This window comes from Chromobacterium sp. S0633, from assembly GCF_024158805.1.
GTDB lineage: Bacteria > Pseudomonadota > Gammaproteobacteria > Burkholderiales > Chromobacteriaceae > Chromobacterium.
In genome coordinates this window covers 1-56,255 of sequence record NZ_JAMZGH010000005.1, presented here as the reverse complement: position 1 = coordinate 56,255, position 56,255 = coordinate 1, and the positions used below count along the sequence as shown (strand labels likewise).

The window sequence follows — 56,255 nt, the reverse complement described above, 5'->3', positions numbered from 1 at the left end:
GCGGCGCTCATGACGCAGGAAATGCGCGACCCCGCGCCATCGGCCTCCGGCCCCCGGCACTGCCGGCGATGCGATACGACTCACGATGAACTCTCCTCGACATCAGGCTCGGTCTCCGGCCTATAAGCAGGCCGGCCTTCGCCATTCACCTCCAATCTAGGAGAAGCCGCATCAAGTCAATGTCGAATTTCCGATGCCAACTGTAAAAATGCCATAAATCTGCCCCTTTCCTTCACCGCCCCGCTCCGATATTTTTAAGCATTTGGAACCTAGCCAAGCTGTCGATATTATTCATTGAACCCATAAAATATTTTTGTCATCCTCTTGCAGCCGTACCATCCCGCGGCCGCAATGAGCCAGTTTTCTGATTCAAGCTATTGAAAGAACAATATGAGCATTTTGGTCACTGGTGGCGCCGGCTTCATCGGCGGCAATTTCGTGCTGGACTGGCTGGCGCAGAGCGATGAGCGCATCATCAATCTCGACGCGCTGACCTACGCCGGCAATCTCGACACCCTGAAAACCCTGGGACAGGACCCGCGCCATGTCTTCGTGCGCGGCGACATCGGCGACCGCGCGCTGCTCGACGCCCTGCTGGCCGAACACCAGCCGCGCGCGGTGCTCAATTTCGCCGCGGAAAGCCATGTCGACCGCTCCATCCACGGACCGGGCGACTTCATCCAGACCAATGTGGTGGGCACCTTCAATCTGCTGGAGAGCGTGCGCGACTACTGGACAGGGCTGGCGGACGCGGACCGCGCCGCCTTCCGCCTGCTGCACGTCTCCACCGACGAAGTCTACGGCACGCTGGGACCCGACGACGCGCCCTTCTCCGAGCTCCACCGCTATGAGCCCAACAGCCCCTACTCGGCGTCCAAGGCCGCGTCCGACCACCTGGTGCGCGCCTGGCACCACACTTACGGCCTGCCGGTGCTGACCACCAATTGCAGCAACAACTACGGCCCCTATCACTTCCCGGAGAAGCTGATTCCGCTGGTGATCCTCAACGCCCTGGCCGGCAAGCCGCTGCCCATCTACGGCGACGGCAGCCAGGTGCGCGACTGGCTCTACGTCAAAGACCATTGCAGCGCCATCCGCCGCGTGCTGGAAGCCGGCGTGCCCGGCGAAACCTATAATGTCGGCGGCTGGAACGAGAAAACCAATCTGGACGTGGTCAAGGCGATCTGCGCGCTGCTGGACGAGTTGGCGCCTCAAGCCGACCCGGCGCGCCGCTACGCCGAACAGATCGCCTTCGTCGCCGACCGCCCCGGCCACGACCGCCGCTACGCGATAGACGCGCGCAAGTTGGAGCGCGAATTGGGCTGGAAACCGCAGGAAACCTTCGACAGCGGCATCCGCAAAACCGTCGCCTGGTATCTGCAACATCAGGATTGGGTCGCCAACGTCAGCAGCGGCGCTTATCGCGACTGGGTGAACCAGCACTATGGCTGAGCGCTCACCCACCATTCTGCTGACCGGGGTCAACGGCCAGCTCGGCCATCGGTTGCGGACCGCGCTGACGCCGCTGGGCGAGGTCGTCGCGCTCAGCCGGGCCGAACTGGACCTGAGCCGGGCAGACAGCGTCCGCCAGGCGCTGGAACGCCACCAGCCCGACATCATCGTCAATCCCGCCGCCTACACCGCGGTGGACCGCGCCGAGAGCGAGGCGGAACAGGCGCATGCGGTCAACGCCGCCGCGCCGGCGCTGCTGGCGCAATGGGCGGCTCAGCACCAGGCGCTCTTGCTGCACTACTCCACCGACTACGTATTCGACGGCGCCGGCGAACAGCCCTGGCGCGAGGACGACCCGGCCCGGCCGCGCTCGGTCTACGGCCAAAGCAAATGGGCGGGCGAGGAGGCGGTGCGCGCCGCCGCGCCGCGGCACTTGATTCTGCGCACCAGCTGGGTGTTCGGCGACCATGGCGGCAACTTTTTGAAGACCATTCTGCGCCTGGCGCAGGAACGCGACAGCCTGAAGGTGGTGGCGGATCAGATCGGCGCGCCCACCTCCACCGCCTTGATCGCCGACGTCACCGTGGCCCTGCTGCGCGACTATCTGCGCGACCCGGCCGGCTTCGCCTACGGCAGCTATCATCTGGCGGCGCAGGGCGAAACCAGTTGGCACGGCTACGCCCGCTTCCTGGTGGCCGAGGCCGGCAGACTGGGCTATGCGCTGCGGCTGTCTCCGGCCGACATCGAACCGATCACCACCGCCGACTATCCATTGCCGGCGCCCCGCCCCGCCAACTCCCGGCTGGACTGCGCCAAGCTGCGGCAGACCTTCGGCCTTGCGCTGCCGCACTGGGAAAGCGGCGTCAAACAAGTGCTGGCCGAACTCGGCGCCCAGCCGCAACAGAAAGACATTCAATGACTCAGGCACGCAAAGGCATCATCCTGGCCGGCGGCTCCGGCACCCGGCTGTACCCGGCCACCATTTCCGTCAGCAAACAATTGCTGCCCATCTACGACAAACCGATGATCTACTATCCGCTGACCACGCTGATGCTGGCCGGCATCCGCGAGATCCTGATCATCTCCACCCCGCAGGACACGCCCCGTTTCGAACAACTGCTGGGCGACGGCAGCCAATGGGGGCTGCGGCTGCAATACGCGGTGCAGCCCAGTCCGGACGGCCTGGCCCAGGCCTTCATCATCGGCGAGGACTTCCTGGCCGGCGCGCCGTCGGCGCTGGTGCTGGGCGACAACATTTATTACGGCCACGACTTTTCCGCCTTGCTGCAAGACGCCAACGCCAAGCGCAGCGGCGCCAGCGTGTTCGCCTACCGCGTCAACGACCCGGAGCGCTACGGCGTGGTGGCCTTCGACGCCGACGGCAAGGCGCTGTCCATCGAGGAAAAACCAGCGCAGCCCAAGTCCAACTACGCGGTGACCGGCCTGTACTTCTACGACGAGCAGGTGGTGCACATCGCCAAGGCGATCAAGCCCTCGCCGCGCGGCGAGCTGGAGATCACCGACATCAACAACGTCTATTTGCAGCAGGGCCAGCTCTCGGTGCAGACCATGGGCCGCGGCTACGCCTGGCTGGACACCGGCACCCATGAATCCATGCTGGAAGCCAGCCAGTTCATCGCCACCATAGAAAGCCGTCAGGGCCTGAAAGTGGCCTGCCCGGAGGAAGTGGCCTACCGTTCCGGCTGGATAGGCGACGAGCAGGTGCGCCTACTGGCCAAACCGCTGCAGAAGACCGGCTACGGCCGCTATCTGCTGGCGATGCTGGATCAGCCGGTCTATTGATCTTGACGAGCGACACATGAATATCATCGACACCCGCATTCCCGACGTCAAAATCATCGAACCCGCCGTATTCGGCGACGAACGCGGCTTTTTCTTCGAAAGCTTCAATCAACAACGTTTCGAAGCCGCCGTCGGCTGCGCCGCGCCCTTCGTCCAGGACAATCACAGCCGCTCGGCCAAGGGCGTGCTGCGCGGCCTGCACTATCAGCTGGCGCCGCACGCCCAGGGCAAGCTGGTGCGGGTGATCGCCGGCGAAGTCTTCGACGTCGCCGTCGACATCCGCCCCGGCTCAGCCAGTTTCGGCCAATGGGTGGGCGTACACCTGTCCGCCGCCAATAAACGTCAGCTCTGGGTGCCGCCCGGTTTCGCTCACGGCTTCCTCACCCTGTCGGACAGCGCCGAGTTCCTGTACAAAACCACCGACTATTGGTTCAAGGAGCTGGAGCGTTCCATCGCCTGGAACGATCCGGAGCTGGCCATTGCCTGGCCGCTGGACGGCGAGCCGCAGTTGTCGGCCAAGGACGACGCCGCGCCCGGCCTGCGCCAGGCCGAACTGGGCTGAGCCGGAACCAAGCCCGAAAATGAAAACAGCGCCGCTTGCGGCGCTGTTTCTCTATCAAGCGGCAAGACGCTAATGTTTGCGGCCGATAGCGCGCGCGCCGATGTCGCGGCGCATCTGCTTGCCGGCGAACTGAATCTGGTCGGCCAGCACGTAAGCCTTGCCCTGCGCCATCTTGACGCTGTCGCCCAGGCCCACCGCGCACAGCACGCGGCCGCCGTTGCTGCGCAGCTGCTTGTCCGCGTCCAGGCTGACGCCGGCGTGGAACACCATGCCGTCCTCACTCTCCGGCGGCAGGCCGCTGATCAGATCGCCCTTGCGCGGCGCTTCCGGATAGCCTTCGGCCGCCAGCACCACGCCCAAGGCCACGCGCCGGTCCCATTCCGCCTCCACCTGGTTCAGGCGGCCGTTGACGCCGGCTTCCAGCAACACAGTGAAGTCCGACTTCAGACGCGCCATGATGGGCTGGGTTTCCGGATCGCCGAAGCGGCAGTTGAACTCGATGGTGTAAGGATTGCCCTGCGCGTCTATCATCAGTCCGGCGTAGAGGAAGCCGGTATAGCTGTGGCCGTCCTTCTTCATGCCCAGCACCGTGGGCAGGATGATTTCGCGCATCACCCGGTTGTGCACCGCCGGCGTCACTACCGGCGCCGGGCTGTAGGCGCCCATGCCGCCGGTGTTCGGGCCCTGATCCTGATCCAGCAAGCGCTTGTGGTCCTGGCTGGTGGCCATCGGCAACACGTGGTCGCCGTCCACCATCACGATGAAGCTGGCCTCCTCGCCCTGCAGGAAGTCCTCGATCACCACGCGCGCGCCGGCGCTGCCCATCTTGTTGCCCACCAGCATATCGTCGAGGGCGGCGTGCGCCTCGTCCAGCGTCAGCGCCACCACCACGCCCTTGCCGGCGGCCAGGCCGTCGGCCTTGATCACGATGGGCGCGCCCTTGGCGTCGACATAGGCATGGGCGGCGGCGGCGTCGCTAAAGGTTTCGTACGCGGCGGTGGGAATGCCGTGGCGCTTCATGAAGGCCTTGGCGAAATCCTTGGAGCTTTCCAGCTGCGCGCAATACTGGGTGGGGCCGAAGATTCGCAGCCCTTCGGCGCGGAAGGCGTCGACCACGCCGGCCGCCAGCGGCGCTTCCGGGCCCACCACCGTCAGTTCGATCTTCTCCTGCTTGGCGAAAGCCACCCACTCCGCCACGCTGCCGAGCTCGACGTTGGTCAGATTGGGGTCCAGCGCGGTGCCGGCGTTGCCGGGCGCGACGAAGACCTTGGATACCCGGCGCGACTTGGCGATGCGCCAGGCCAGCGCGTGCTCGCGTCCGCCGGAGCCGATAACCAGTACTTTCATGTTCGATGCTCCACTCGTTTTTACGGCGCGTCGCAACGCGCCGGATTCTTCACTCAGCCCAACTGCCAACGCAGCCAGGCGAACAAGACATTGCCGTTATTGTGCCCGCCCGGGATATAAGTGGCCTGCAAGGCCAGGCGGCGGTATTCCACCGACACCAGCGGCAGCACCGCCGGCAAGGGCGCGTAGCTGTAGTCCGAGCGCGCGGTGACGCCGGCGGTGAAGCCCGCGCCCAAACGCCAGCCGTCCAATGGGCGCCATATTTTCTGGAAGGCGTAGCCGACGAAGGGCTCGACATCCTTGTGCGAATCCAGGAAGGCCATCGCGTACACCGCGTGCCAGTCGCCGTCGGCGTCGTAGCGATAACGTCCCGCGCCCAAGCCCCACGGCCGTTCGTTGAATTGCCGGATCTTCTCTCTATCGTAGAAGGCGCGGTTGTGCCACGTCACCGCCGGCACGTACAACTCGTACTGGTCGGAACGCCAGGTCGCTTCGATATTAGCGCGGCCGCGTTGCCAGAAACCTTGCGGCTCGACGGCCGTCTCTTCGGCCTGCGCCGCCAGGCTGGCGGACGCCAACAAGCCGGCGCCCAGCCAACAAACAATTGCTCTCATCGGAAAAACAACAAATCCATGTAAAGAAGCCGGCATGCCGGCCTCCTCCGGTTAATCGGAACCGCTCAGTGGCGGAAGTGACGCACCCCGGTCAGCACCATCGCGATGCCGTGCTCGTCGGCGGCGGCGAACACTTCTTCGTCGCGCATCGAACCGCCCGGCTGAATGATGGCCTTGATCCCCTGCTCGGCGATCACGTCGATGCCGTCGCGGAAGGGGAAAAAGGCGTCGGACGACGCCACCGCGCCCTGCAGGCTCAAGCCGGCGTCGGCCGCCTTGCGCGCGGCGATGCGGGTGGAATCGACGCGGCTCATCTGGCCGGCGCCGATACCGGCAGTCTGACCATTTTTACAGAAAACAATTGCATTCGACTTCACATATTTGGCCACGCGCCAGGCGAACAGCAGATCGGACAGCTCCTGCGGCGTCGGTTGACGCTGGGTCACCACGCGCAATTCGTCCAGGCCCACATTGCGGATGTCCGGCGTCTGCACCAGCACGCCGCCGCCGACGCGCTTCAGTTCGAAGCGGTTGGCGCCGATCTCCAGCGGGATTTCCAGCACGCGCACATTCTTCTTGGCGGCGATCACGGCCTTGGCTTCCTCGGTGAAAGCCGGCGCGATCAACACTTCCAGGAACTGGCCGGTCACCGCTTCCACCGTGGCGGCGTCCACCGGGCGGTTGAAGGCGATGATGCCGCCGAAAGCGCTGGTGGTGTCGGTGGCGAAAGCCAGCCGGTAGGCGCTCAAGGTGTCGCCCGCCACCGCCACGCCGCAGGGGTTGGCGTGCTTGACGATGACGCAGGCGGTGTCGTCGAAGGTCTTCACCGCCTCCCAGGCGGCGTCGGCGTCGGCGATGTTGTTATAGGACAGTTCCTTGCCCTGCAGCTGACGGTAATTGGCGATGGAGCCGGCGGCCGGGTCCAGATCGCGATAGAAGGCGGCCGCCTGATGCGGGTTCTCGCCGTAACGCATGTCCTGCACTTTGACGAACTGGGCGTTGAGGCGCTTGGGGAAGGCCACGCGTTCCGGCTTGCCCGCCAGCGCGCCGTCGGCCAGGCTGGTCAGGTAGTTGGAAATCGCGCCGTCGTAGGCCGCGGTGTGGGTGAAGGCCTTCTTGGCCAATTCGAAGCGGGTGGCCTTGGACAGCGCGCCGCCGTTGGCGCGCATCTCCTCCGCCAGCGCCGCGTAATCGGCGGCGTCGGTGACGATGGCCACGTGCGCCCAGTTCTTGGCGGCGGAACGCACCATGGTCGGACCGCCGATGTCGATGTTCTCGATCGCGTCTTCCAGTTCGCAGTCCTGATTGGCGATGGTGGCTTCGAACGGGTAGAGGTTGACGCAAACCAGATCGATGTTGCCGATCTCATGCTCGGCCATCTTGGCCACATGCTCCGGCAGATCGCGGCGGCCCAGGATGCCGCCGTGCACTTTCGGATGCAGGGTCTTGACCCGGCCGTCCAGCATTTCCGGGAAGCCGGTGTAGTCGGACACCTCGGTCACCGGCACGCCGGCGTCGGCCAGCAGCTTGGCGGTGCCGCCTGTGGACAGGATGTGCACCCCTTGGGAAGCCAGGGCCTGGGCGAATTCCAGAATGCCGCTCTTGTCGGAGACGCTGATCAGCGCGCGTTCGATTTTGCTCATGGTTCTCTACCGCGTTAACTAAAAAGGAACACAAAAAAAACCGGCCACCCTATTCGGTATGGCCGGTTTGTCTTCATATCAAATCATAAGACTTCATCTTTTTACGCAGGGTGTTGCGGTTCAATCCCAGCAACTCCGCCGCCCGGGTCTGATTGCCCTGGGTGTGTATCAGCACCACCTCGAGCAATGGCTTTTCCACGCAAGCCAACACCATGTCGTAGATGGCGGAGGGGTTCTCGCCATCCAGGTCCCTGAAATACTGTTCCATCGCCAGCCGCACCGACTGCGAGATATGGTCATTGTTCTGCATGGTTATTATTCTGTCCAAGTCTGATTGGAATTAGCCATCCACCACCGTCTCCGAGTCGTGGTCCAACGCTTCCCCAGCGCCATCCAAATACACCAGCCGTTCAGAGTCCCCGGCCAAACGGTCGAAATAGGCCGCCACGGCCAAGCGCTGCTCCGCCGTGGACTCGAGTTGGTACATCTGCTGGCGGAACGCGTTGCCGCCCTGCAGTCCCTTGGTGTACCAGGCGATGTGCTTGCGGGCGATGCGGCAGCCCGAATATTCGCCGTAAAACTGGTATAGCTCATCCAGATGCCCCAGCAAGAGCTGGCGGATCTCGCTCACTTCCGGCGGCGGCAGGCATTCGCCGCTCTCCAGAAAATGCTGGATTTCGCGGAAAATCCACGGCCTGCCCTGGGCCGCCCGTCCTATCATGATGGCATCGGCGCCGGTATGTTCCAGCACCCACTGTGCTTTCTGCGGGGTATCGATGTCGCCGTTGGCGATCAGCGGAATCCGGATCTGACGCTTCACCTCGCGTATCGTGTCGTACTCGGCCGCGCCGCGATACATGTCCTCGCGAGTGCGGCCGTGCAAGGCCAGCGCGGCGATGCCGCAATCCTCGGCCAGCTTGGCCACCCGCAGCGCGTTGCGGTGTTCCGGACTCCAGCCGGTGCGCGTCTTCAGCGTCACCGGCACGTCCACCGCCTTGACCACCGCCTCCAGGATGCGTCCCACCAGCGCCTCGTCGCGCAGCAAGGCCGAACCGGCGGCCACATTGCACACCTTCTTGGCCGGACAGCCCATATTGATGTCGATGATCTGCGCGCCGCGCTCCACGTTGAGCCGCGCCGCCTCGGCCATCTGCGCCGGATCGGAGCCGGCGATCTGCACCGAGATCGGCTCCACCTCGCCGGCGTGATCGGCGCGGCGCAAGGTCTTGGCCGTGGTCCACAGCGCCTTGTTGGAGGTGATCATTTCCGATACCGCCATGCCGGCGCCCAATTGCTTGCACAGCATGCGGAACGGTCTATCCGTCACCCCGGCCATGGGCGCCACGATCAGCCGGTTTTTCAATGTGTACGAACCAATGCGCATGCTTGCGAAACTCTGGGATAGCTGACTGAAGGGCCGGTATTGTAAAGCTTTTTCCCAGGAACGTGGATTTTTTTTGCTTATTTTTTGAGCAAACCCCATAGCGTCAAGCCATGGGGTCGCGGGGATGAGGTGGAAGTTGGCCGATAAGCCGGGTCTTGTCGTTGGACAGTCATTCCTCTAGGCCTGCCGTTACCGACAGGCTCAAGCGACCTACCCGGGGATATACGCGAGCAACGTCAATTCCCCCTATTTGGTCTTGCTCCGGATGGGGTTTTGCCTGCCGTCCGTGTTACCACGTCCGCGGTGCGCTCTTACCGCAGAATAGGGCACCACACCCTATCTGTCCGACCGGGCTCTCGCCCGGCCAGTACACCTTTTCACCCTTGCCTGATCCGTCTCGCCGCTTGCGCGGCGAAATCAAGAGTCCACGTCCTTGCGGACGCTTCCTCCGGCCATCGGCGGTTCAGCTCTCTGCGCCACTTTCCATCGCCTCACGACGTCCGGCCATTAACCGGCATCCTGCTCTGCGGAGCCCGGACTTTCCTCCCCGTCCGTTCTTGCGAACGAACGCAGCGACTGCCTGGCCAACTTCCGGCCGCCATTCTACCCGATTCCGCCCCGGCCGGCCCGACATTTTGCCATGACAAACGCGATAATCCCTTATACTGGCGGGTCCATCGAGCGATAACGACAAAAACATGGAGTTGAATCAGGCCAAGCTGTCCCGTCTGCAATTGTTTGGCACGCTCGCCATTGTGTTCATGCTGGCGCTGACCTTGTCCAGCTACTTCCTGCTGAGCAGCTGGAACGATTTCCAGGCCCGCCAGCACACCATACGCCAGGACGCTTACGCGCGCGCGCGCGACTACCTGCGCTCCTACGCCGACCACGCCGCGCAAACCCTGTCCGCGCTGCGCGAACGCACCAACGACACCCTGAAGCAAAGGCTGCGCGAACAGGTGGACCAGGCCTGGAACCTGGCCGACGCCATCTGGCGCCAGGAACGCCTGCGCCGCCCGCCGCATCAGGTGCAGCGGCTGATCGCGGAGGCGCTGCGGCCGCTGCGCTACTTCGACGGCCGCGGCTATTTCTTCATCGACGGCCTGGACGGACGCTGCGTGCTGCTGCCCACCGCGCCGCAGCTGGAGGGCGGCTCGCTGCTGGCCAACCGCGACGATCAGGGCCGCTACATCATGCGCGCGCTGATCGAGTCGGTGGACAACCCGCAACAGCGCGGCTTCAGCTCCTACCGCTGGTACCAGCCGGGCCGCGGCGAGATGAGCGAGAAAGTCGCCTACGCCCGCCGCTTCGGCCCCTACAACTGGCTGATAGGCAGCGGCGAATACCTGAACAACGTCGAAACCGACATGCAGAAGCAAGGCCTGGAGATGCTGGCGCGCATGCGCTTCGGCCACGACAGCGGCGACTTCATGATCATAGACCGCCACGGCGTGATCCTGCTGGACCCGTCCAATCCGGCGATGAACGGCAAGCACTACTCCGCCCTGCCCGGCGCCGACCGCGGCCGCATCGCCGAACTGATCCGCCGCGGCAAGCAAGGCGGCTTCATGGAATACCTGATCAGCAGCCTGGACGCGCCGCAAGGCGAACGCTATCTGTCCTACGCGCGCCAGCTGCCCGGCTGGGACTGGACCCTGGTCACCAGCCTGCACGTGCAGTCCATAGAAGACAGCAGCCAGCGCGCGCGCCAGGAACTGGAGCGCAGTCTGCGCGAACGCATCGTCGCCACCCTGCTGCTGACCCTGGCCGCCCTCTTGGTCGCCGCCGCCTTCTGCTGGTTCTTCCTGCGCTGGCTCAACGCGCTGGTGCAGCGCTACCGCCAGGACTTGCAGCAAAGCCACCTCTCGCTGGAACAGCGCTCGCGCGATCTGCGCCTCAGCCATTTCATGGTGGACAACGCCACCGATCTGATCGCGCTGCGCAACGCCGCCGGCGACATCGTCTACTGCAACCAGGCGGCGCGCCAACGGCTGGATTGCGGTTGCGACGCCGCGACGCTGACCCGCGCGCTGTTCCGCCCGGCCGCGGACGCCCTGCCCCACACCTTCGACGCCCGGCTGCAGTGCTGCGGCGAGGAGCAATGGCTTGAAGTCACCGTCAGTCCGCTCAACTACCAGGGCGAAGACTATCTGTGCGCCACCGGCCGGGACATCACCGCGCGCCGCCAGACCGACCGCCAGCTGCGCCTGGCCGCCAAGGTGTTCGAATCCAGCAACGAGGCCATCCTGGTCACCGACCCGGACAACCGCATCCTGGCGGTCAACCGCGCCTTCTGCGCGATCACCGGCTACGAGGAGGCCGAGGCGCTGGGCCAGACTCCCGCCCTGCTCGCCTCCGGCCGTCACGAACCGGCCTTCTTCGAAAACATGTGGCAGCAGCTGACCCAGCGCGGCCAGTGGTCCGGCGAGATCTGGAACCGTCGCAAGAACGGCGACATCTTCCCGGAATGGCTGAACATCAGCGTGCTGCAGAACGAACAGGGCGAGATCAGCCACTATGTGGCGCTGTTCACCGACATCTCCGAACGCAAGGAGCAGGAGGCGCGGGTACAGCACCTGGCCGAATACGACGCGCTGACCGATCTGCCCAACCGCGTGCTGATCAACGACCGGCTGCAGCAGGCCATCCGTCAGGCCGAGTTGCGCCAGGGCCAGCTGGCGGTGCTCTTCGTCGATCTGGACCACTTCAAGAACATCAACGACACCCTGGGCCACGGCCTGGGCGACGAATTGCTGAAACAGGCGGCCGGCCGCCTAAGCGCCGCCGTGGGCGCGCTGGACACCGTCGGCCGCACCGGCGGCGACGAGTTCGTGCTGATCCTGCCGTCCATCGACCAGCCCGGCGAGGCCGCGCAAGTGGCCGAACGCGTGCTGGCCGCGATGCAGCGGCCCTTCGACATCGGCGCCCATCAGCTCAACGTCAGTTGCAGCATAGGCATCAGCCTGATGCCGGACGACGGCCGCGATCTGCAGAACCTGCTGATGAACGCCGATCTCGCCATGTACCACGCCAAGGCGCACGGCCGCAGCACCTTCCGCTTCTACACCCGGGAAATGAACGTGGAAGTGGCCGAAAGGCTGCATCTGGAAACCCGGCTGCGCCGCGCCATCGAACACGGCGAGCTCTACCTGGTTTATCAGCCGCAATTCAATATGAGCGGCGAACGCCTGCTGGGCTGCGAGGCGCTGGTGCGCTGGCGCGATCCGGAACACGGCCTGATCATGCCCTCGCGCTTCATCCCCATCGCCGAGGACACCGGCCTGGTGGTGCCGCTGGGGCGCTGGGTGCTGGGCGAAGCCTGCCGCCAGGCGGCGCAATGGTACGACAGCGGCCTGCGCCCGGTGCGCATGGCGGTCAATGTCTCGGCGCGGCAGCTGACGCGGCCGGACTTCGTCGACGATGTGCGCGACGCGCTGCAAAGCAGCGGCCTGCCAGGCTACTGCCTGGAGATCGAAGTCACCGAAAGCACGCTGATGGAGGACGCGGACTTCGCCGCTCGCCAGTTGGCGGTGATCAAGGCGATGGGGGTGCGCTTGTCGATAGACGATTTCGGCACCGGTTATTCCAGCCTGGCTTATCTGAAGCGCTTCGCGCCGGACACCATCAAGATAGACCGCTCCTTCATCATCGACCTGCCGCAGGACGAGGAAAACGCCGCCATCGTCTCCGCCATCGTCCACCTGGCTAACGCGCTGGGCATGGACACTCTGGCCGAGGGCGTCGAGCATCCGCAGCAGCAGGACTATCTGGGCAAGCTCGGCTGCTCGGCGATGCAGGGTTATCTGCTGGGCGCGCCGCTGTCCGCGGAGGCGATGGAGCAAAGAATGGACGCGCTGCGGCAACGGCTGTCCGTCTGAATCCGGCCCGGGGCGATGCCGGGCCGGCAAGCTCAGTCCAGCGGCCGGTTCGCCGTCTCAGGCACCATCGCCAGCCCTATCATCGACACCAGGATGCACAACACCGCGTACAGCGCCGGCGCGTTGGGATCGCCGGTCAGCCGGATCAGGCCGGCGGCGAAGAACTGGGCGAAGCCGCCGAAAATCATCACGCCCACGCAGTAGACGATGGACATGCCGCTGGCGCGGATGCGGCGCGGAAACAACTCCGGCAGCACCGCGATGCTCGGCACCGCGGTCAACACCAGCGGCACTGTCAGCAGCACCACGACCAAGAGCAGCGTCGGCAAGCCGGGCGCGGCGTTCAACAGCATGAAGCCCGGATACAGCAAGAGCAGCAAGACCAAGCGCGGCCACAAAATGGAACGGCGACGGCCGACGCGGTCGCTCCAGCGTCCGGCCGCCACCGACAGCAGCACTTGCAACAGGGCCGCGGTCGACGCCGCCCAGATCGCCACCGCCAGCGGCATGCCCAGCACCGTCACCGCGTGATTGGCCAGATAGTGGGCGATGATGAAGTTGGGCCCGGTGCCGCCTATGGTCAGCAATACCCCGGCCAATATCTGCCGCCCGTGCCGGCGCAGCAAGGGCCCGGCCGGTTCCGTCGTCGCCTGCGGCGCCACCGCCGAGGCCGCGGTCTCGTCCAGCTGGCTGCGGATATACTCGCCCACCGGAATCGCCAACACCCCGATGGCGAACACCAGCCGCCAGCCCCAGGCCTCCATCGCCGCCGCCGGCAACAGCGCGCTCAGCAAGCTCACCGTCAGCGTGCCGGCCAACACCCCCAGGCCCTGGCTGAACAGCTGCCAGCTGCAGTAGTAGCCGCGCGACTTGTCGTCGGCGTACTCCATCAACATCGAGGTGGCCGCCCCCACCTGGCCGCCGACGGCGAAGCCCTGCACCAGCCGCCCCAGCACCACCAGCACCGGACCGAGCAGGCCGGCCTGGGCGTAGGTGGGCGCCACCACGAACAGCATGGAGCCTATCGCCATCAGCCACAGGCTCAGCCGCAGCGCCGGCTTGCGTCCCTTGCGGTCCGCGTACAGGCCGATGACGATGCCGCCTATCGGCCGGCTGATGAAGCCGGTGCCGAACACCGCGAAGGACAGCATCAGCTGCAGCAGCGGCTCGTCGCTGAACGGAAAGAACAAACGCCCCATCAAGGTGGCCAGCGCGCTGTAGACGATGAAGTCGTAGAACTCCAGCGCATTGCCCACGGTGATGGCGGTGATCGCGCGCCGGCTGGGCGCGGCCGGCCGCGCCGCCGACAACTGGGCGGCCGTCATTGCCCGCCTCCGGCCGCGCCGCCCAGATAGCGCTCCACCAGCTTGACCCAGTAGCTGGCGCCCACCGGCAAGGCCTGGTCGTTGAAGTCGTAGCCGGGGTTGTGCACCATGCAGCCGCCCTCGCCGTCGCCATTGCCTATGATCAGATAACAGCCCGGCACCCGCTCCAGCCAGAAGGCGAAATCCTCGCTGCCGGTCAGCGGCGGCATCTCCGCCACCACCCCGCCCTCGCCCAGCCAGTCCACGGCCACCTGCCGCGCCAGCGCGGTGGCCGCCGCGTCGTTGACCAGCACCGGATAGCCGTCCTGGTAATCCACCTCGGCACGCGCGCCGAAGCCGGCGGCCTGGGCCGCGGCCAGCGTCTCGATGCGTTGGCGCAGCAAGGCGCGCACCTGCGGCCGCAAGGCGCGTATGCTCAGCCGCATTTCCGCGCTCTCCGGAATCACATTGGGGGCCTCCCCGGCCAGGATGGCCCCCACCGTCACCACCGCCATGTCCAGCGGCGACACATTGCGCGCCACCACGCTTTGCAGCGCCATCACCAGGGACGCGGCCACCACCACCGGGTCCACCGCCTTGTCCGGCACCGCGCCGTGGCCGCCGGTGGCGCGGATGCGGATCACCGCGGTGTCGGCGGAAGCCATGAAGGGGCCGGGCCGGAAGCCCAACTGGCCCACCGGGAAACCCGGCATATTGTGCATGGCGAAGATGGCGTCGCAGGGGAAGAGCCGGAACAGGCCGTCGTCCAGCATGCGCTTGGCACCGCCCTTGCCCTCTTCCGCCGGCTGGAAAATCAGATGCACGGTGCCGCTGAAGCTGTCGCGCCGCGCCAGCTCGCAAGCCGCCGCCAACAGCATCGCGGTATGGCCGTCGTGGCCGCAGGCGTGCATTTTTCCCTCCACGCGGCTGGCCCAGGGCAGGCCGGTGGTTTCCTGGATGGGCAGCGCGTCCATATCGGCGCGCAGGCCTATGCTCGGCCCCGCGCCGCGGCGCAGGGTGCCGACCACGCCGGTCACGCCCAGTCCTTCGTGGATCTCGTAGCCCCAGTCGCGCAGGCAGCGGATCACATGGCGGCGGGTCTCCACCTCTTCGAAGCCCAGTTCGGGGTGGGCGTGGATATCGTGGCGCAGCGCGATCATCGCCGGGGCGATATCGCGGATGCCGGGCAGAATGGGGGCGTTCATGGCGTCGTCTCCTTGGTGTCTATCACGCTCTTGTCGCACACTGTCGTGGCGACGACGGACGCGGCGCCGCGACTGCGATCCCAGACTAGCGGCAATAGTTAATAGGTGAATAGCCGCAGAACGGTGATCGAGAACACTTCTGGTTGTCGGTTTGGAGGAGAGATGAAACTGCAGCAACTGCAAGCGCTGATCGCGCTGGCCGACGGCGGCGGCATTCGCGCCGCCGCGCGCATGTTGGACCTGTCACAGGCGGCGGTCAGCAAAACCCTGCGCGAACTGGAGGAAGAACAGCGGCTGCCCCTGCTGCAACGGCACGCCAGCGGCGCGCGGCTGACCGAGGCGGGCCGGGCCTTGCTGATCCACGCGCGCCAGGTGGCGATGCAGCTGGAGCGCGCTCATGACGAATTAGAGGCGCTGCGCGGCCAGCGCGACGCCAGGCTGTGCATAGGCGTCACGCCCTGGCTGGTGCCCACGCTATTGCCCGAGGTGGTGTTGCGCTTTCGCCAACGGCTGCCGGCGATCCGGCTGGAATTGTTCGAAGGCCTGCTGGCGGTGGCGCTGCCGCGGCTGCGCGACGGCCAGATGGATTTCGCCATCAGCCCGCTATTCGACCCTCTGGCTCAGGAATTCCATTGCCAGCCGCTGTTCAGCCACGGCGGCCGGGTGTTCGCCCGCAACGGCCATCCAGCGCTGCGCGCGCAGTCCTTGTCCGAACTGCTGGAGCAGGATTGGGTGGTCAATTACAGCCCCTCCAGCTATCGCCACGTGCTGGACCGGCTGTTCACCCGCCACGGCCTGCTTATCGCGCCGGAACGGCTGATCTGCGCGCAGTCGATGGCGCTGCTGGCCGGCCTGGTCCAGGCCGGCATGCTCAGCTACGGGCCGGAGCCCTTGCTGCTGTGCCCGGAATTCGCCGGCAAGACCCAGGCCTTGTCGCTGCGGGAAGACATGGAGGATATCGTCATCGGCGTGATCAGCCTGCAGGGGCAGGCTCACGGCTACGCCGCCCGCTGCTTCATCGACTGCCTGCGGCAGACGCTGCGCCAGCGCATGCGCTCGGCCCGGCCGGAGGACCGGGCCTTGGCGCGGATGCTGACGCTGCGGTTTTAGAGGCCGTTCAAAGCCTGCGCGCTTCGGCGACGCCGCGTCGCGCTCAATCGAAGCGCAAGGTGTAGCGCGACTCCACCGAGGCGTCGGTGCCGGCCCGCAACACCACCGACCAGCCCCTGCTCAGCTGATACGCCAGCTTCACCGCCTGGTTCGCGCTGGTCACGCCGTATTCGTAGCCCAGATACAGTTCGCGGGTCAGCTGACGGCCCACCGTCACCACCTGCTCCGCCGGGCTCACCGTGCCGTTGGCCAGGGTCTTTTCCTTGCGACTGGACACGCCCAGATCGTCGAACAGGCCGATCTGATCGTTGAGCGAGCCGGCCAGCATCATGCCGGCGGAGGCCGCCAGATCGTTGTCGTCGCGCTCGCCGCTGGCCGCCCGGCCCAAGACCAGCCAGGCCAGCTTGTCCTTTTCCGACATCGGCTCGTCGGCGATCAGCCGCACCTTGGGCACCGACACCGAACCGCTGACTTCCACCCCGGCGCCCACCGGCGACAGCCGGCGCTTGGCGCGCACATTGAGCAGGGGGTTGTCCAAGGGACCGTTGAAGGTGATGGCGCCGTACTCGATGTCCAGATCCTGGCCATAGGCCTTGTAACGCCCCTTGACCACCCGCACCTGGCCCTTGGCGCCCGGCGCTTCGCCCGGATTGGCGCTGACGCGCACCGAGCCGGTCAGATCCACGTTCAGGCCCTGGCCGGAGAAGCGGAAGTGGTCGCCCAGGTCCAGATCCAGCGCCACCGTCAGCGGCATGCTGGCGAAGGCCGACGGCTCCGGCCCCGGCCGGCCCTTGACCATCACATCGTCGCCCAGGCTGGGCGCGCCGAACTTGGGCAGGCCGATGCGGCCCTGGTCGGCGCGGATATGGCCGGTCAGCGACAGTTTGCCGGCCACCATCGCCAGCTCCGTGCGGCCGGACACCACCAGGCGGCGGTTGGGCCGGTCGAACACGCCGAACTTGCGCAATTCCACCGCCACCCGCGCGTCCGGGGTGTCGCCGCTGAGATCCAGCGCGCCGCTGGCCGCCACCTCGCCTTCGCCGCCGGCGAAGCGCAAACGGTCCAGCACCAGCTTGCGGCCGTCCAGCCGCGCCAGCAGGCTGCCGTCGCCCAGGCGGATGCCGGTGCGGCGGTCCGCCAGCAATAATTTGTCGCCGCGTATCGTCCCTTGGGCCATAGGCTGGCTCAAGGCGCCGGTCAAAGCCAGATTGGCGCTGATCTGGCCGCCCAGCTCCAGCGAAGGACCGGCGAAGCTGGCCAGCGTCGCTAGCGAAGGCACGCTGGCGCTGACCGTGGCGTTGAGCGGGGTCTTGGCGTCGATGGCGCCGCCGTTCCACGGCACCGAGCCCTTGCCTTGCGCTTGGGCGTAGCGGCTGTCCAGATTCAGGTCGAACAGCGCGCGCCCGCCGTCCAGCGTCAGGGTGACGGCGGCGGTCTTCAGACCCAAGGCCACGTCTTTGCCCTTGTCGCCCGGCAGCTGCACGTCGCCGCCGGCGCGGCGCAGCGTGAACTGGCCCTTGGCGTTGGCCGCCAGATTCAGGTTCCAGTCGGAATCGAAGCTCAGATCCTGCTTCACCGGCAGGCTGAGCAAGGGCCCCAGCTCCGCCAGCCGCAGGCCGCGCGCGGAGCCGCGGGTGCTGAGCGCGCCGTTGGCGCCGCGGTTGAGTTCGGCCAGGGTGATGCTGCCGCCCAAGGCCGACAGCCGGGCGTTGCCCACCTTGATCTGCTCGCCCAGCTCCAGCGCCACCGGCGCCAGCAGGCTAAGGCCGGGACGGCCGCTCAACTCCAGCTTGCTCAGGGTGCCGGCCCAGGGCCCGGCCTCGCCGCGCAGGCCGCCGCTGGCCGCCAATTGCAGCGCGTAAGGGTGGTCGGCCAGGCGGAAACGGCCGTCCAGTTGCAGGCCGTGGCGCGCGCGCGTGCCGTTGGCGCTGGCGCGCAGCTGCTCGGCGCGGAAACCGCCGGCTTGCAGCGCGGCCACGTCCAGCTTGAGTTGGAACGGGCTGTTCTGGTCGGCCTTGACGTTGCCGCTGAATTGCATGCTCTGCACGGCGATATTGCCCGGCAGCTTCAGTCGGTCGGCTTGCAGATTGGCGCTGATCAACGGCGCCTTGGGCGTGCCCGCCAACTCGCCCTGGCCCTTGACCACGCCGGAGAAACCGGGGCCGATCAGGCCGAGATTGGGCGCGTCGATCAAGAGTTTGAGCTTGTCGCCGGCGGCGCCGTAAGCGCCGTTGGCCTGCAGCCGGTTCTGCGCCAGCTTCAGATCGGCGCTGAGGGACTTCAAGCGTTCGCCCTGCAGCTGCAGATCGGCCCCACCGCTGAGCGGCGCGCCGGACAGCTTGCTGGGCGCGAATTGCAGCTTGGCCGCCACGCTCAGCGGGCTGGCCAGCTGGCCCTTGGCCTGCAAGCTGGCGTTGAGGTCGCCGCTGGGCAGGCCCGGCTTGAGTTTGGACGGGTCGGCGCGATTGAGCTTGCCGTTGAAATCGAACAGCTGCTTGCCGTCCAGGCCCAGTTGACCGGCCAGCGCCAGGGTGCCGACGCCGGCGGTCAACTCCGCCTGCCGGATCAGCAGCGCCGGATGCGGCGCCGGCGCGAAACCGACATCGGCCTTGGCTTGCAGGGTTTTGCCCTTGAGTTGGGCGAGGATGTTCGGCCCGCTCAAGGGGCCGTCCAGCGTCACCCGGCCGTCCAGGCTGTCGTCCGGCGCGTCCGCGTGCAATTGCCTCAGGCCCAGCTTGGAGACATCCAGCGCCAGCTTGAGCCTATCCGGCCGCAGCTGGCCGGCCAGGCCGATTTCGCCGCCGGCGATCCGGGCGTGGGTATTGAACAGCTCCAGCGCCTTGTCGTCGGCGCGGAACTCGCCGGCCAGCAAGGACAGCGGCAGCCGCTGATCAGACAAGGGGCCGGCCAGCTCATTGAGCAGAGTCAGGCCGCCCTTGACGCGCTGGCCGGCGTCCGGCTCGGCGAACACCGCCAGGCTGAGCTTGGCGCGCGGCCATTCCGGCAGGATGGCCTGCGGATTGATGCCGGCCATGCGCGCGTCCAGCCGGGTGAAACTGTTGAAGGGATTGCTGGCGAAGGGCAGCAGGCCGCCCTTGACGTCGGCCACCAGATCTTTGCCGGACAGCTCGCCGTCAAAGCTCAGGTGCAGCAGATCGCCGCCCAGCGCCAGCCGCGCCTGATAGGGAATCTTATCCAGCTCGCCGTCGGCGCTGAGCTTGCCCTGCAGCGCGAAGGGCTTGGCGTCGGCCAATTGCAGCGCCGCCGCGGCCTCGCCCCAGGGCGAGCCCAGGCGCTTGAGCTTGAGATCGTGGCGCCGGCCGTCGTAGACGTAGCCGGCTTCCAGGCCGTAGAGCCGCAGCTTGGCCGGCTCCAGCGTCACGCTGGCCACACTCAACCGGTCCAGGCGGACGCCCAGGGGCAAGGCCAGCGATTCCGGCGCGCCGCTGGACGGGGCGGCCGGCGTCGGCTTGACCGCCACCTTGACGTGGCCCACCGCCAATTGCCTCACCCACAATTGGCGCTGCCACAAGGCGCTCGGCCGCCAGTCCAGCTGCACGGACTCGATGTCCACGTCGCTGCCGGCGCTGCGTACGCGCACCTCGCTCAGTTTGAAGCCGTCCCACAGCGTGCCTTCGGCTTGCTTGACGCTGACGGCGTTGCCGCTGAGACCGCCCAGCGACTGCATCAGCCAGGCGAAGCCGGCGCGGCTGCCGGTCAGCCAGGCGCTGGCGGCCAGCAAGAGCGCGATCAGCAGCAAAGGCAGCCACAGCAGCCAGCGCCAGCGGCGGCGCTTGGGCTTGGCCGGCGGCGGCGGCGCGGTGTCGGGAGTTTGGGGAGTGTCGGTTTCGCTCATGAATGCATTCGGGTCAGAAAGCCAGGCCCAGGCTGAGGTTCCAGCGGATCTTGCCGTCGCGCTCCGCTTTGGCGAAGTCGAAGGCCAGCGGAGCCACCGGGCTCATCCAGCGCACGCCGACGCCGTTGGCGCGCTCCACTTGGAAGCCTTTCCAGCTCTGGCTGGCGTTGCCGGCGTCGGTGAACAGCGCCAGATACCAGTCCGGCTTGATCGGGATTTGGTACTCCAGGCTGCCGGTGGCCACCACGCGGCCGCCCAGCACCGAGCCGTTGGGGCCCGGCAGGCCCAGGCTCTGGTAATCGTAGCCGCGCACGCTGTTGGCGCCGCCGGCGCGGAACAGGATGGAGGACGGCACCGCGTCCTTGTCGTTGGCCCACACCTGGCCCAGTTCCAGCCGGCCGACGAAGGTGCCGTACTTGGGAAACGGCGACCAGTATCCGACGGTGCGGGCGTAGCCGCGCACATAGGAGGTGGAGGACAGGGCGCTGCCTACGGTGCCGGAGAGCTGGAAGTCCAGCAAAACGCCGGAGCGCGGCCGCATCAAATCGTCCACCGCGCGCTGGGTCCAGCCGTAGACCAGCTGCAAGGCGCGGGTGTCCTTATTGGACACGCCGCCGGCCTCTTCGCTTTCCAGCAGGTATTGCAGGCCGAGACGGGCCTCGATATTGCCCCGGGTGCGGGTGCGCCAGCCGCCCACGTCGCTGCTGCGGGTTTTCAGGCCCTGCACGTCGTCGGTCTTGAAAGCGCTGGTGATGGAATGGGAATAGCCGTCGGACTGGCGCGGAAAGCCCAGGCCCAGCGATAGCGATTGCTGGTTTTTCTTCCAGTTGGTCACTAGCGAACCGGTGTAGCCGCGGCGGAAAATATTGTAATGGTCGTAGCCGACGCGCAGGCCGGGGCCGTCGCCGGAGTCGTAGATCAAACCCAGCTCCAGCTTCTGGCGCGGCATCTCGGTGACGTCCACCTCCACCGGCACCCGATGGGTGTCCGGGTCGATATGGGCCATGTCGGGGCTGACCACCACATTGGAGAAATGCGGCGCCTGCTCCAGCGCCGACTGGTAATCGAAGATCTTCTGCAGCCGGTAGGCGGTGCCGGGGGAGAAGTCGGCCAGACCGGTGGCGATCTTCTCCGGATAACGCTTCATGCCTTTGACGGTGATCTCGCCGAACAGAATCACCGGCCCGCTGTCGATGTCCACCAGCAATTGCGCGCGACGGGTGGCCGGATCGATTTCCGCCGCGCTCTTGCTGATCTGCGCCTTGGGGAAGCGATCGGCGGTGATGAGCCGCATCACCGCGCGCTTGCTGCCGTCCCAATCGGACTGCCGGTAAGGCGCGCCCATGGGCAGCGACCAGGCCTCCAGCACCGCGGCGAAGCGTTGCTGGAAGTCGCCTTCGTCGCGTATCGGCCCGTTGAGGCGGATGACCACGTCGTCTATCAGCGTGGGCTCGCCGGGCTTGACCTCGACCACGTACTGCCGGGCGCTTTCTTCGCGCACATTAACGCGCGCGTCGAAATAACCCTCGGTCTCCAGCAGCTTGCGCGCGTCCTCCGGGGTGCTGCGCACCAACTCGGTCAACAGCGTCTCGTCCATTTCTTCTTCCAGACGGCTGGTGACCAATTCCAGATTGTCTTGCAGCAAGCCGGCCAGGCCGGAAGGCGCGTCGACGCGCACGCTGTAATCGAGCTTGGCCCAGACGGGCGTCGCCGACAGCAATAAGATCAATGAAATAAGCAGGCGGGAGCTTGGCATGGTCCGATTCGTTTGGTGTCGAGGCCATGGTAACGAAACTTGCGGCGGCTGGCGAGAAGCGGCGGGGCGGCTTCAAAATCGCGGGAACAGACCGGCGTTTTCTTAAACCAAAAGCTTAATTTATATTCAACCATAATTCAGATTCACACGCGACAGCCATACGTTTTCCTCATGGCGGCCGCTCACGCGCGCCGATTACGGGCGCAGGGCGGTGTGACAGGCGAAATCGGCAATAGTTTTGCCGCCCCGTCATTTAAGACGATGCGCATAAAGAAAGGGCGGACCCGAAAGTCCGCCCCTCATCCTTACCGCGCCGCGCTTACTTCTTGCGCTGCGGCGGCAAATCGGTGCAAGTGCCGTGCGCCACTTCCGCCGCCATGCCGATGGACTCGCCCATGGTCGGGTGCGGGTGGATGGTCTTGCCGATGTCGGTGGCGTCGCAGCCCATTTCGATGGCCAGGCAGACTTCGCCTATCATGTCGCCCGCGTGCGGGCCGACAATGCCGCCGCCGATGATCTGGTGGCTTTCGGCGTCGAAGATCAGCTTGGTGAAGCCTTCGTCGCGGCCGTTGGCGATGGCGCGGCCGGAGGCGGCCCACGGGAACACGCCCTTCTCGATCTTCAGGCCCTGTTTCTTGGCCTCGTCCTCGGTGACGCCGACCCAAGCCACTTCCGGATCGGTGTAAGCCACGCCCGGAATCACGCGCGCGTCGAAGTAGGACTTCTGACCGGCGCAGTTTTCCGCCGCCACATGGCCTTCATGCACGCCCTTGTGCGCCAGCATCGGCTGGCCGACGATGTCGCCGATGGCGAAGATGTGCGGCACATTGGTGCGCTGCTGCTTGTCCACCGGGATGAAGCCGCGGTCGGTCACCGCGATGCCGGCGTTCTCGGCGCCCAGCAGCTTGCCGTTGGGCGCGCGGCCGGTGGCGTACAGCACCAGGTCGTAGCGCTGCGGCTCTTTCGGCGCTTGATCGCCCTCGAAAGTCACCCACACGCCGTCGTCCTTGGGCTCCACGGCCACGGTCTTGGTGTTGAGCATGATGTTGTCGAAACGGTGGGCGTTCCACTTCTGCCACACTTTGACCAGGTCGCGGTCCGCGCCCTGCATCAGGCCGTCCATCATTTCCACCACGTCCAGGCGCGCGCCCAGCGTGGAGTAGACGGTGCCCATTTCCAGGCCGATGATGCCGCCGCCGATGATCAGCATGCGGTTGGCCACGCCCTTCAGCTCCAGCGCGCCGGTGGAATCCACCACGCGCGGATCGTCCGGGATGAAGGGCAGCTTCACCACGCGGGAACCGGCAGCGATGATGGCGTTCTTGAATTTGACGATCTTCTTCTCGCCGCTCTCTTCGCGTCCCTTGCCGGTGGTGGCGGACACTTCGATATGATGCGGATCGATGAAATGGCCGTTGCCGCGCACGACTTCCACCTTGCGCGCCTTGGCCATGCCGGCGAGGCCGCCGGTCAGCTTGGCGATTACTTTTTCCTTGTAACCGCGCAGCATGTCGATGTCCACTTCCGGCTTGCCGAACTTGATGCCGTTGGCGGCCAGATGGCTGACTTCGTCGATCACCGCCGCATTGTGCAGCAGCGCCTTGGACGGGATGCAGCCCACGTTCAGGCAGACGCCGCCCAGGGTGGCGTAGCGCTCGACGATGACCACTTTCAGGCCCAGGTCGGCCGCGCGGAAGGCGGCGGAATAACCGCCGGGACCGCCGCCCAACACCATCACGTCGCACTCGATGTCGGCGCCGCCGCTATGGCTGGCGGCCACCGGAGCGGCTTGCGGCGCGAAACCGGCCTGGGTGGTGGCGGACGCGACGCCGGTGGTTTCCACCGGCTTGGGCGCGGCCGGAGCCGCGGCGGCGCCGGCGGCTTCAACGATCACGATCACATCGCCTTCGGACACTTTGCCGCCGACGGCGATCTTGACTTCTTTTACCACGCCGGCGGTTTCCGCCGGCACTTCCATCGTGGCCTTGTCAGTTTCCAGCGTGATCAGGCTGGCTTCTTTCTCGATCACGTCGCCCGGCTTGACGAAGACTTCGATCACGTCCACGTTGTTGTGGCCGCCGATGTCCGGGACTTTCAGTTCAATCAGATTGCTCATGGTTTTCCATCCGCAACGTAAGGCGGAAGCCCGGGGGCCCCCGCCGCTATTCAGCAGAGTCGTTCGCTTGGGCAGCGCGCTCCGGCCAGGCCGGGGCGTCCGCCCGGCTGGCGATTACAGAATCAGGCGGCGCACATCGGACAGCAGTTTGCCCAGATGCACGGTGAAGCGCGCGGCGGCGGCGCCGTCGATCACGCGGTGATCGAAGGACAGCGACAGCGGGCACATCAGGCGCGGCGCGAATTCCTTGCCGTTCCACACCGGCTTGATCTGCGATTTGCAGACGCCGAGGATGGCCACTTCCGGCGCGTTGACGATGGGCGTGAAGCTGGTGCCGCCAATGCCGCCCAGGCTGGAGATGGTGAAGGTGGCGCCCTGCATGTCAGTGGGCTTGAGCTTGCCTTCGCGCGCCAGCTTGGACAGATCGGTCAGTTCCTGGGCGATCTGGCGCAGGCCCTTCTTGTCCGCGTCCTTGATCACCGGCACCACCAGGCCGTTAGGCGTGTCGGCGGCGAAGCCGATGTGGTAGTACTGCTTCAGCACCAGATTGTCGCCGTCCAGCGAGCTGTTGAAGTTCGGGAAAGCTTTCAGCGCCTCGGCGGCGGCCTTGATGATGAAGGCCAGCGGGCTGATCTTCAGGCCAGACTTTTCCCATTCCTTGCCCACGGTCTTGCGGAAGTCTTCCAGCTCGGTGATGTCGCACTCGTCGTTGAAGGTTACGTGCGGGATCATCACCCAGTTGCGCGACAGATTGGCGCCGGAAATCTTCTGGATGCGGGACAGCGGCTTGGTTTCGATCGGGCCGAACTTGGCGAAATCGACTTTCGGCCACGGCAGCAGATCCAGACCGCCGCCGGAGGAGGCCGCGGCGGCCGGGGCCAGCGCCGCCGGGTTCTGCATCACGCCCTTGACGAAGGCTTTGACGTCTTCTTCGGTAATGCGGCCCTTGCGGCCGTTGCCCTTGACCTTGCCCAGGTCCACGCCCAGTTCGCGCGCCAGACGGCGCACGGACGGACCGGCGTGGGCTTTGGAGAAGGAGGCTTCGTCGATAGCGGCGGCGGCCTTGGCAGGAGCGGCGGCAGGCGCGGCGGCCACCGGGGCCGGAGCAGCCGAGGCGGCGGCAGGAGCCGGGGCCGCAACGGCAGCAACCGGAGCGGCGGCGGCGGCAACGGCGCCTTCGACCACCACGATCAGATCGCCTTCGCTGACCTTGTCGCCCACTTTCACTTTGACTTCCACCACACGGCCGGCGGCGGAGGCCGGCACTTCCATGGTGGCCTTGTCGGTTTCCAGCGTGATCAGGGAATCGTCCACGGACACGGTCTGGCCCGGGACGATGAATACTTCGATGATGTCTACATTGCTGTGACCGCCGATGTCGGGCACTTTCAATTCGATCAGATTGCTCATGAGCTTTCCATTCGTAAGGCGGAAGCCCCTGTCGGGGCTTGCCGCCGGATATCCGCTACAGATTCGCTTGCCATGCAAAGGCGGAAGACCCCGGCCTGAACCGGGGCTTCCGCTCTGCGATTACACCTTCCAGCTAGGCAGCTTGTCGGTCTTGATGCCGTACTTGGCGATCGCCTCGGCCACCTTGGACGCTTCGATCTTGCCGTCGCGCGCCAGTGCGGACAAGGCCGCCAGCGCCACGTGGTAGCGATCCACCTCGAAGAAGGAACGCAGGTTGGCGCGGCTGTCGGAACGGCCGAAGCCGTCGGTGCCCAGCACCACGTAACGGCCCGGAACGTATTCGCGGATCTGGTCGGCGTAGTTGCGAATGTAGTCGGTCGCGGCCACCACCGGACCCTGACGGCCGGACAACTGCTGGGCCACGTAGGAGGCCCGCGCTTCGGCGGTCGGGTTCAGCAGGTTGTGACGCTCGGCTTCCATGCCGTCGCGGCGCAGCTGGTTGAAGGAGGTCACGCTCCAGATGTCGGCGCCGATGCCGAAGTCGGCCTTCAGCAGATCGGCCGCGGCCATCACTTCGCGCAGAATGGTGCCGGAGCCCATCAGTTGCACTTTCACCTGGGCGTCGCCGCCGTCCTGCAGCAGGTACATGCCTTTCAGGATGCCCTCTTCCGCGCCCGCCGGCATCGCCGGGTGAACGTAGTTTTCATTCATCAGGGTCAGGTAGTAGAAGACGTCTTCCTGCTCCGCGTACATGCGGCGCAGACCGTCCTGCACGATCACCGCCAGTTCGTAAGCGAAGGTCGGGTCGTAGCTGATGCAGTTCGGGATCAGGCCGGCCTGGATGTGGCTGTGGCCGTCTTCGTGCTGCAGGCCTTCGCCGTTCAGCGTGGTGCGGCCGGCGGTGCCGCCCAGCAGGAAGCCGCGGGCGCGCATGTCGCCGGCGGCCCAGGCCAGGTCGCCGATGCGCTGGAAGCCGAACATCGAGTAATAGATGTAGAACGGAATCATCTGCTGGCTGCTGTTGGCGTAGCTGGTCGCCGCGGCGATCCAGTCGGCCATCGCGCCCGGCTCGTTGATGCCTTCCTGCAGGATCTGGCCGTCCTTGGATTCCTTGTAGAACATCAGCTGGTCATGATCCTGCGGCACGTAGTTCTGACCCTGGGTGGACCAGATGCCGTACTGGCGGAACATGCCTTCCATGCCGAAGGTGCGGGACTCGTCCGGCACGATGGGCACTACGCGCTGACCGATGTTCTTGTCCTTCATGATGGTGCCCAGCATGCGGACGAAGGCCATGGTGGTGGAGAACTCGCGGTCGCCGGACGCTTGCAGCTGCGCGTCGAACACGGACAGTTCCGGCGTTTGCAGCGCGGTGGTCACCGGCTTGCGGGCCGGCAGATAGCCGCCCAGCGCGGCGCGGCGTTCGCGCATGTACTTCATTTCCGGGCTGTCTTCGGCCGGCAGGTAGTACGGCACGTTCGCCAGATCCTCGTCGGACACCGGAATGCCGAAGCGGTCGCGGAATTTGCGCAGCGAATCCAGATCCATTTTCTTGGCCTGGTGCGCGATGTTCTTGGCTTCGCCGGACGCGCCCATGCCGTAACCCTTGATGGTCTTGGCCAGGATCACGGTCGGACGGCCGTTGGCGCTGTTGGACGCCTCGTGGTAGGCGGCGTACACCTTGTGCGGGTCATGGCCGCCGCGGTTCAGCGCCCAGATCTCGTCGTCGGACATATTGGCGACCATTTCGCGCAGCTCCGGGTACTTGCCGAAGAAGTGTTCGCGAACGTAAGCGCCGTCCTTGGATTTGAAGGTCTGGTAGTCGCCGTCCACGCACTCGTCCATGCGCTTCTTCAGCAGGCCCTTGCTGTCCATCGCCAGCAGCGGGTCCCAACGCGAGCCCCAGATCACTTTCAGCACGTTCCAGCCGGAACCGCGGAAGTCGCCTTCCAGTTCCTGAATGATCTTGCCGTTGCCGCGCACCGGGCCGTCCAGACGCTGCAGGTTGCAGTTGACCACGAAGATCAGGTTGTCCAGGCCTTCGCGGGCGGCCATGGAGATGGCGCCCAGGGATTCCGGCTCGTCCATCTCGCCATCGCCGCAGAAACACCAGACTTTGCGGCCGTGGGTCTTGGCCAGACCGCGGCTTTCCAGGTACTTGAGGAAGCGGGCTTGGTAGATGGCCATCAAGGGGCCCAGACCCATCGATACGGTCGGGAACTGCCAGAAGTCCTTCATCAGCCACGGGTGCGGATAGGAGGACAGGCCGTTGCCGTCCACTTCCTGGCGGAAGCTGTCCAGCTGCTCGGCGGACAGGCGGCCTTCCATGAAGGCGCGTGCGTACACGCCCGGGGAAATGTGGCCTTGGAAGTAGATCAGATCGCCGTCTTGCTCATCGTTCTGGGCGCGCCAGAAGTGGTTGAAGCCCACGTCGTACAGGGTGGCGGAGGATTGGAAGGAGGCGATGTGGCCGCCCAGCTCCAGATCCTTCTTGCCGGCGCGCAGCACCAAAGCGGCGGCGTTCCAGCGGTTGATCGAGCGGATGCGATGCTCCATCTCGTGGTTGCCCGGCGACTTCACTTCTTTGCCGAGCGGAATGCTGTTCTGGTATGCGGTGGTGGCGTCAAACGGCAGATGGGCGCCGCGGCGGCGGGTGCGCTCGACCAGTTTCTCCAACAGGTAATGCGCGCGTTCCGGGCCTTCGGCATCCAGCACCGACTCCAGCGCTTCAGTCCATTCCTGGGTTTCCAACGGATCGATATCGTCAGGGAAAGTTGCAGCCATCTCTGGTCCTCACAGCAAGGTGGATCGGGGGCCGTATGTAGCACTGCGCGGCCCCGCGTTATTGCAATCGGCTCGAATTCGAACCTATTTATTAGCTTCAGATTATAAACGAACGCAATCGCAAATAAAAATGTTCATTTGCGAAAAGAGCGCCGTATCTTGAGCAAGTGTACGTCTTCCGGCTTTCACAAAGGAATAGGTCAAGCGTACTAACGCTTGTTTCGGGGCGGAAAACAGCGGTTATTGCGCCGCACCATGTTGTTTTTTTGCGATTTACTGTCGCAAATTGAAACATTCGTTTCAGTTGCGCGCTTACTTCTTTCTCTCGTCCCGGACGAGCCGGTCCAGTTCGCGGATGCGCGCTTCGATTGAGGAGCGCAGGTAGAAATCGTCGCCCTTGGCCTTGCCGGCCAGTTGGAACTGCTCCATCGCCGGCTGGTAGCGCTGTTCATGATAGAAGGCGTTGCCCAAGGCCGCGTGGTAACGCAGCGGGTCGCGGTCGGCGTACAAGCTGGCCTGGCGCCGATACAGGCCCGGATTGTCCGGATGGCGGTTCAGCTGGGTCTTGATCAGGGCCAGCGCGCCCTGGCTGTCGCCGCTGGCGATGGCGACGTCGATGTCCAGCAACTGCAGCGACAGGCTCTGCGGAAAACGGGCCAGCCCGGCGCGCGCCGCGTTGCGGGCGGCCGGCCAGTCCTTGCGTTCGCGCTCTATCGCCACGTCCAGGCCCCGCAGCATCGGGTGGTCCGGCAGCTTGGTCCGCGCCTTGGCCAGCGCCTGGCGCGCGCCGGCGATATCGCGCTGACGCAGCTTGACCTGGGCCAGACCATACCACTGCGCGCCCTCGTTCAGGTACAGGCCGCGGTCCAGCGCCGCCTCGTAATAGCGCTCCCCTTCGTCCGGCGTCAGCGTCGCGGCGCGCAGTTTCTCGCGCACCAGCAGGTAATCGACGCTGTCGGCGCGCATCTTCACCGGGTAGTCCAGCGCTCGGTTTTCCGCTTCGCTGATGCGCTCCAGCGTCACCGGGTGGGTGCGCAGGAAGGCCAGCGCCGCGTTGTCGCTGTAACGCTCGTTCAGCTGCAGCCGCTGAAAGAAAGCCGGCATGCTGCGCACGTCGAAGCCGGCCTGGCTCATGTATTGCATGCCGACGCGGTCGGCTTCGCGTTCGAAATCGCGCGAAAACGCCAGTTGGTTGGAAATCGACAGCCCCATGCCGGCGGACACCACGCCCATCGCGCCCTGGCCGCTGCCGGCCTTGGCCGCCAGCGCGGCGGCGATGATGGTGCCCAACAACAGCAAGGGACTGGTGGCGCTGCTGGCCGCCTTCATCCGCGCGATGTGGCGCTGGGCGACGTGGGCGGTTTCATGCCCCAGCACCGAGGCGAGCTCGCCTTCGCTCTGGGTCGCCAGCAGCAGTCCGATATTGATGCCGATATAGCCGCCGGGCATGGCGAAGGCGTTGATGCCGCTGTCGTTGACGCAGAAATAGGTGAAACCGACGCCGGGCAGCTTGACGCCGCTGGAGAGCCGGCCGCCGATATCGTTGAGGTAATCGTTGACCTCCTGATCGTCGACGATGTCTCCCGCCTCCAGCATGGCGCGCCAGGCCTGGCGGCCGATGCGGTTTTCATCCGCCAGCGTCAGCGAGGCGTCCGACACCTCGCCCAGATCGGGCAAATCGGCATAGCTGACGGACGGGTGCAACAAGCTCAGCGCCAGCACGCCGGCCAGCAGGGTCTGTTTGGTCATCCGGCTATGATAGCCAGGTTCGCCCACAAGTTGCATGAGGCGGCGCAACATCAACTGTCAAAGAGTATGAGCTTCCCCGCCGTCCCGCCGCGGCGCGGTCAGCGCCTCCCACGCCGCTTGCGCGCTCAAGTGCACGCGGCCGTTGAAATCGGCCAGCAGGCCGCCGCCCTCCATCCGCTGCGCCACCGGCCCCTTGATCTCGGCCAGGTGCAGCGTCACGCCGCGCGCTGCCAGTTCCGCGTCCAGCCGCGCCAGCATCAGCAAGGCGCTGGTATCCACGCGATTGACCGCGCTCATGATCAGCACCAATCGCGTGCTTCCGGCCTGGGCGGCCAGCCGGCGCAGCGTCTCGCCGCGCACTTGGCGGGCGTTGCCGAAGAACAGGCTTTCGTCCACGCGCAGAAACAGCGCGCCGGGCAGGCGCTCCACCGCGAAACGCAGCCGATTGCGGAAATGATGACTGCCCGGCAGCCGGCCCAGTTCGGCGATATGCGGCCGGCTGCTGCGCCACAGCATGGCCGCCAGCGACATCAGCACGCCGGCGACGATGCCGGAGTCCACCCCCAGCCACAGCACCAGAACAAAGGTCAGCCCGAACGCCGCCGCATCGGCGCGATCGACGCGCCAGGCCAGGCGCAGGCTGTCGAAACGTATCATGGCGCTGACCGAAGCGATGATCATCGCCGCCAATACCGATAGCGGCAGCAAGGCCAGCGCCGCGGCGGCGAAGCCGGCCAGCAGCATGAGACCCAGGGCGGCGATCACCGAGGCCAGTTGAGTCTGGGCCCCGGCCTCGGCGTTGACCATGGAGCGGGTCAGCCCGCCGGTGACCGGGAAGCCGCCGGACAGGCCGGCGCCGATATTGCACAGGCCCAGCGCCAACAGCTCCCGGTCCGGATCCACCTCGTCGCCGCGGCGCTGCGCCAGCGCCTGGGCCACCGCCAGGCTCTGCACGTAATTGATCAGCGCGATGAAAAAGGCCGGCAAGGCCAGCTGCGACCACTGCTCCAGGCTCAGCCCCGGCCAGGTCGGCGCCGGCAGGCCCGGCGGGATCTCGCCCACCACCGGCAAGGCGGAGCGCAAATCCAGGCCGGCCACCAGCCCCATGCCCAGCAGCACCGCCAATAGCGGCGCCAGCCGCAGCCATAATTGCCGCGCCGGCGCGCTCAGGCCGCAGCGGCGCAGCAGCGGTTCGCCCAGCCAACGCGCCAGCAGCAGCAAGGCCAAGGCCGGAGCGCCGAGCAAGAGCGCGGCGGAATTGAACCCTTCGGCCGCTCGCCACAGCCCGGCCAGCAGCTGCGGCAAGGACGCGCCGCCGGCCTGCACGCCCAGCAAGGGCGCCAGCTGCGACAACACGATCAGCAAGGCCGACGCCGAAGTGAAGGCCGCCAACACCGGCTCGGACAAGAGGTCGGCGACGAAGCCCAGCCTCAGCAGGCCCAGCGCCGCCAGCATCGCGCCGGACAACAGCGCCAGGCCGATGGCCAGCGCCAGATAATCTCCCGAACCCGGCTCGGCCAGCCGCGACAGCGTGGCCGCCACCAATAAGGAAGTCATCGCCATCGGCCCCACCGACTGCGCGTGGCTGCGGCCGGCCAGCGCGTAAATCAGCAAGGGCGCGATGCTGGCGTACAAACCCGCCTGCGCCGGCAAGCCGGCCACCAGCGCGTAAGCCAGCCCTTGCGGCGCCAACAGCAGGGTCACCACCAGGCCCGCGCCCAGATCGCCCGGCAAGTAGGCGCGCCGGTAGCCGCGCAGCCAGTCCGGCAGCCAGAGCCTCATCCGCGCCGCTCCCATCGTCCGGCCAGCCACAGGCCGGCCGCCATCGCCGGCAAAAACCAAGCGCTCTGCGGCGACAACATGCCGCCCAGCAACAAGGCCGGCCCCGGACAGATGCCGGCCAGGCCCCAGCCAATGCCGAACAACAGGCTGCCGCCTATCAGCCGGCGCGTCAGCGGCGTCTTGGCCGGCCAAGACGCCGGCTCGCCCAAGAACGCGCGCGGGCGGCGCTCGGCCAGACGGAAGGCCGGCCAGGCAGCGACGACGGCGCCGGCCATCACCAACGCCAGGCTGGGGTCCCAAGCGCCGCCCAGATCCAGAAAGGCCAGCACCTTGGCCGGATTGGCCATGCCGGACAGCAACAGCCCCAGGCCGAACAACAGGCCCGCGCCCGCCATCGACAATAAGCGCTTCCACTCCGCCGCCATCTTCACGCCCCCCAATGTCTGAACACGGCCACCGCCACGAAGCCGGCGAACATAAAGGCCGCCGTCGCCGCCAAGGAGCGCGACGACATGCGCGCCAGCCCGCAAACGCCGTGGCCGCTGGTGCAGCCGGAGCCCAGGCCCGCGCCGAGGCCCACCAGCAAGCCGGCGGCCAGCAAGCGCATGCCGCCGGCCTCGATCTTGACGACGGGCAATTCGCCCGCCGCCAGCCACCACAGCGCCGGCGCGGCCGTCAGGCCCAGCAGAAAGGCCAAGCGCGCGCGCCAGTCCGCCCGCCGTCCCAGCAGGCCGGCCACCATGCCGCTGATGCCGGCGACGCGGCCGTGCGACAGAGCCAGCCAGCCCGCCGCCGCGCCTATCAGCACCCCGCCCGACAGGGCGGACCACGGCGTGAACGCCGCCCAATCCACGACCATCACGCCGCCCCTGCCGGCTGGTCGGCGCAGAACAGCGCGTGCAAGGCGTTCAGCAAGGCCAGGGCGTCGGCGCTGGCCACGCTGTAATACACCCATTTGCCTTCGCGCCGCGTCGCCACCAGGCCCTCATTGCGCAATACGCCCAACTGCTGCGACAAGGAGGGCTGACGGATGCCGGTCAGACGCTCCAGCTCCGACACCGATTTCTCGCCGTCCACCAGCTGGCACAGCAGCAGCAGCCTGTCCTCGTTGGCCAGGCCCTTCAACAATAAGGCGGCGCGGCCGGCATTGGCGCGCAGCATGTTCAAATCCATATTTCGTTCTCCCGCCGCCGCGATCCGGCGTCGCAAACATTATGTTTTATAATATAATGTAAATCAACTAACTGTTACCGCCGCGCCACACTGTCCGCCCGTCGCCACATGGCCTATCAGTCACCATCGCGCCGGGAAAAACTGTTGTAGACTCAAGGCCATGAACCTATTTCCAGCCGCGGCGCCGGCCCGGCCCAGCACCGCCATGGCCTCCACCCTCCTCCCGCCCGCCCCCAGGCAACTGGTGCACGAGCGCGGCATTCCCGCCTTCGGCGTGTACCAGGGCATCATCGAGCGGCTGGACTGGCGCGCGCTGAAAACCACGCCTTACCAAAGGCTGACGCGCCGGCTGCATCACAAGCGCTGGCAATACGCGGCCATCGCCCACCCGGCCTTTTTCATCGGCGTCGCCATCGTCGACGTCGGCTGGACCGGCACCGCCTTCGCCTATCTGTTCGACCGCAAGAGCGGCGAAGTCATCGCCGCCGCCAGCGCCAACGGCCTGCCCGGCCTGTCCACGCGAATCGAAGACCGCGCCTTTGGCGACGCCGCCTTCCAGGCCGGCCGCTGCCGGCTGAGCTTCCGCCGCGACGGCGAGCGGCTGGAACTGGCGGTGGACTCGCCGCAGTTGAAGCTGGCCGCACACATTCAATTGACGGACATGCCGCCGGTGCTGGCGGTGATCGCGCCGGCCAACTGGCTGGCCCACTCCACCCATAAAAGCGGCGGCCTCAGGATCAGCGGCTTCGCCGACTGCCAGGACCGGCGCTACTCGCTGGACGGCGCGGTGGCGGCGCTCGACTATTCCAACGGCCTGCTGGCGCGGGAAACCCGCTGGCGCTGGGCCAGCGCGCATTCACTGGAACTGGGCTTCAATCTGCAGCAAGGCTATATGGGCGACACCGAGAACGCCGCCTGGCTGCGCGGCAAGCTGATCCGGCTGGGGCCGGTGCGCTTCGACTACCAGCCGGAGGATCCGCTGCTGGGCTGGCGCATGCGCAGCGACAACGGCTTGCTGGACCTGAGCTTCGCCCCGGAGGGGGCGCGCCGCGAAGACAAGAATCTGCTGATCGCCGCCAGCCGCTATGTGCAGCCTATCGGCCGCTTCAACGGCCAGATCCGCGACCCGGACGACGGCGCCGTCCATGTGGTCGACGACTTGCTCGGCGTGACCGAGGACCATCTGTCGCGTTGGTGAGCGTAGCCCGCTCGATGCGGCGCGCCAGCGCCCATTCGCCGCCATTGTCTGGAGTTCATCGAAATTCCCTGCTGTAGCCAGGGAAATCCCTGGTTTGCGAAAACACAAGACCGGCCGGAACAACAGTGGTAGGATGCGCCCGCAACCGAGTATTTTCTCTAAACGACCCAACGCAGCGTTCAGAGCCTGTCCATGATCCTTTTGCGTCTCCGCGCCAGAACGCTCATGAACAGACTCTCAGTAGGAGATTGCCATCATGGATAGATTAAGCGCTCTGCTCGAACACAACCGCCACTTCGTGGAAAACCGCGAATACGAGCAGTTCAAGACCGACAAATTCCCCGGCAAAGGCCTGGCCGTCCTGGCCTGTATGGACGCCCGGCTGGTGGAATTGCTGCCCAAGGCCATGGGCCTGAAGAACGGCGACGCCAAGCTGATCAAGAACGCCGGCGCGCTGATCACCCACCCGTGGGGTTCGGTGATGCGCAGCCTGATCATGGCCGTGTACGAACTGCGCGCCGACGAGATCTGCGTGGTCGCTCACCGCGACTGCGGCATGCGCGCGGTCGATCCGCAGCGCGTGCTGGACCATGCGATGGAACGCGGCGTGTCGGAAGACACCATCGCCACGCTGCGCGCGGCCGGCATCGATCTGGACGGCTGGCTGAAGGGCTTTGACAACGTGTCCGACAGCGTGCGCCACACCGTGCACACCATCCGCAACCATCCGCTGATGCCCAAGGACGTTCCGGTGCACGGCATGGTGATCCATCCGTCCACCGGCCGGCTGGAAGTCATCGTCGACGGCTACCAGAACGACGACGCTCCGGAGTAAGCCGGTGCGTCTGGGCCTGTTCGGCGGCACCTTCGACCCCATCCACAACGCCCACCTGCGCATGGCCGACGCCTTCGCCGCGGAGCTGGCGCTGGACGAGGTCAGACTGATTCCGGCCGGCCGGCCCTATCATCGCAGCCACGGCCCGTACGCCGCGCCGGCCCAGCGCCTCGCCATGGCGGAGCTGGCGGCGGCGGATCATCCGCGGCTGACGGTGGACGAGCGCGAAGTGCGCCGCCCCGGCGCGGCCTACACCATAGACACCCTGGAAGAACTGCGCGCCGAGCTGGGCCCCGCCGCCGAATTGTGGTTTTTGATCGGCGGCGACTCGCTGGCCGCGCTGCACACCTGGAAGCGCTGGGACGAACTGTTGCGTTTCGCCAACCTGGCCGTAGCCTTGCGCCCCGGCTTCGATCCCGCCTCGCTGCCTGCGCCGGTGCGGCCCTTGTGGCGCGCCCGGCAAGTCTCTGATTTTTCAAATCGAACCGCATCCGGTACAATCCGCCCCTTGGCCTTGCCGCCGGTGGACATCGCGGCCACCGACATCCGCCAGCGCCTGGCGCGCGGCGACGCGGTGGACGATGTGCTGCCGCCCGCGGTGCTGGCCTATATCCGCCAACACCGGCTATACCAGACAGTGTAGCCGCCGTGTCCGGCCACTTTCCGCCAGGCCGTCAGCAGACGGCCGGCAGCGATTCACTTTAAAAGCAATACGGCGGGTCTGCCGGCCGCTTGCGCGCGCCGGCCCGCCCGCCATTTTGCGGCCGCTTTGCGCCGGCTCTGGCCGACGCGGACCCCGCATAGGAAAAGGACATTATGGAAGTGCAAGACATTGCCAAGCTGGCGATCGAAGCCCTGGAAGACGTCAAGGGCAAGGACATCATCGAACTGGACACCAGCAAGCTGACCTCGCTGTTCCAGTGCATGATCGTGGCCACCGGCGACTCCAACCGCCAGGTCAAGGCGCTGGCCAACAGCGTGCACGTGAAGCTGAAGGAAGCCGGCGTGGACATCGTCGGCAGCGAAGGCCACGAAAGCGGCGAATGGGTGCTGGTGGACGCCGGCGACGTGGTGGTGCATGTGATGCTGCCCGCGGTGCGCGACTACTACGACATCGAAGCGCTGTGGGGCGGTCAGAAGCCCAGCTTCCTGCCGGCCGGCGGCCGTCCGTGGTCGGCGACCTGATCCGGCTGCGCTAAGCCGCCATCAAGAACGGGGACGCAAGTCCCCGTTTGCGTTTTACTCCCTGGCTCACACACGATGAAAATCACTATTCTCGCCGTCGGCACCAAGATGCCGCGCTGGGTCGACGAAGCCTACGGCGATTACGCCAAGCGCTTTGGCCGCGACATCACGCTGGAACTGAAGGAAATCAAGCCGGAGAAACGCGGCGGCGGCGTCACCGCCGAAAAAGGCATCGCCGCCGAACACGAGCGGCTGCTCGCCGCCATCCCGCCGCGCGCGCGGCTGGTAGTGATGGACGAGCGCGGCAAAAACTGGACCTCGGTGCGGCTGGCCGAAGGCCTGAAGGAATGGATGGCCGGCGGCGACGATGTGGCCTTCATCATCGGCGGCGCCGACGGCCTGGCCGCGGAATTGAAACAACGCGCCGACGTGCTGCTGCAACTGTCCGCGATGACGCTGCCGCACGGCATGGTCCGGGTGATGCTGGCCGAGCAGATCTACCGCGCCTATTCCATTCTCAACAACCACCCCTACCATCGCGAATAGACGGACGCTGGCGGATCAAGCCGGCGGCGAGGCCTGGGCCGCCAAGGGCGGCGGCAAGGGCGGCGGCGCCAATCCGGCCCACTCCACCGTGACGGAATCCTCGCGCAGCGGCAGCGCCGAGCCCTCGGCGCGCGCCAGGCTGTCCAACCAATTTTCATTGCCTGAAAAAATCATGGCAGCTTCCTCCAGCCCTCATATTGCAAACGCCGCTCCACCGCGGTGGCGGATCGGCGGCAGGCCACCACCGGAATGCCCAGCGCGTGGGCGCTGTCCCGGTAATTACGCATCACATTGTGTCCCAGGAAATCGGTGAGCAGGATCAACAGATCCGGCTTGCCCGGCAGCGGCGCCTTGCGCTGATGCGCGACGTTGCGCCCGCAGATGTGGCGGGAAATCCGGATATCGTAGCTTTGCAGAACCGCCGGAATATTCCCCAAGCTGTCCGCGCCTATCAGCAGAGCGTTCATCAGCCACCTCCTTCTCGCGCGGCGCGGCACGCCGCCTTGACATGTCCTCACTCTAAGCCGATGTAATGGCGCAGTAAAGATATATAAAATTAGTTTTTTATTTCCAATAAATATATAAATGCCTCAGCGGTCCCATCGCGTCGCCCTCCACGACGATGAATCGGCAAACCTTTGAAATCTCTAGGTAAAACAAGACGCCGCCTCCGCCGCCACGGCGGGCCTCATCTCGCGCCCCTCCCCCCGTCCTTGCCAGCAAAACTATCGACAGAAAAACCGAAACCCGCTACGCTGCGCGCCCTCGGCCTATCCGCCCAACCTATTGATCTGTATATACAAATGAACGCAGTTCTTCTGGCCGTCATCGTCATGCTCGGGCTGGCGCTCTTGCGCACCCACGTCGTCATCAGCCTGCTGCTCGGCGCCTTGATCGGCGGCCTTAGCGGCGGCCTGTCCCTGTCCCGCACGCTTGAAGCCTTCAACAACGGCATCACCGGCGGCGCCGCGGTGGCCTTGTCCTACGCCCTGCTGGGCGCCTTCGCGCTGGCCATCGCCAAATCCGGCCTGCCCCACGCGATGGCGGATCTGGCGATCAAGCGGCTGGAACGAGGCGGCGCGCAAGGCAAACTGAAATGGGCCTTGATCCTGTTGCTGGCCCTGGTCAGCGTCGCCAGCCAGAACCTGGTTCCCATCCACATCGCCTTCATCCCGCTGCTGGTGCCGCCGCTGCTCTATGTGATGGCGCGGCTGCATCTGGACCGCCGCCTGGTCGCCTGCGTGATCACCTTCGGCCTGGTCACGCCCTATATGGTGTTCCCGGTGGGCTTCGGCGATATCTTTCTGAAGCAGATCCTGCTCGGCAACATCGCCAAATCCGGCATGGACGTGCGCGGCGTCAATGTGATGCACGCGATGGCGATACCGGCGCTGGGCATGCTGGCCGGCCTGCTGTGGGCGGTGCTGGTCAGCTACCGCAAACCGCGCCAGTACGCGCTGGGCAAGATAGAAAACGCCGAGCGCACCCGCGCCAAGGTCAGCCGCAAATCGCTGGCCACCGCGCTGCTGGCGATCACGCTGGCCTTCGCGGTGCAGCTGTATACCGATTCGATGATCATGGGCGCGCTGGCGGGCTTTCTGCTCTTCCTCGCCACCGGCGTGGTGAAATGGAAGGACGCGGACGGTCTGTTCAACGAAGGCATGAAGATGATGGCGATGATAGGCTTCACCATGATCACCGCCCAGGGCTTCGCGGAAGTGCTGAAGGCCACCGGCCAGGTGGGCGCGCTGGTGACCGCCAGCGCCGGCCTGTTCGCCGGCAATCAGGGCGTGGCCGCCTTCGCCATGCTGCTGGTGGGCCTGGTGGTGACCCTGGGCATAGGCTCGTCCTTCTCCACCGTGCCCATTCTCACCGCCATCTACGTGCCCCTGTGCATGCACCTCGGCTTCTCGCCGCTGGCCACCGTGGCCATCATCGGCACCGCCGGCGCGCTGGGCGACGCCGGCTCGCCGGCTTCTGACTCCACGCTGGGCCCGACTTCGGGCCTGAACGTGGACGGCCAGCACGACCATATCCGCGACACCGTGCTGCCCACCTTCCTGCACTACAACCTGCCTGTGCTGGCGGCCGGCTGGATCGCGGCCATGGTGTTGTAGAATGGCCGGCATGGATGATCAAATCGATGCCCGCCTGGCCGAAATGGAAGTGAAGCTCGCCTTCCAGGACGAACTATTGGACGCGCTGAACGCCACCGTGGCGCGCCAGCAAAAAGACATGGAGTTGCTGCAACAGCAGATGCGTCTGCTCTACCAGCAATTCCGTCAGGCCCAGCCGGACGACGCCGCGTCCGGCCTCAGCCTGCGCGACGAGGTTCCGCCGCATTATTGAGCCGGCGGCGGCTTAGAAGCGGTTCAACGTCTCGCGAGCTAAGGCGAGACCAGGCGAAAACCGCTGAGAAAGCGGAATGCGCACGTGGCGCATAAGTATTTCGAAGCGGTTTCAACACCCTGTATCTCATTATCCCGCCGATGCGCAGCAGGCTTGGAACAGGCGCTAGCGGTGGCCCTTGCGACGCGACACCGTCGCCTCGATATTCTTGCGGCCGATCAGCGGCGCCGGTTCCGGCATGTCCGGCGCGGCGTCGCCCAACCATTTGTACATCACCAGACAGTCCACCAGACCCAGCCGCGCGTGACGATAGGCGCGCGGCAAACGCCCCACCTGCTCGTAGCCCAGCTTGCGCCACAAGGCCACCGCCACCTCGTTGCTGGCCACCACGGAATTGAACTGCATCGCCAGGAAGCCGCTGTCGCGCGCCAATTGCTGCGAATGCTCGCACATCAGCCGCGCCACGCCCTTGCCGCGCGCCGCCTCGGCCACCATATAGCCGCAGTTGCAGACATGGCCGCCCGGTCCGGCGGCGTTGGGCTTGAGAAAATACGAGCCCAGCAGCGCGCCGTCCTCCTCCGCCACCAGCGTGTGCAGCGGCAAGCGCAGCCACAGCTCGCGCGCCTGTTCCTGTGTCATCTCCGGATCGAAGGCGTAGGTTTCCCTGGCCGCCACCACCGCGTGGAACACCGGCCAGAAACGCTCGAAATCGTCGTCGTTCATCGGTCTGATCGTAATCATGCTGCCTCCTGTTTCAATTGCGCCGTCCCCGGCTTTCTGGTCATGCGTCCGGACAACAGGCTGGCGCTGGCGATCAAGGCGCCGCCCGCCCATTCGCGCGGCGTCATCGCCTCGCCGGCCAGCAAATAGGCCGACGCCGCCGCGAACAACAACTCCATCAGCATCAACGTCATCGTCTGCGTCGCCGGCAGAATGGAAACCCCGTGCTGCGATATCACGCTGGTGCACAGCAAGGTGACGCCCAGGATGCCCAGCACCAGCCAGCTTTGCGGCGGTATCTGCAAAATGCCGCCCAGCTGCCCGGCCAGCGCCAGCTTGATCGCGCCGATGGACGCCACGCCGAACCAGATCGACGCCGATTTAACCGGCACCGGAATGGACTGGGCGCCGCGGCTGATCACATTGCCCAGCGCGAAGGCCATTCCGCCGGACAAGGCCAGCCATTCGTAGCGATGGCTGAGCGGCAGCTCCCCGGCGAACAGGCCGGGACGATAGATGAAGATGAAGCAGCCGAGCAGCGACAGGGCCACCACCAGCCAGCCGCTGCGGGTCAGGCGCTCCTTCAGGATCAGCCGCGACAGGAACACCGTCCACAGCGGCGACAGGTAGAACAGCAGCAAGACCCGCATCACTTGTCCCTCGGACACGGCCCAGGTATAGCTGTAGTTGCACCAGCCGAACACCGCGGTCAGCACCAGCAACACCGGCTGCAGCCGGAATTGGCGGCGGTAGACGTCGAAAAAGGTGATCACGCCCAGGGTGATGGCCACCAGATAGACCACCAGCGAGGTCATCGCCACGCTGACTCCGCTTTGATTGAGGCTGCGGAAGGGATACCACATCAGCCCCCACACCAGCGCGGTGGTCAGAATGCCGGTGGTGGCCAGAAACTTTTGTTTTACAGGTGTCATTGCTGTTCTTAAGATGTTCGCTGTTCGTTTGCTTGCGCCCGCTTTCCTGGAGATACCCGTGAACCCTCGCCTGGCCCAATTGCAGCCCTATCCGTTTCAACGCCTGCGCGCCCTGCTCGCCGGCGCGACGCCGCCCGCGGACAAGGCGCACATCAACCTGTCGATAGGCGAACCCAAGCACCCGACGCCGGCGCTGGTGGAACAGGCGCTGATAGCCAATCTGGGCAGCTTGTCGCAATACCCGGCCACGCTGGGCAGCGAAGCGCTGCGCCAGGCCTGCGCCGCCTGGATGCGGCGGCGTTATGACCTGAACCTGGATGCGCAAAGCGAGATACTGCCGGTCAACGGCAGCCGTGAAGCCTTGTTTGCTTTTGTGCAGACGGTGATCGACGCAAGCGCGGAGCCTGCGCCGGTAGTGATATCCCCGAATCCTTTTTACCAGATTTACGAAGGCGCGGCACTGTTGGCCGGCGCCGAGCCCCACTATGTCAACTGCCTGGCCGAACAGCGCTTCCAGCCGGACTGGAGCCAGGTGCCGGAGTCGGTGTGGGCACGCACCCAGCTGGTGATCGTGTGCAGCCCCGGCAACCCCACCGGCGCGGTGATGTCGCTGGCCGATTGGGAAACCCTGTTTCAGCTGTCCGACCGCTACGGCTTCGTCATCGCCAGCGACGAGTGCTATTCCGAAATCCACTTCGGCCGGCCGCCGCTGGGCGGGCTGGAGGCGGCGAGCAAGCTGGGACGCGGCTTTGAGCGGCTGCTGATGTTCACCAGCCTGTCCAAGCGCTCCAACGTGCCCGGCATGCGCTCGGGCTTCGTCGCCGGCGACGCGGCGCTCCTGGCGAAATTCCTGCTCTACCGCACCTACCACGGCAGCGCGATGAGCCTGACGATACAGGCGGCCAGCGTGGCGGCCTGGAACGACGAGGATCACGTCGAGTCCAACCGGGCGCAATACATCGCCAAGTTCGACGCGGTCACCCCGCGGCTGGCGATGGGGCTGGAAGTGCGCCGCCCGGACGCTGGTTTCTACCTGTGGGCCAAGGTGCCGGACGGGAATGATGTAGACTTCGCCAAGGCGCTGTTCGCCGAAGAACACGTCACCGTGCTGCCCGGCAGCTACCTGGCGCGCGAGGCCCACGGCGTCAATCCCGGCGCCGGCTATGTCCGCGTCGCGCTGGTGGCCACGCTGGAGGAATGCGTGGCCGGCGTCGAGCGCATCGTCGCCTTCGCCGAGCGCCGGCAGCGCCAGACCCCCTGAATCCACGCGGCCCGCCTCCGGCGCGGCCGCTTGAAAGCGAATTGAATGACGACTTCCATCCACATTGCCAAAGGACTGAACACCATGCATCCGATCCAGACCCTGATCGAAGAAGCGTTTGAGAAGCGCGCCGAGATCACGCCCGCCACCGTCTCCGCCGAACTGAAGGCCGCCATCGGCCAGGTGATCGCCGAGCTGGACGCCGGCCGCCTGCGCGTGGCGGAAAAACAGGGCGCCGACTGGGTGGTGAACCAGTGGGTGAAGAAGGCGGTGCTGCTGTCTTTCCGCATCCACGACAATGAAATCTCCGACGACGGCGTCAACCGCTACTTCGACAAGGTCGACACCAAGTTCGCCGACTGGAACCCGGCCCGCTTCCAGGAAGCCGGTTTCCGCGTGGTGCCGGGCGCGGTGGCGCGCAAGGGCAGCTTCATCGCCAAGAACACCGTGCTGATGCCGTCCTACGTCAATATCGGCGCCTACGTCGACGAAGGCGCGATGGTGGACACCTGGGCCACCGTCGGCTCCTGCGCCCAGATCGGCAAGAACGTTCACCTGTCCGGCGGCGTCGGCATCGGCGGCGTGCTGGAACCGCTGCAGGCCAACCCCACCATCATCGAAGACAACTGCTTCATCGGCGCGCGTTCGGAAATCGTCGAAGGCGTGATCGTAGGCGAAGGCTCGGTAATCTCCATGGGCGTCTACATCGGCCAATCCACCAAGATCTACGACCGCGAAACCGGCGAAGTCAGCTACGGCCGCGTGCCGCCGGGCTCGGTGGTGGTGTCCGGCAACCTGCCCAGCAAGGACGGCAGCCACAGCCTGTACTGCGCGGTGATCGTCAAGAAAGTGGACGCTCAGACTCGCAGCAAGACCAGCATCAACGAGCTGCTGCGCGGCGTGTAAGGCCCCGCCGTCCGCCGGCTCGGGCGGACGGTCGGCTCGCCCGCCGTTCGCCTTTTCTCCCCTCCGTCGTCGCCTCTCGGCGTCTCCGGCCGCATTGCAATGCAGCATATTTGCATCGCGAATGCTGTTGAAATTTGGCTAGTCCACGACAAGTCTATAAAATCTCCAGTTCGAAAAGAATCGGCAAAAAAGCGGCCGCTCTCCAAGCACCGCTCAGCCCAGGCCGTGAAGCGCCGCCAGCCAAGGCGCAGCGCAACGCCAGGGCTTGGGTGACGGGCTTCAAGAGCCGCTTTGCCTGAACGGCCCGCCATCGCACCGCTCCGGGTCCGCCGTTTCAACCGAAGCCGTCCGCGGCTTCACGCATGCTATCTGGAAAACTTGTGTCTTCTGACAATTTCATCGAGTTCAGAAACGTCAGCTTCGCCTATGGCGAACGACCCATTCTGAAAAACCTCAACCTCGCGATTCCGCGCGGCAAGCTGGTGGCCGTCATGGGCGGCAGCGGCAGCGGCAAGACCACGCTGCTGCGGCTGATCTCGGGCCAGAACCGGCCGCAAAGCGGCGAGGTGCTGGTGGACGGCAAGAGCGTCGCCAAAATGAGCGCCGCCGAACTTTATCAACACCGCCGCCGCATGGGCATGTTGTTCCAGTTCGGCGCGCTGTTCACCGATCTGTCGGTGTTCGACAACGTCGCCTTCCCCATTCGCGAGCACACCAAGTTGCCGGACAGCATGATCCGCGACCTGGTGACCATGAAGCTGGAAGCGGTCGGCCTGCGCGGCACCCAGCAGCTGATGCCGGCCGAACTGTCCGGCGGCATGGCGCGTCGGGTGGCGTTGGCGCGCGCCATCGCGCTGGACCCGCAGCTGATGCTGTACGACGAACCCTTCACCGGCCTGGACCCAATCTCGCTGGGCGTGATCGCCCACCTGATCAAGAAGCTCAACCACGCGCTGGGCACCACCGCGGTGATGGTCACCCACGACGTGCACAAATCGCTGGAGATCGTGGACCACGTGCTCTTCGTCGCCGGCGGCGAAATCGTCGCCCAGGGCACGCCGGACCAGGTGCGCAATTCGGATTCGCCATGGGTGCACCAATTCATCTGGGGCGAGGCCGACGGCCCGGTGCGTTACGCCTATCCGGCGGAGCGCTCGCTCGCCGACGACCTGGGACTCAACGGAGGCCGCCATGCTTGACCTGATCGCCGCGCCCTTGCGCAGACTAGGCCATCTCGCCATCAACGCCGTCTGGCGGCTGGGCTTCGCCTGCCGCTTTCTGGTGGCCATCCTGCGGGGCAGCGGCCAAAGCCTGCTGCGGCCGCAGCTGACCATACGCGAGGTCTACTTCGCCGGCGTGATGTCCTTGATCATCATCCTGGTGTCCGGCCTCTTCGTCGGCATGGTGCTGGGCCTGCAGGGCTACAGCACCCTCGCCAAATTCGGCTCCTCCGACGCGCTGGGCGCGGTGGTGGCGCTGGCCCTGCTGCGCGAATTGGGCCCGGTGCTGGCCGCGCTCTTGTTCGCCAGCCGCGCCGGCAGCGCGATGACGGCCGAAATCGGCCTGATGAAAACCACGGAGCAACTGGACGCGATGAGCGTGATGGCGGTCGATCCGATCGCCCGCGTCGTGGCGCCGCGCTTCTGGGCCGGCGTGATCTCCATGCCCATCCTGGCCGCACTGTTCAACGTGGTCGGCATCTTCGGCGGCTACCTGGTGGGCGTGGTGATGATAGGCCTGGACGTCGGCACCTTCTGGTCGCAGATGCAGGCCAACGTCGATCTGCATTTCGATGTGGTCAACGGACTGATCAAGAGCCTGTGCTTCGGCGTCGCCGTCACCCTGATCGCCGTGTTCGAAGGCTATGACGCCACTCCGACGGCCAGCGGCGTGTCCGCCGCCACCACCCGGACCGTGGTCACCTCCGCATTGGTCATCCTGGCGCTGGATTTCATCCTGACCGCCTTCATGTTCTAGGAAAAACCCGAATGAAACGCTCTACTATTGACTTGTGGGTAGGCATTTTCGTGGCGCTGGGCATTGCCGCCGTCACCTTTCTGTCGCTGAAAGTGGCCAATCTGGTCCCGCAAAGCGCCAACCAGACCTATGTGCTCTACGCCGACTTCGACAACGTCGGCGGACTGAAGGTCAAAGCGCCGGTCAAGGAAGCCGGCGTGGTGATCGGACGCGTGGCCGACATCCGGCTCAACCCGAAAACTTATCGCGCCCGCGTGACTCTGAATATTGACAAGACCTATCAGATCAGCGACGACGCCAGCGCGTCCATCCTGACCGCCGGCCTGCTGGGCGAACAATATATCGGCATGCTGCAAGGCGGCTCGGAAACCAATCTGGCCCCGGGCGGCACCATCACCATCACCTCCTCGGCCATGGTGCTGGAACAATTGATCGGCAAGTTCATGACGGGCTTTACCGATAGCAACAAGAGCGCTGACAAATAGCGCGGCACAAAGACGGGGCACCCCGCAACACACTGCCGGCCGGCGCGCTGCCCGCGCCGCCGGCTCACTCGCAATCGATTGGAAAAAAGATGAAAAAACTGCTCGCATTCTGCTGTCTGCTGTTCGGCCTGTCCGCCGCGGCCCAAGCCGCCGGCGACACCCCCACCGACGTGATCAAGGACGCTTCCCGCCAGGTGCTGGAAGTGCTGAAACAGGACAACGGCAAGAACACCAAGCAAATCCGCCTGCAGGCGGAAGCGGTGGCGGTGCCGATGTTCGACTTCCCGCGCATGACCGCGCTGGCCGTGGGCCTGGGCTGGCGTCAGGCCAGCGCCGAACAGCGCGCGCAACTGACCCAGCAATTCCAGACCCTGCTGGTGCGCACCTATTCCGCGACCATGACCCGCTTCAAGACCGCCCAGGTCGACGTCAAGCCCAACCCGCTGATGAGCAACGGCGACCGCGACGCCACCGTGAAAACCACGGTGACCCTGCCGGGCAACGCCAACCCGGTGGCGGTGGATTATTCGCTGAACAAGGGCGCGCAAGGCTGGAAGATCTATAACGTTAGCGTGGAAGGCGCCAGCCTGGTCACCGTCTATCGCAACTCCTTCAACGAAGAAGTGCGCAAAAGCGGCGTGGACGGCCTGATCAAGCTGCTGCAGAACAAGAACGCGGCGCCGGCCGCCGCCGCGCCCGCCAAGGGCAACGCCTGATGCTGGAACGCACCGCCCCCGGCCAGGCCCGGCTCAGCGGCCAACTGAACATGGACAGCTGCGGCCCCTTCGCCGCGCCGCTGGCCAAGCTCGCCGGCGAAGCGCCCTTGCGCCTGGATCTGTCCGGCGTGACCGGCGCCGACTCGGCCGCGCTGGCCCTGTTGCTCGGCGCGCGCCGCGCCGCCGACGCCGCCGGCCACGCCCTGTCGCTGGAAAACTGGCCGAACGGGCTCAGCGCCTTGCTGGACCTTTACTCGCTGGCGGAGCTGCTGTCCGCCCCGGCGGCGGATTGATATGCGGAGAGGATTTATGTCGTCCCTGAAACCCGCGCTGACCGGCCTGGCGCTCTCGCTGCTGCTGGCCGGCTGCGCCAGCAACCCGACGGTGCCTTACGACCGCTTCGAGCCCTATAACCGCGCCATGTACCAGGTCAACGACACCGCCGACCGCTACGTGATCAAGCCGGTGGCCGAGGGCTACAAGGCCGTCACGCCGTCGCCGGTGCGCACCGGCGTCAGCAATTTCTTCGACAATCTCAAAGACGTCTACAGCGCGCTGTCCAACGCCTTGCGCGCCGAGCCGGAAAAAGCGCTGAACGACGTGATGCGAGTGGCGATGAACACCGGCTTCGGCCTGTTCGGCCTGATCGACATCGCCAGCCAGGCCGGCCTGAAGAACAACAAGACCACGCTGGGCGACACCTTCGCCGCCTGGGGCTGGCACGACAGCAACTATCTGGTGCTGCCCTTCTTCGGCCCCTCCACCGTGCGCGACGGCGCCGGCCTGACCGCCTCGCTGGCCGGCCCGGGCCCGGAAAAAATGTTCTACGACACCACCTGGCAGGCGGTGGGCTTCTACGGCCTGTACGGCGTGAACACCCGCGCCCGCTACCTGGGCGTGGAAGCCATGCTCAGCACCGCGGCGCTGGACCCGTACAGCTACACCCGCGACGCCTATATGCAGTTGCGCGCGCAGCAGCTGGGCCTGCCCAACCCCACCCAGCCGGCGGACACCTTCAGCCTGGACGAACTGGTCGACTCGCCCGCCGCGACGGCGCCCGGCGACAAGACAGCGGCCTCCGCCGCGCAGTAAACCCACTCTCTCCGCCGCCGGCCACTGGCCGGCGGCCTTCCTTTTTACTTATCAACAGGAAACGCCATGAGCAATCTGCCAGCCTGTCCGCAATGCAAATCCGAATACACCTATCAGGATGGCGCGATGTATGTCTGCCCGGAGTGCGCGCACGAATGGAACGAGCAGGCCGCGCCGTCCGAAGAGGCCCGCGTGATCAAGGACGCCAACGGCAATGTGCTGCAGGACGGCGACAGCGTCACCGTGATCAAGGATCTGAAAGTCAAAGGCTCCTCCCTGGTGGTGAAAGTGGGCACCAAGGTGAAGAACATCCGCCTGGTCGACGGCGACCACGACATCGATTGCAAGATCGACGGCATCGGCGCGATGAGCCTGAAGTCCGAATTCGTCAAGAAAGCGTAAATCCCGCGCACCAAAACAAAACGCCACGGCCTGAGCCGTGGCGTTTTTCATTGCAGGGGCAAAGCTTACGCTTAACTGATCCGTTCGATCAGCGCGCCTACCGCGCCCAGCTTCTTCTCGATATGCTCGTAGCCGCGGTCCAGGTGGTAGATGCGATCGACGATGGTCTCGCCCTCGGCCACCAGGCCGGCGATCACCAGGCTGGCCGACGCGCGCAGATCGGTGGCCATCACCGTGGCGCCGGACAGCTTCTCCACGCCCTTGATGATGGCGGTGTTGCCTTCCACTTCGATATTGGCGCCCATGCGGTTCAGCTCGGGCACGTGCATGAAGCGGTTTTCGAAAATGGTTTCGGTCACCACGCCGGCGCCCTCGGCCACGCAGTTCAGCGTCATCAGCTGGGCCTGCATGTCGGTGGGGAAAGCCGGGTAAGGCAAGGTGCGGAAGTTCACCGCCTGCGGACGGCGCTTCATGTCCAGCGAGATCCAGTCGTCGCCGCACTCCACCACCGCGCCGGTTTCGGCCAGCTTGTCCAGCACCGCTTCCATGCTCTTGGGCGCGGCGTTGCGCAGCACGATGTGGCCGCGCGTCATCGCGCCGGCCACCAGGAAGGTGCCCGCCTCGATGCGGTCCGGCATCACCGCGTAATCCGCGCCGTGCAGACGCTCCACGCCCTCGATCACCAGCCGGTCCGTGCCGATGCCGCCGATCTTGGCGCCCATGGCCACCAGACAGTTGGCCAGATCGGTCACTTCCGGTTCGCGCGCGGCGTTTTCCAACACGGTGGTGCCCTCGGCCAGCGTCGCCGCCATCAACAGGTTCTCGGTGCCGCCCACGGTCACCATGTCCATGATGATGCGCGCGCCGCGCAGGCGGCGGGCCTTGGCCTTGACGTAGCCGTGCTCGATGCTGACCTCGGCGCCCATCGCCACCAGGCCCTTGATGTGCTGATCCACCGGCCGGCTGCCGATGGCGCAGCCGCCCGGCAGGGACACCGTGGCCTCGCCGAAGCGCGCCAGCGTCGGGCCCAGCACCAGGATGGACGCGCGCATGGTCTTCACCAGATCGTACGGCGCCACCAGGCTGTCCAGATGGCCGGCGGTGATTTCCATCTCGTGCACATTGTCCGTCATCACCCGCACCCCCATGCCTTGCAGCAGCTTCTGGGTGGTGGCGATGTCGCGCAACATCGGCACATTGGTGAAGCGCATGGTGTCGCCGGTCAACAGACTGGCGCACAGAATGGGCAGGGCGGCGTTCTTGGCGCCGGAAACGCGGATCTCGCCGTTGATCGGACCGTTGCCGATGATTTTCAATTTATCCATGACGGATCAGCCTTGCAGTTTTTGCCATTCGTCCGGCGTGGCGGCCTTGACGATGGACAGAGCGTGAATTTCATTGCTGGCCAGGCGGGTGGCGATCACCTCCTTGACCAGGCGGTGGCGGTCGATCAGGCGCTTGCCCTCGAAAGCCGCCGACACGATGGTGGCGTAGAAGTGGTGGCCGTCGCCTTCCACTTCCAGATGGGTACAGGCCAGGCCGGCCTCGATGTACTGTTTGACTTGTTGCGGAGTAATCATGAGAAATCCCGTGGATGCGCTCAATGGCGCAGTTTATAGCCAGATTTGATCAGCCAGAGCGTCAGGCCCGACAAGACGGCGAAGCTGCCGCCCACCACGCCGGCCGACAGCCAGGGGCTGACGTCGGCCTGGCCGAAGAAGCCGTAGCGGAAGCCGTCTATCATGTAGAACACCGGGTTGAGATGAGACGCGGCGTACCAGAACGGCGGCAGGCTGTTGATCGAATAGAACACGCCTGACAGGAAAGTCAGCGGCATGATCAGAAAGTTCTGGAAGGCGGCCAGTTGATCGAACTTTTCCGCCCAGATGCCGGCCAGGATGCCCAGCGCGCCCAGCACGCCGCAGCCCAGCACGGCAAAGGTCAACGCCCACAGCGGCTGAGCCGGCAGCGGCAGGCCGAACCAGCCGGTGATCAGCAAAACCCCGGCGCCGACGGCCAAGCCGCGCACGACGGAGGCCAGCAGATAGGCGCCGAAGAATTCCAGCGCGGTCAGCGGCGGCAGCAGCAGGAACACGATGTTGCCGGTGATCTTGGACTGGATCAGGCTGCTGGAGCTGTTGGCGAAGGCGTTCTGCGCCATCGACATCATCGCCAGGCCCGGAATCAGGAAGGCGGTGTAGCTGATGCCCGGATAGGCCTCGACATGGCGCGACAACACATGGGCGAAGATCAGTTGATACATCAACGCGGTCAACACCGGCGCGGCCACGGTCTGGAACGCCACCTTCCAGAAGCGCACCAGCTCTTTCTTGAACAGGGTCATGAAGCCGGTCATGGCTGCGGCCCTCCATTCATCATCTTGACGAACACGCTTTCCAGATCCGTCTCCACCACGTTCAGTTCACGCACTTCCACCGCCGCTTCGCGCAGCGCGGTCAGCACCGCTTCCAGCTGGCCCAGGTGCTCCAGCTGCAACACCACGCGGCGGTCCTCGTCGCGCAGCTTCAAAGGCAGCAAGGCCGCCGGCAAATCGCCGGACAGCAGCAAGGCCACTTCGCGGCGCGCGCTGTGCGCCAGCAGCTTGTCCTTGTTCTCCAGCGCCACCAGCCGGCCCTTCTTCAGCATGGCGATGCGCGAGCACAAGGCCTCGGCCTCCTCCAGATAATGAGTGGTCAGCACGATGGTGTGGCCGGCGCGGTTCAGTTCCTGCACGAACACCCACAGGCTCTGGCGCAGCTCCACGTCCACGCCGGCGGTGGGCTCGTCCAACACGATGACCGGCGGGCGGTGCACCAGCGCCTGGGCCACCATCACCCGGCGCTTCATGCCGCCGGACAGGGCGCGCATATTGCTGTGCGCCTTGTCCGCCAGACCCAGCTTGAACAGCAACTCGTCGATCCAGTCGTCGTTGCGGCCCAGGCCGAAGTAGCCGGACTGGAAGCGCAGCGTTTCCCGCACCGACAGAAAGGGATCGAACACCAGTTCCTGCGGCACCACGCCCAGCGCCTTGCGCGCGGCGCGGAAATCGCCGACCACGTCGTGGCCCATGATGCGGATGCTGCCGCTGTCCGGCCGCGACAAACCTGCCATCGCGGAAATCAGCGTGGTCTTGCCGGCCCCGTTGGGGCCGAGCAGGGCGAAGAATTCGCCGGGGGCAACGGTGAAGCCGACCTGGTCCAGCGCCTGCAGCTGGCCATAGCGCTTGCTCACCGCCTGAATTTCAATAGCCTGGGGCATGAGAGAGGTAACACCGACAACGCCGCGCGGCTGAAGCCGCCAACGGCGCTAATGGTTTGACAAAAAAGGTCAATTATAGCGCTGGGCTACGCTTGAGGGGGAGAGTTCTTCCATCACTTCCGGCAGGAATATTCCACGGTAGACATATTGCAACAGTTGCGTGGCATTCTCGCCCAGATTGGTCTGGCTGCCGTCCGCCAGCCAGCGGTTGATCAGGCCGTGATGCATGGACTGCAACACCTCGGCCACCGTCTCCGGCGTCACGTAGGGCAAGGTCTGGCCGGCATCCACCGCCATCTGCACCACCAGGGTCAATTGCTCGCGGGTTTCTTGCATATGCGCAACACACTCGTCGTGAATGGGAGCCAGTTCGCCGACATGCTCGCTACGCATAAACAGAATGAGTAATATACGACGAACCTGTTGGTTCTCCCCAATCATGGTCAGCAGCCGGTGGCTATGGTTCCACAAGGCCAGAGCCGGACTCGAGTGTGCCGTTCTCAACAATTGCTCGCAGATGTCATCAAACTGCCCGCCCATCCTGTCCAGCATCGCCCGGTACAAGTCCAGCTTGTTCTGGAAATGCCAATACACCGCGCCGCGCGTCAATCCCGCCGCGCTGGCGATGTCTGCCAGTGTCGTTTTAGAGACACCCTTCTCGCTAAAAAGCTGCTCCGCCGTATCCAGCAGCAGATGCCGCGTTTGTTCGGCTTCTTCCCGGGTTTTGCGTGCCATGTTGAACGTATCGCTGATCAAAGGGGTCTGTCGGAAGCCCGCACCATAACACAATGCGTCGCTGGAAGCATTTTACATACGTACACGCATGTATGTAAAATGTCGCGACTCAAGATCGATCAATTCCCACTATCAAAGAAAAATTGCAGTACCTTTTACTTATAACACTCATACCCCCACATTCCTGAGGACATCCCATGAAGATGCAAGGAAACACCTTCGCCCAGAAAGGCGGGCACTGGCTGTTGCTCACCGCTCTGGCCGCCAGCCTGATGGCCTGCGGTCAAAAAAACGACCAGCACGCCGGCGCCATGCCGCCGGTGCCGGTAGGCGTGATTGAAATCACCCCTAGCGATGTGCCGGTCTCCTTCGAATTCGTCGGCCAGGCGGCAGGCTCGCGAGAAGTGGAAGTACGCGCCCGTGTGGGCGGCATTCTGCTCAAGCGCGCCTATACCGAAGGCAAGCCGGTCAAACAGGGCGACTTGTTGTTCCAGATCGATCCGGAGCCGTTGAAGGCGACGCTGGACCAGGCCCAGGGCAATCTGCAAGTGCAACAGGCTCAGCTGGTACGCACCAAGCAGGACTTCGACCGCATCAGCCCGCTGTTCAAAGAGAACGCGGTCAGCCAGAAAGACCGCGACGACGCGGTCAGCGCTTATGAAGCCGCCAAGGCTTCCGTCGCCGCCGCCCAGGCCCAGGTGCAGCAGGCCAAGATCAATCTTGGCTACGCCCGCGTCACCGCGCCGATTTCCGGCATGACCAGCCAGGAAACCCGTTCCGAAGGCAGCCTGGTGTCCACCAGCGCCGACGGCAGCCTGCTGACCAAGGTGTCCCAGCTGGACCCGGTCTACGTCAATTTCAGCATGTCCGACAGCGACATGATGAATCTGCGCAAGATGCAGGACTCCGGCCAATTGAAGCTGGCCTCCAACGGCCACTTCAACGTGCAGCTGAAGCTGACCGACGGCTCCACCTACGGCAAGAGCGGCCGGCTGAACTTCACCGACAGCCTGGTGGACGCCAGCACCGGCACCATCCGTTCGCGGGCCACCTTCGCCAACCCGGACGGCAGCATTCTGCCCGGCCAGTTCGTGCGCGTGATCCTGCAAGGCGCCCAACGCAGCAACGCCATCGCCGTGCCGCAGCGCGCGGTGCTGACCTCGCAGCAGGGCAAGATGGTCTGGGTCGTCGGCGCCGACAACAAGGTGCAGCCGCGTCCCATCACCGTGTCCCAGGACGTGGGTCTGAACGTATTGGTGGAAAGCGGCCTGAAAGCCGGCGACAAAGTGGTGGTGGACAACATCATCAAGCTGCGCCCGGGCGCCGATGTGAAGCCGCATCCGTTCAAGGCCGACGCCAGCGCGCCCGCCGCCGCGCCCAAACAATAAGGCAAAGGGGTAACCATCCATGTTTTCCGCCTTTTTCATCAGGCGGCCCATCTTCGCCAGCGTGATCTCCATCGTGATCACGCTGGCCGGCTTGGCCGCCCTCAAGGCATTGCCCATTGAGCAGTACCCGGAAATCGTGCCGCCGATGATCTCGGTGAGCGCGAGCTACCCGGGCGCCTCCGCCGAGGTGATCGCCAACACCGTCGCTTCGCCGCTGGAACAGGCGATCAACGGCGTGGACGACATGCTCTATGTGCAGTCCACCAGCTCCTCCAGCGGCAAGCTGTCGTTGAGCGTGACCTTCAAGATCGGCACCGACGCCGACCAGGCCACCATCAACGTCAACAACCGCGTGCAGTCGGTGTTGTCGCAGCTGCCGGAAGAAGTCCGCCGGCAGGGCGTCAACGTGACCAAGAAGTCCTCGGCCTTCCTGCAGGTGATTTCGCTGTTCTCGCCGGACAAGACCTACGACACCCTGTTCATCAGCAACTACGCGCTGTTGAACGTGGTGGACGAGCTCAAGCGGGTGCCGGGCGTGGGCGACGTGATCAACTTCGCCGGCCAGGACTACTCGATGCGCGTCTGGCTGAAGCCCGATCGCCTGGCTCAGCTCAAGCTGACGCCCAGCGACGTGGCCGCCGCCATCCGCGAGCAGAACGCTCAGTTCGCCGCCGGCAAGGTGGGCGCGGAACCGGTCAAAGGCAAGCAGGACTTCACCTACACCGTGACCACCCAGGGCCGCCTGTCCGAACCGGAAGAGTTCGAGAACATCATCGTGCGCTCCAACCCGGACGGCTCCGCCGTGCGGCTGAAGGATGTGGCGCGCGTGGAACTGGGCGCCTTGTCCTATGACTTCACCGGCACGCACAACGGCCGGCCCACCATCCCGATCGGCATCTTCCTGGCGCCCGGCGCCAACCAGCTGGCCACCGCGCAAGCCGTGGAACAGACGATGCAGAAGCTGGCGGTGAGCTTCCCCAAAGGCCTGAACTACGCCATCCCTTACGACACCACCAAGTTCGTGGAAGTGTCGATCAAAGAGGTGTACTCCACGCTGGCCGAAGCCATGGTGCTGGTATTCCTGGTGGTGTTCCTGTTCCTGCAGAACTGGCGCGCAACCCTGATTCCCTGCCTGGCGGTGCCCGTCTCCATCATCGGCACCTTCGCCGGCATGTACGCCTTCGGCTTCACCATCAACACCCTGACGCTGTTCGGCCTGGTGCTGGCCATCGGCATCGTGGTGGACGACGCCATCGTGGTGCTGGAAAACGTCGAACGCCTGATGACCCAGGAAAAGCTGTCGCCGCTGCAAGCCAGCTTCAAGGCGATGGATGAAGTGTCCGGCGCGCTGGTGGCCATCGTGCTGGTGCTGTGCTCGGTGTTCATCCCGGTGGCCTTCCTCGGCGGCATCGCCGGCCAGATGTACAAGCAGTTCGCCATCACCATCGCGGTGTCGGTGTCGATTTCCGGCCTGGTGGCCCTGACCCTGACCCCGGCGCTGTGCGCGCTGCTGTTGAAGGAAGGCCATCAGCATCCGGCCCGCTTCTTCGTCTGGTTCAACAACTGGTTCGATCGCCTGACCCAGGGTTATTCCCGCGGCGTGGTGTTCCTGATCAAGCGCAGCGCGGTGGGCATCCTGCTGTTCGCCGGCCTGATCGCCATCTGCGTTGGCCTGTTCCGCATCATCCCGTCCAGCCTGGCGCCGGACGAGGACCAGGGCTACATCATCGCCGCCGCCTTCCTGCCGGACGGCGCGTCGATGCAGCGCACCTCGGCCACCATGACCAAACTGGACGCGATGACCAGCAAGAACCCGGCGGTCCAGGACGTGATGAGCTTCGCCGGCTTCGACATCCTGACCGGCGGCAACAAGACCAACGCCGGCGTGTCCTTCATCACCCTGAAACCGTGGGATGAGCGCAAAACGCCCAACCTGTCGTCTCAGGCCGTGGTGGGCGACACCTTCGCCAAGGGCATGATGGGCATCACCGACGGCATCGTGCTGGCCTTCAACCCGCCGCCGATCTCCGGCATGTCCAACACCGGCGGTTTCGAGGCCTATGTGCAAAGCCGCGGCGGCGCCAGCTCCGTGGAACTGGGCGAAGTCACCAAGAAACTGGTGGCCGCGGCCGCCAAACGCCCGGAACTGAAAGGGGTGCAAACCACCTTCTCCGCCAGCGTGCCGCAGATCTACGTCAAGCTGGATCGGGCCAAGGCCAAGTCCCTGGGCGTGCCGGTCAACACCGTGTTCGACACCATGCAGAGCACCTTCGGCGCGCTGTACGTCAACGACTTCAACAAGTTCGGCCGCACCTTCCGCGTGCAGCTGCAATCGGAGGCGGATTTCCGCACCCGGGTTGAAGACCTGCGCAATATCTATGTGCGTTCGCAGGACGGCAATATGATCCCGCTGACGGCGCTGGTGACCATCAAGCACACCACCGGTCCGGAAAGCCTGGAGCGTTTCAACATCTTCCCGGCGGCCAAGCTGGTGGGCGGTCCCGCGCCCGGCTTCAGCTCCGGCGAGGCGTTGAACGTGCTGGAAGCCGTGGCCAAGGACACCTTGCCCGACGGCTACACCCTGGCGTGGACCGGTTCCGCCTTCCAGGAGAAATCCACCAGCGGTTCTTCCGCCGTGGTGTTCGGCTTCGGCATGATCATGGTGTTCCTGATCCTGGCGGCGCAGTACGAACGCTGGAGCCTGCCTATCAGCGTGCTGATGGCGGTGCCTTTCGCCATGTTCGGCGCGCTGATGGCCAACTGGATGCGCGGACTCGCCAACGACGTCTACTTCCAGGTGGCCTTGGTGACGCTGATCGGCCTATCGGCCAAGAACGCGATCCTGATCGTGGAGTTCGCCGTCCAACAAATGGAAGAAGAAGGCCTAAGCGTGGTCGAAGCCGCCATCGAGGCCGCCAAACTGCGCTTCCGCCCCATCGTGATGACTTCGCTGGCCTTCGTGCTGGGTTGCATGCCCTTGGCCATCTCCAGCGGCGCCGGCTCCGCCAGCCGCCACTCGATCGGCACCGGCGTGGTGGGCGGCATGTTGGCCGCCACCTTCATCGCCACCTTCTTCATCCCGATGTTCTTCATGCTCATCATGAAGTTCAGCAAACCGAAACAGCCTCAGCCCGCGGCCGAGGCAGGAGACAAGGCCGATGCTTAAACGCGCCCTGATTCCCTCATTGGTGGCGCTGGCGCTGACCGCTTGCGCGGTCGGCCCCGACTACAGTCGCCCCAAACTGGAGCTGCCGGACAGCGCCCAGGCCCAGAACCCGGCCATCGCCCTGGACTGGTGGAAGCAGTTCAACGATCCGGTGCTGGATCAGTTGATCGCCCAAG

General features: G+C 65.4%; 50 protein-coding genes, 1 other RNA gene and 1 pseudogene. 25 read left to right on the top strand and 27 right to left on the bottom strand.

Annotated features, from left to right (window positions below; translation table 11 throughout):
* Positions 1–390: 390 nt before the first annotated feature.
* Genes rfbB through rfbC form a run of 4 tightly spaced genes read left to right on the top strand, consistent with a single transcriptional unit; the run spans position 391 to position 3,817 of the window.
* Complete coding sequence (gene rfbB / locus NK214_RS05085; RefSeq protein ID WP_253313887.1) at positions 391–1,452, top strand: dTDP-glucose 4,6-dehydratase; 1,062 nt, start codon at positions 391–393, stop codon at positions 1,450–1,452.
* Positions 1,445–2,371 (top strand): dTDP-4-dehydrorhamnose reductase, encoded by a 927-nt coding sequence (rfbD, locus tag NK214_RS05080; RefSeq protein WP_253313886.1) that lies wholly within the window; start codon positions 1,445–1,447, stop codon positions 2,369–2,371. The genes rfbB and rfbD overlap by 8 nt, the downstream gene beginning before the upstream one ends.
* The gene (rfbA, locus tag NK214_RS05075; protein ID WP_253313885.1) at positions 2,368–3,255 is read left to right on the top strand and encodes a glucose-1-phosphate thymidylyltransferase RfbA; all 888 of its coding nucleotides are present in this window, start codon (positions 2,368–2,370) and stop codon (positions 3,253–3,255) included. The genes rfbD and rfbA overlap by 4 nt, the downstream gene beginning before the upstream one ends.
* Positions 3,256–3,271: 16 nt before the next feature.
* Positions 3,272–3,817, top strand: a complete 546-nt coding sequence (rfbC, locus tag NK214_RS05070) for a dTDP-4-dehydrorhamnose 3,5-epimerase (protein ID WP_253313884.1) — start codon at positions 3,272–3,274, stop codon at positions 3,815–3,817.
* A gap of 69 nt (positions 3,818–3,886) precedes the next feature.
* Here rfbC and purD read toward each other — a convergent pair whose 3' ends face one another.
* The 6 genes from purD to rnpB form a co-directional block, all read right to left on the bottom strand.
* Positions 3,887–5,164 carry a phosphoribosylamine--glycine ligase gene (purD, locus tag NK214_RS05065; RefSeq protein ID WP_253313883.1) on the bottom strand — a complete coding sequence of 426 codons (1,278 nt, stop codon included), beginning with the start codon at positions 5,162–5,164 and terminating at the stop codon, positions 3,887–3,889.
* A 53-nt stretch (positions 5,165–5,217) separates the two neighbouring features.
* Positions 5,218–5,778 (bottom strand): lipid IV(A) palmitoyltransferase PagP, encoded by a 561-nt coding sequence (gene pagP / locus NK214_RS05060; protein ID WP_253313882.1) that lies wholly within the window; start codon positions 5,776–5,778, stop codon positions 5,218–5,220.
* Between the two features lie 65 nt (positions 5,779–5,843).
* Positions 5,844–7,421: a bifunctional phosphoribosylaminoimidazolecarboxamide formyltransferase/IMP cyclohydrolase gene (gene purH, locus NK214_RS05055; RefSeq protein ID WP_253313881.1), complete on the bottom strand. Its 1,578-nt coding sequence runs from the start codon at positions 7,419–7,421 to the stop codon at positions 5,844–5,846.
* Positions 7,422–7,494: 73 nt separating this feature from the next.
* Positions 7,495–7,731, bottom strand: a complete 237-nt coding sequence (gene fis / locus NK214_RS05050; RefSeq protein ID WP_019100932.1) for a DNA-binding transcriptional regulator Fis — start codon at positions 7,729–7,731, stop codon at positions 7,495–7,497.
* Between the two features lie 30 nt (positions 7,732–7,761).
* Positions 7,762–8,805 carry a tRNA dihydrouridine synthase DusB gene (gene dusB / locus NK214_RS05045; RefSeq protein WP_107801030.1) on the bottom strand — a complete coding sequence of 348 codons (1,044 nt, stop codon included), beginning with the start codon at positions 8,803–8,805 and terminating at the stop codon, positions 7,762–7,764.
* A 128-nt stretch (positions 8,806–8,933) separates the two neighbouring features.
* Positions 8,934–9,397: RNase P RNA component class A (rnpB, locus tag NK214_RS05040), an RNA gene on the bottom strand.
* Between the two features lie 106 nt (positions 9,398–9,503).
* Between rnpB and NK214_RS05035 the strand changes: the two genes are divergently transcribed.
* On the top strand, positions 9,504–12,683 hold the full coding sequence (locus tag NK214_RS05035) for an EAL domain-containing protein (RefSeq protein ID WP_253313880.1): 3,180 nt from the start codon (positions 9,504–9,506) through the stop codon (positions 12,681–12,683).
* A gap of 32 nt (positions 12,684–12,715) precedes the next feature.
* Here the strand turns inward: NK214_RS05035 and NK214_RS05030 are convergent, their stop codons facing one another.
* Positions 12,716–14,008 (bottom strand): MFS transporter, encoded by a 1,293-nt coding sequence (locus NK214_RS05030; RefSeq protein WP_253313879.1) that lies wholly within the window; start codon positions 14,006–14,008, stop codon positions 12,716–12,718.
* Positions 14,005–15,192 carry a M20 aminoacylase family protein gene (locus NK214_RS05025; protein WP_107801033.1) on the bottom strand — a complete coding sequence of 396 codons (1,188 nt, stop codon included), beginning with the start codon at positions 15,190–15,192 and terminating at the stop codon, positions 14,005–14,007. Before NK214_RS05025 ends, NK214_RS05030 begins: the two co-directional genes overlap by 4 nt.
* Before the next feature lie 162 nt (positions 15,193–15,354).
* Here NK214_RS05025 and NK214_RS05020 point away from each other — a divergent pair, with 162 nt between their 5' ends.
* Positions 15,355–16,302 (top strand): LysR substrate-binding domain-containing protein, encoded by a 948-nt coding sequence (locus tag NK214_RS05020; protein WP_107801034.1) that lies wholly within the window; start codon positions 15,355–15,357, stop codon positions 16,300–16,302.
* A 43-nt stretch (positions 16,303–16,345) separates the two neighbouring features.
* On the opposite strand, the gene NK214_RS05015 is transcribed toward NK214_RS05020, so the two are convergent.
* From NK214_RS05015 to NK214_RS04970, 10 genes are all read right to left on the bottom strand, one after another.
* Positions 16,346–20,158 carry a translocation/assembly module TamB domain-containing protein gene (locus tag NK214_RS05015; RefSeq protein ID WP_253313878.1) on the bottom strand — a complete coding sequence of 1,271 codons (3,813 nt, stop codon included), beginning with the start codon at positions 20,156–20,158 and terminating at the stop codon, positions 16,346–16,348.
* 13 nt (positions 20,159–20,171) lie between these two features.
* Positions 20,172–21,914 (bottom strand): autotransporter assembly complex family protein, encoded by a 1,743-nt coding sequence (locus tag NK214_RS05010; RefSeq protein ID WP_227105635.1) that lies wholly within the window; start codon positions 21,912–21,914, stop codon positions 20,172–20,174.
* Positions 21,915–22,233: 319 nt separating this feature from the next.
* The gene (gene lpdA, locus NK214_RS05005) at positions 22,234–24,030 is read right to left on the bottom strand and encodes a dihydrolipoyl dehydrogenase (RefSeq protein WP_107801037.1); all 1,797 of its coding nucleotides are present in this window, start codon (positions 24,028–24,030) and stop codon (positions 22,234–22,236) included.
* A 114-nt stretch (positions 24,031–24,144) separates the two neighbouring features.
* Positions 24,145–25,440: a dihydrolipoyllysine-residue acetyltransferase gene (aceF, locus tag NK214_RS05000; protein ID WP_253313877.1), complete on the bottom strand. Its 1,296-nt coding sequence runs from the start codon at positions 25,438–25,440 to the stop codon at positions 24,145–24,147.
* Positions 25,441–25,560: 120 nt separating this feature from the next.
* Positions 25,561–28,224 carry a pyruvate dehydrogenase (acetyl-transferring), homodimeric type gene (gene aceE / locus NK214_RS04995; RefSeq protein ID WP_235085826.1) on the bottom strand — a complete coding sequence of 888 codons (2,664 nt, stop codon included), beginning with the start codon at positions 28,222–28,224 and terminating at the stop codon, positions 25,561–25,563.
* A 312-nt stretch (positions 28,225–28,536) separates the two neighbouring features.
* Positions 28,537–29,973, bottom strand: a complete 1,437-nt coding sequence (locus NK214_RS04990) for a M48 family metalloprotease (protein ID WP_253313876.1) — start codon at positions 29,971–29,973, stop codon at positions 28,537–28,539.
* A gap of 57 nt (positions 29,974–30,030) precedes the next feature.
* A complete protein-coding gene (locus tag NK214_RS04985; protein WP_253313875.1) occupies positions 30,031–31,755 on the bottom strand; it encodes a SulP family inorganic anion transporter in 1,725 nt (574 codons plus the stop codon).
* Positions 31,752–32,180 (bottom strand): DUF6691 family protein, encoded by a 429-nt coding sequence (locus tag NK214_RS04980; RefSeq protein WP_107801042.1) that lies wholly within the window; start codon positions 32,178–32,180, stop codon positions 31,752–31,754. Before NK214_RS04980 ends, NK214_RS04985 begins: the two co-directional genes overlap by 4 nt.
* 2 nt (positions 32,181–32,182) lie before the next feature.
* On the bottom strand, positions 32,183–32,614 hold the full coding sequence (locus NK214_RS04975) for a YeeE/YedE family protein (RefSeq protein WP_253313874.1): 432 nt from the start codon (positions 32,612–32,614) through the stop codon (positions 32,183–32,185).
* Entirely contained in the window at positions 32,614–32,928 is a 315-nt protein-coding gene (locus NK214_RS04970) for a helix-turn-helix transcriptional regulator (protein ID WP_043589439.1), read from the bottom strand. The genes NK214_RS04975 and NK214_RS04970 overlap by 1 nt, the downstream gene beginning before the upstream one ends.
* Positions 32,929–33,088: 160 nt before the next feature.
* On the opposite strand from NK214_RS04970, the gene NK214_RS04965 reads away from it, so the two are divergent.
* The 5 genes from NK214_RS04965 (at position 33,089) to rlmH (ending at position 36,692) form a co-directional block, all read left to right on the top strand.
* Positions 33,089–34,126: a DUF2804 domain-containing protein gene (locus tag NK214_RS04965; RefSeq protein WP_253313873.1), complete on the top strand. Its 1,038-nt coding sequence runs from the start codon at positions 33,089–33,091 to the stop codon at positions 34,124–34,126.
* A gap of 256 nt (positions 34,127–34,382) precedes the next feature.
* On the top strand, positions 34,383–34,961 hold the full coding sequence (locus NK214_RS04960; RefSeq protein ID WP_107801045.1) for a carbonic anhydrase: 579 nt from the start codon (positions 34,383–34,385) through the stop codon (positions 34,959–34,961).
* 4 nt (positions 34,962–34,965) lie between these two features.
* A complete protein-coding gene (nadD, locus tag NK214_RS04955; protein ID WP_199225946.1) occupies positions 34,966–35,604 on the top strand; it encodes a nicotinate-nucleotide adenylyltransferase in 639 nt (212 codons plus the stop codon).
* 173 nt (positions 35,605–35,777) lie between these two features.
* On the top strand, positions 35,778–36,146 hold the full coding sequence (gene rsfS / locus NK214_RS04950; RefSeq protein ID WP_019101317.1) for a ribosome silencing factor: 369 nt from the start codon (positions 35,778–35,780) through the stop codon (positions 36,144–36,146).
* Between the two features lie 75 nt (positions 36,147–36,221).
* A complete protein-coding gene (gene rlmH, locus NK214_RS04945; protein WP_019101316.1) occupies positions 36,222–36,692 on the top strand; it encodes a 23S rRNA (pseudouridine(1915)-N(3))-methyltransferase RlmH in 471 nt (156 codons plus the stop codon).
* Positions 36,693–36,707: 15 nt separating this feature from the next.
* On the opposite strand, the gene NK214_RS04940 is transcribed toward rlmH, so the two are convergent.
* Positions 36,708–36,866: a hypothetical protein gene (locus NK214_RS04940; RefSeq protein ID WP_158274379.1), complete on the bottom strand. Its 159-nt coding sequence runs from the start codon at positions 36,864–36,866 to the stop codon at positions 36,708–36,710.
* Positions 36,863–37,159 carry a DUF2325 domain-containing protein gene (locus NK214_RS04935; protein WP_107801047.1) on the bottom strand — a complete coding sequence of 99 codons (297 nt, stop codon included), beginning with the start codon at positions 37,157–37,159 and terminating at the stop codon, positions 36,863–36,865. Before NK214_RS04935 ends, NK214_RS04940 begins: the two co-directional genes overlap by 4 nt.
* 336 nt (positions 37,160–37,495) lie before the next feature.
* On the opposite strand from NK214_RS04935, the gene NK214_RS04930 reads away from it, so the two are divergent.
* Both NK214_RS04930 and NK214_RS04925 read left to right on the top strand, forming a co-directional pair.
* Entirely contained in the window at positions 37,496–38,809 is a 1,314-nt protein-coding gene (locus NK214_RS04930) for a Na+/H+ antiporter family protein (protein WP_107801048.1), read from the top strand.
* 10 nt (positions 38,810–38,819) lie between these two features.
* Positions 38,820–39,041, top strand: coding sequence for a SlyX family protein (locus NK214_RS04925; RefSeq protein ID WP_107802046.1), 222 nt, complete (start codon positions 38,820–38,822; stop codon positions 39,039–39,041).
* A 165-nt stretch (positions 39,042–39,206) separates the two neighbouring features.
* On the opposite strand, the gene NK214_RS04920 is transcribed toward NK214_RS04925, so the two are convergent.
* Both NK214_RS04920 and NK214_RS04915 read right to left on the bottom strand, forming a co-directional pair.
* Positions 39,207–39,782 (bottom strand): GNAT family N-acetyltransferase, encoded by a 576-nt coding sequence (locus NK214_RS04920; RefSeq protein ID WP_253313872.1) that lies wholly within the window; start codon positions 39,780–39,782, stop codon positions 39,207–39,209.
* A complete protein-coding gene (locus NK214_RS04915) occupies positions 39,779–40,693 on the bottom strand; it encodes a DMT family transporter (protein WP_019101310.1) in 915 nt (304 codons plus the stop codon). Before NK214_RS04915 ends, NK214_RS04920 begins: the two co-directional genes overlap by 4 nt.
* A 58-nt stretch (positions 40,694–40,751) precedes the next feature.
* Between NK214_RS04915 and dapC the strand changes: the two genes are divergently transcribed.
* The 9 genes from dapC (at position 40,752) to NK214_RS04870 (ending at position 47,532) form a co-directional block, all read left to right on the top strand.
* Positions 40,752–41,954, top strand: a complete 1,203-nt coding sequence (dapC, locus tag NK214_RS04910) for a succinyldiaminopimelate transaminase (protein ID WP_253313871.1) — start codon at positions 40,752–40,754, stop codon at positions 41,952–41,954.
* An 84-nt stretch (positions 41,955–42,038) separates the two neighbouring features.
* A complete protein-coding gene (gene dapD / locus NK214_RS04905; protein WP_253313946.1) occupies positions 42,039–42,860 on the top strand; it encodes a 2,3,4,5-tetrahydropyridine-2,6-dicarboxylate N-succinyltransferase in 822 nt (273 codons plus the stop codon).
* Positions 42,861–43,240: 380 nt separating this feature from the next.
* The gene (locus tag NK214_RS04900; RefSeq protein WP_253313870.1) at positions 43,241–44,059 is read left to right on the top strand and encodes an ATP-binding cassette domain-containing protein; all 819 of its coding nucleotides are present in this window, start codon (positions 43,241–43,243) and stop codon (positions 44,057–44,059) included.
* Complete coding sequence (gene mlaE / locus NK214_RS04895) at positions 44,052–44,837, top strand: lipid asymmetry maintenance ABC transporter permease subunit MlaE (RefSeq protein WP_107801053.1); 786 nt, start codon at positions 44,052–44,054, stop codon at positions 44,835–44,837. The genes NK214_RS04900 and mlaE overlap by 8 nt, the downstream gene beginning before the upstream one ends.
* Positions 44,838–44,848: 11 nt before the next feature.
* Positions 44,849–45,322: an outer membrane lipid asymmetry maintenance protein MlaD gene (gene mlaD, locus NK214_RS04890; RefSeq protein WP_253313869.1), complete on the top strand. Its 474-nt coding sequence runs from the start codon at positions 44,849–44,851 to the stop codon at positions 45,320–45,322.
* An 89-nt stretch (positions 45,323–45,411) separates the two neighbouring features.
* Positions 45,412–46,038: a phospholipid-binding protein MlaC gene (locus tag NK214_RS04885; protein WP_107801055.1), complete on the top strand. Its 627-nt coding sequence runs from the start codon at positions 45,412–45,414 to the stop codon at positions 46,036–46,038.
* Complete coding sequence (locus NK214_RS04880; RefSeq protein WP_253313868.1) at positions 46,038–46,331, top strand: STAS domain-containing protein; 294 nt, start codon at positions 46,038–46,040, stop codon at positions 46,329–46,331. The genes NK214_RS04885 and NK214_RS04880 overlap by 1 nt, the downstream gene beginning before the upstream one ends.
* 16 nt (positions 46,332–46,347) lie before the next feature.
* A complete protein-coding gene (locus NK214_RS04875; protein ID WP_107801057.1) occupies positions 46,348–47,130 on the top strand; it encodes a VacJ family lipoprotein in 783 nt (260 codons plus the stop codon).
* A gap of 66 nt (positions 47,131–47,196) precedes the next feature.
* Positions 47,197–47,532, top strand: coding sequence for a zinc ribbon domain-containing protein YjdM (locus tag NK214_RS04870; RefSeq protein ID WP_107801058.1), 336 nt, complete (start codon positions 47,197–47,199; stop codon positions 47,530–47,532).
* A gap of 71 nt (positions 47,533–47,603) precedes the next feature.
* Here NK214_RS04870 and murA read toward each other — a convergent pair whose 3' ends face one another.
* The 5 genes from murA to NK214_RS04845 all read right to left on the bottom strand — a co-directional run bounded on the left by murA (position 47,604) and on the right by NK214_RS04845 (position 51,525).
* Positions 47,604–48,857 carry a UDP-N-acetylglucosamine 1-carboxyvinyltransferase gene (gene murA, locus NK214_RS04865; protein ID WP_253313867.1) on the bottom strand — a complete coding sequence of 418 codons (1,254 nt, stop codon included), beginning with the start codon at positions 48,855–48,857 and terminating at the stop codon, positions 47,604–47,606.
* Positions 48,858–48,863: 6 nt separating this feature from the next.
* Positions 48,864–49,112: a BolA family protein gene (locus tag NK214_RS04860; RefSeq protein ID WP_048407933.1), complete on the bottom strand. Its 249-nt coding sequence runs from the start codon at positions 49,110–49,112 to the stop codon at positions 48,864–48,866.
* A gap of 20 nt (positions 49,113–49,132) precedes the next feature.
* Positions 49,133–49,888 (bottom strand): ABC transporter permease, encoded by a 756-nt coding sequence (locus tag NK214_RS04855; RefSeq protein ID WP_107801060.1) that lies wholly within the window; start codon positions 49,886–49,888, stop codon positions 49,133–49,135.
* Positions 49,885–50,790, bottom strand: a complete 906-nt coding sequence (locus NK214_RS04850) for an ABC transporter ATP-binding protein (RefSeq protein WP_107801061.1) — start codon at positions 50,788–50,790, stop codon at positions 49,885–49,887. The genes NK214_RS04855 and NK214_RS04850 overlap by 4 nt, the downstream gene beginning before the upstream one ends.
* A 69-nt stretch (positions 50,791–50,859) precedes the next feature.
* Complete coding sequence (locus NK214_RS04845; RefSeq protein ID WP_107801062.1) at positions 50,860–51,525, bottom strand: TetR family transcriptional regulator; 666 nt, start codon at positions 51,523–51,525, stop codon at positions 50,860–50,862.
* A gap of 197 nt (positions 51,526–51,722) precedes the next feature.
* Here NK214_RS04845 and NK214_RS04840 point away from each other — a divergent pair, with 197 nt between their 5' ends.
* The 3 genes and pseudogenes from NK214_RS04840 to NK214_RS04830 all read left to right on the top strand — a co-directional run.
* Positions 51,723–52,913, top strand: coding sequence for an efflux RND transporter periplasmic adaptor subunit (locus tag NK214_RS04840; protein WP_227105658.1), 1,191 nt, complete (start codon positions 51,723–51,725; stop codon positions 52,911–52,913).
* A gap of 19 nt (positions 52,914–52,932) precedes the next feature.
* Positions 52,933–56,079 carry an efflux RND transporter permease subunit gene (locus NK214_RS04835; RefSeq protein WP_107801063.1) on the top strand — a complete coding sequence of 1,049 codons (3,147 nt, stop codon included), beginning with the start codon at positions 52,933–52,935 and terminating at the stop codon, positions 56,077–56,079.
* Positions 56,072–56,255: pseudogene (locus NK214_RS04830) on the top strand (transporter); the annotation flags it as partial. The gene NK214_RS04835 and the pseudogene NK214_RS04830, both read left to right, overlap by 8 nt.

What these genes read in the sequence shown, in the direction of transcription:
- rfbB (WP_253313887.1), top strand. Translation starts at nt 391, where the DNA reads ATGAGCATTTTGGTCACTGGTGGCGCCGGCTTCATCGGCGGCAATTTC.
- rfbD (WP_253313886.1), top strand. Translation starts at nt 1,445, where the DNA reads ATGGCTGAGCGCTCACCCACCATTCTGCTGACCGGGGTCAACGGCCAG.
- rfbA (WP_253313885.1), top strand. Translation starts at nt 2,368, where the DNA reads ATGACTCAGGCACGCAAAGGCATCATCCTGGCCGGCGGCTCCGGCACC.
- rfbC (WP_253313884.1), top strand. Translation starts at nt 3,272, where the DNA reads ATGAATATCATCGACACCCGCATTCCCGACGTCAAAATCATCGAACCC.
- purD (WP_253313883.1), bottom strand. Translation starts at nt 5,164, where the DNA reads ATGAAAGTACTGGTTATCGGCTCCGGCGGACGCGAGCACGCGCTGGCC.
- pagP (WP_253313882.1), bottom strand. Translation starts at nt 5,778, where the DNA reads ATGAGAGCAATTGTTTGTTGGCTGGGCGCCGGCTTGTTGGCGTCCGCC.
- purH (WP_253313881.1), bottom strand. Translation starts at nt 7,421, where the DNA reads ATGAGCAAAATCGAACGCGCGCTGATCAGCGTCTCCGACAAGAGCGGC.
- fis (WP_019100932.1), bottom strand. Translation starts at nt 7,731, where the DNA reads ATGCAGAACAATGACCATATCTCGCAGTCGGTGCGGCTGGCGATGGAA.
- dusB (WP_107801030.1), bottom strand. Translation starts at nt 8,805, where the DNA reads ATGCGCATTGGTTCGTACACATTGAAAAACCGGCTGATCGTGGCGCCC.
- NK214_RS05035 (WP_253313880.1), top strand. Translation starts at nt 9,504, where the DNA reads ATGGAGTTGAATCAGGCCAAGCTGTCCCGTCTGCAATTGTTTGGCACG.
- NK214_RS05030 (WP_253313879.1), bottom strand. Translation starts at nt 14,008, where the DNA reads ATGACGGCCGCCCAGTTGTCGGCGGCGCGGCCGGCCGCGCCCAGCCGG.
- NK214_RS05025 (WP_107801033.1), bottom strand. Translation starts at nt 15,192, where the DNA reads ATGAACGCCCCCATTCTGCCCGGCATCCGCGATATCGCCCCGGCGATG.
- NK214_RS05020 (WP_107801034.1), top strand. Translation starts at nt 15,355, where the DNA reads ATGAAACTGCAGCAACTGCAAGCGCTGATCGCGCTGGCCGACGGCGGC.
- NK214_RS05015 (WP_253313878.1), bottom strand. Translation starts at nt 20,158, where the DNA reads ATGAGCGAAACCGACACTCCCCAAACTCCCGACACCGCGCCGCCGCCG.
- NK214_RS05010 (WP_227105635.1), bottom strand. Translation starts at nt 21,914, where the DNA reads ATGCCAAGCTCCCGCCTGCTTATTTCATTGATCTTATTGCTGTCGGCG.
- lpdA (WP_107801037.1), bottom strand. Translation starts at nt 24,030, where the DNA reads ATGAGCAATCTGATTGAACTGAAAGTCCCGGACATCGGCGGCCACAAC.
- aceF (WP_253313877.1), bottom strand. Translation starts at nt 25,440, where the DNA reads ATGAGCAATCTGATCGAATTGAAAGTGCCCGACATCGGCGGTCACAGC.
- aceE (WP_235085826.1), bottom strand. Translation starts at nt 28,224, where the DNA reads ATGGCTGCAACTTTCCCTGACGATATCGATCCGTTGGAAACCCAGGAA.
- NK214_RS04990 (WP_253313876.1), bottom strand. Translation starts at nt 29,973, where the DNA reads ATGACCAAACAGACCCTGCTGGCCGGCGTGCTGGCGCTGAGCTTGTTG.
- NK214_RS04985 (WP_253313875.1), bottom strand. Translation starts at nt 31,755, where the DNA reads ATGAGGCTCTGGCTGCCGGACTGGCTGCGCGGCTACCGGCGCGCCTAC.
- NK214_RS04980 (WP_107801042.1), bottom strand. Translation starts at nt 32,180, where the DNA reads ATGGCGGCGGAGTGGAAGCGCTTATTGTCGATGGCGGGCGCGGGCCTG.
- NK214_RS04975 (WP_253313874.1), bottom strand. Translation starts at nt 32,614, where the DNA reads ATGGTCGTGGATTGGGCGGCGTTCACGCCGTGGTCCGCCCTGTCGGGC.
- NK214_RS04970 (WP_043589439.1), bottom strand. Translation starts at nt 32,928, where the DNA reads ATGGATTTGAACATGCTGCGCGCCAATGCCGGCCGCGCCGCCTTATTG.
- NK214_RS04965 (WP_253313873.1), top strand. Translation starts at nt 33,089, where the DNA reads ATGAACCTATTTCCAGCCGCGGCGCCGGCCCGGCCCAGCACCGCCATG.
- NK214_RS04960 (WP_107801045.1), top strand. Translation starts at nt 34,383, where the DNA reads ATGGATAGATTAAGCGCTCTGCTCGAACACAACCGCCACTTCGTGGAA.
- rsfS (WP_019101317.1), top strand. Translation starts at nt 35,778, where the DNA reads ATGGAAGTGCAAGACATTGCCAAGCTGGCGATCGAAGCCCTGGAAGAC.
- rlmH (WP_019101316.1), top strand. Translation starts at nt 36,222, where the DNA reads ATGAAAATCACTATTCTCGCCGTCGGCACCAAGATGCCGCGCTGGGTC.
- NK214_RS04940 (WP_158274379.1), bottom strand. Translation starts at nt 36,866, where the DNA reads ATGATTTTTTCAGGCAATGAAAATTGGTTGGACAGCCTGGCGCGCGCC.
- NK214_RS04935 (WP_107801047.1), bottom strand. Translation starts at nt 37,159, where the DNA reads ATGAACGCTCTGCTGATAGGCGCGGACAGCTTGGGGAATATTCCGGCG.
- NK214_RS04930 (WP_107801048.1), top strand. Translation starts at nt 37,496, where the DNA reads ATGAACGCAGTTCTTCTGGCCGTCATCGTCATGCTCGGGCTGGCGCTC.
- NK214_RS04925 (WP_107802046.1), top strand. Translation starts at nt 38,820, where the DNA reads ATGGATGATCAAATCGATGCCCGCCTGGCCGAAATGGAAGTGAAGCTC.
- NK214_RS04920 (WP_253313872.1), bottom strand. Translation starts at nt 39,782, where the DNA reads ATGATTACGATCAGACCGATGAACGACGACGATTTCGAGCGTTTCTGG.
- NK214_RS04915 (WP_019101310.1), bottom strand. Translation starts at nt 40,693, where the DNA reads ATGACACCTGTAAAACAAAAGTTTCTGGCCACCACCGGCATTCTGACC.
- dapD (WP_253313946.1), top strand. Translation starts at nt 42,039, where the DNA reads ATGCATCCGATCCAGACCCTGATCGAAGAAGCGTTTGAGAAGCGCGCC.
- mlaE (WP_107801053.1), top strand. Translation starts at nt 44,052, where the DNA reads ATGCTTGACCTGATCGCCGCGCCCTTGCGCAGACTAGGCCATCTCGCC.
- mlaD (WP_253313869.1), top strand. Translation starts at nt 44,849, where the DNA reads ATGAAACGCTCTACTATTGACTTGTGGGTAGGCATTTTCGTGGCGCTG.
- NK214_RS04885 (WP_107801055.1), top strand. Translation starts at nt 45,412, where the DNA reads ATGAAAAAACTGCTCGCATTCTGCTGTCTGCTGTTCGGCCTGTCCGCC.
- NK214_RS04880 (WP_253313868.1), top strand. Translation starts at nt 46,038, where the DNA reads ATGCTGGAACGCACCGCCCCCGGCCAGGCCCGGCTCAGCGGCCAACTG.
- NK214_RS04875 (WP_107801057.1), top strand. Translation starts at nt 46,348, where the DNA reads ATGTCGTCCCTGAAACCCGCGCTGACCGGCCTGGCGCTCTCGCTGCTG.
- NK214_RS04870 (WP_107801058.1), top strand. Translation starts at nt 47,197, where the DNA reads ATGAGCAATCTGCCAGCCTGTCCGCAATGCAAATCCGAATACACCTAT.
- murA (WP_253313867.1), bottom strand. Translation starts at nt 48,857, where the DNA reads ATGGATAAATTGAAAATCATCGGCAACGGTCCGATCAACGGCGAGATC.
- NK214_RS04860 (WP_048407933.1), bottom strand. Translation starts at nt 49,112, where the DNA reads ATGATTACTCCGCAACAAGTCAAACAGTACATCGAGGCCGGCCTGGCC.
- NK214_RS04855 (WP_107801060.1), bottom strand. Translation starts at nt 49,888, where the DNA reads ATGACCGGCTTCATGACCCTGTTCAAGAAAGAGCTGGTGCGCTTCTGG.
- NK214_RS04850 (WP_107801061.1), bottom strand. Translation starts at nt 50,790, where the DNA reads ATGCCCCAGGCTATTGAAATTCAGGCGGTGAGCAAGCGCTATGGCCAG.
- NK214_RS04845 (WP_107801062.1), bottom strand. Translation starts at nt 51,525, where the DNA reads ATGGCACGCAAAACCCGGGAAGAAGCCGAACAAACGCGGCATCTGCTG.
- NK214_RS04840 (WP_227105658.1), top strand. Translation starts at nt 51,723, where the DNA reads ATGAAGATGCAAGGAAACACCTTCGCCCAGAAAGGCGGGCACTGGCTG.
- NK214_RS04835 (WP_107801063.1), top strand. Translation starts at nt 52,933, where the DNA reads ATGTTTTCCGCCTTTTTCATCAGGCGGCCCATCTTCGCCAGCGTGATC.